Source organism: Pseudoalteromonas sp. S2755 (assembly GCF_005886535.1).
Classification (GTDB): domain Bacteria; phylum Pseudomonadota; class Gammaproteobacteria; order Enterobacterales; family Alteromonadaceae; genus Pseudoalteromonas.
Genome location: NZ_PNDS01000086.1, coordinates 1 through 46253 on the forward strand (window position 1 = coordinate 1; position 46253 = coordinate 46253).

General features: G+C 42.4%; 38 protein-coding genes. 12 read left to right on the top strand and 26 right to left on the bottom strand.

Translation table 11 applies throughout. The annotated features are described in order from the left end of the window. Positions 1-618: DUF642 domain-containing protein (locus CWC03_RS14950; protein ID WP_138582567.1), on the bottom strand; the 618-nt coding region annotated here is incomplete at its 3' end. A 667-nt stretch (positions 619-1285) separates the two neighbouring features. Then, complete coding sequence (locus tag CWC03_RS14955; RefSeq protein ID WP_138582568.1) at positions 1286-2173, bottom strand: LysR family transcriptional regulator; 888 nt, start codon at positions 2171-2173, stop codon at positions 1286-1288. A 755-nt stretch (positions 2174-2928) separates the two neighbouring features. Between CWC03_RS14955 and CWC03_RS14960 the strand changes: the two genes are divergently transcribed. After that, positions 2929-4152 (top strand): alpha-xenorhabdolysin family binary toxin subunit A, encoded by a 1224-nt coding sequence (locus tag CWC03_RS14960; protein ID WP_138582569.1) that lies wholly within the window; start codon positions 2929-2931, stop codon positions 4150-4152. A gap of 89 nt (positions 4153-4241) precedes the next feature. Beyond that, on the top strand, positions 4242-6590 hold the full coding sequence (locus tag CWC03_RS14965) for a hypothetical protein (protein WP_138582570.1): 2349 nt from the start codon (positions 4242-4244) through the stop codon (positions 6588-6590). A gap of 390 nt (positions 6591-6980) precedes the next feature. Here the strand turns inward: CWC03_RS14965 and CWC03_RS14970 are convergent, their stop codons facing one another. Further along, complete coding sequence (locus CWC03_RS14970; protein WP_138582571.1) at positions 6981-8165, bottom strand: MFS transporter; 1185 nt, start codon at positions 8163-8165, stop codon at positions 6981-6983. 114 nt (positions 8166-8279) lie between these two features. Here CWC03_RS14970 and CWC03_RS14975 point away from each other — a divergent pair, with 114 nt between their 5' ends. The 4 genes from CWC03_RS14975 (at position 8280) to CWC03_RS14990 (ending at position 13523) form a co-directional block, all read left to right on the top strand. Then, entirely contained in the window at positions 8280-9167 is an 888-nt protein-coding gene (locus tag CWC03_RS14975) for a LysR substrate-binding domain-containing protein (protein ID WP_130127416.1), read from the top strand. A 100-nt stretch (positions 9168-9267) separates the two neighbouring features. After that, on the top strand, positions 9268-10389 hold the full coding sequence (locus tag CWC03_RS14980; RefSeq protein WP_138582572.1) for an alkene reductase: 1122 nt from the start codon (positions 9268-9270) through the stop codon (positions 10387-10389). A gap of 289 nt (positions 10390-10678) precedes the next feature. Then, complete coding sequence (locus CWC03_RS14985) at positions 10679-12481, top strand: alpha/beta hydrolase family protein (RefSeq protein ID WP_249314049.1); 1803 nt, start codon at positions 10679-10681, stop codon at positions 12479-12481. Between the two features lie 97 nt (positions 12482-12578). After that, positions 12579-13523 (top strand): hypothetical protein, encoded by a 945-nt coding sequence (locus CWC03_RS14990; RefSeq protein WP_138582574.1) that lies wholly within the window; start codon positions 12579-12581, stop codon positions 13521-13523. A 61-nt stretch (positions 13524-13584) separates the two neighbouring features. Here the strand turns inward: CWC03_RS14990 and CWC03_RS14995 are convergent, their stop codons facing one another. Then, complete coding sequence (locus CWC03_RS14995; RefSeq protein ID WP_138582575.1) at positions 13585-15291, bottom strand: alkaline phosphatase D family protein; 1707 nt, start codon at positions 15289-15291, stop codon at positions 13585-13587. Positions 15292-15397: 106 nt separating this feature from the next. After that, positions 15398-16321 (bottom strand): GGDEF domain-containing protein, encoded by a 924-nt coding sequence (locus CWC03_RS15000; RefSeq protein WP_138582576.1) that lies wholly within the window; start codon positions 16319-16321, stop codon positions 15398-15400. Between the two features lie 201 nt (positions 16322-16522). On the opposite strand from CWC03_RS15000, the gene CWC03_RS15005 reads away from it, so the two are divergent. From CWC03_RS15005 to CWC03_RS15015, 3 genes are all read left to right on the top strand, one after another. Beyond that, entirely contained in the window at positions 16523-17698 is a 1176-nt protein-coding gene (locus tag CWC03_RS15005) for an efflux RND transporter periplasmic adaptor subunit (RefSeq protein ID WP_138582577.1), read from the top strand. A 2-nt stretch (positions 17699-17700) separates the two neighbouring features. Beyond that, a complete protein-coding gene (locus tag CWC03_RS15010) occupies positions 17701-20883 on the top strand; it encodes an efflux RND transporter permease subunit (protein WP_138582578.1) in 3183 nt (1060 codons plus the stop codon). A 137-nt stretch (positions 20884-21020) separates the two neighbouring features. Then, positions 21021-21389 carry an MliC family protein gene (locus CWC03_RS15015; RefSeq protein WP_138582579.1) on the top strand — a complete coding sequence of 123 codons (369 nt, stop codon included), beginning with the start codon at positions 21021-21023 and terminating at the stop codon, positions 21387-21389. Positions 21390-21443: 54 nt separating this feature from the next. Here the strand turns inward: CWC03_RS15015 and CWC03_RS15020 are convergent, their stop codons facing one another. The 18 genes from CWC03_RS15020 to CWC03_RS15105 all read right to left on the bottom strand — a co-directional run bounded on the left by CWC03_RS15020 (position 21444) and on the right by CWC03_RS15105 (position 36306). Beyond that, on the bottom strand, positions 21444-21872 hold the full coding sequence (locus CWC03_RS15020; protein ID WP_138582580.1) for a hypothetical protein: 429 nt from the start codon (positions 21870-21872) through the stop codon (positions 21444-21446). A gap of 101 nt (positions 21873-21973) precedes the next feature. After that, entirely contained in the window at positions 21974-22885 is a 912-nt protein-coding gene (gene secF / locus CWC03_RS15025; protein ID WP_138582581.1) for a protein translocase subunit SecF, read from the bottom strand. Between the two features lies 1 nt (position 22886). Next, positions 22887-24719, bottom strand: a complete 1833-nt coding sequence (gene secD, locus CWC03_RS15030) for a protein translocase subunit SecD (protein WP_138582582.1) — start codon at positions 24717-24719, stop codon at positions 22887-22889. Between the two features lie 118 nt (positions 24720-24837). Then, positions 24838-25314, bottom strand: coding sequence for a hypothetical protein (locus CWC03_RS15035; protein ID WP_138582583.1), 477 nt, complete (start codon positions 25312-25314; stop codon positions 24838-24840). 144 nt (positions 25315-25458) lie between these two features. Next, positions 25459-25734, bottom strand: a complete 276-nt coding sequence (locus tag CWC03_RS15040; RefSeq protein ID WP_010377204.1) for an HU family DNA-binding protein — start codon at positions 25732-25734, stop codon at positions 25459-25461. A 154-nt stretch (positions 25735-25888) separates the two neighbouring features. Beyond that, a complete protein-coding gene (locus tag CWC03_RS15045; RefSeq protein ID WP_138582584.1) occupies positions 25889-26413 on the bottom strand; it encodes a DUF2878 family protein in 525 nt (174 codons plus the stop codon). Beyond that, entirely contained in the window at positions 26385-27647 is a 1263-nt protein-coding gene (locus CWC03_RS15050) for an SAM-dependent methyltransferase (RefSeq protein WP_138582585.1), read from the bottom strand. The genes CWC03_RS15045 and CWC03_RS15050 overlap by 29 nt, the downstream gene beginning before the upstream one ends. Position 27648: 1 nt before the next feature. Next, positions 27649-28380 carry a DUF1365 domain-containing protein gene (locus tag CWC03_RS15055; protein ID WP_138582586.1) on the bottom strand — a complete coding sequence of 244 codons (732 nt, stop codon included), beginning with the start codon at positions 28378-28380 and terminating at the stop codon, positions 27649-27651. After that, entirely contained in the window at positions 28377-29630 is a 1254-nt protein-coding gene (locus CWC03_RS15060; RefSeq protein WP_138582587.1) for an NAD(P)/FAD-dependent oxidoreductase, read from the bottom strand. Before CWC03_RS15060 ends, CWC03_RS15055 begins: the two co-directional genes overlap by 4 nt. After that, positions 29623-30339, bottom strand: coding sequence for an SDR family NAD(P)-dependent oxidoreductase (locus CWC03_RS15065; protein WP_138582588.1), 717 nt, complete (start codon positions 30337-30339; stop codon positions 29623-29625). The genes CWC03_RS15060 and CWC03_RS15065 overlap by 8 nt, the downstream gene beginning before the upstream one ends. Then, positions 30336-30761, bottom strand: a complete 426-nt coding sequence (locus CWC03_RS15070; protein WP_138582589.1) for a nuclear transport factor 2 family protein — start codon at positions 30759-30761, stop codon at positions 30336-30338. Before CWC03_RS15070 ends, CWC03_RS15065 begins: the two co-directional genes overlap by 4 nt. Positions 30762-30767: 6 nt before the next feature. Next, positions 30768-32147 (bottom strand): deoxyribodipyrimidine photo-lyase, encoded by a 1380-nt coding sequence (phrB, locus tag CWC03_RS15075; RefSeq protein WP_138582590.1) that lies wholly within the window; start codon positions 32145-32147, stop codon positions 30768-30770. Between the two features lie 2 nt (positions 32148-32149). Next, positions 32150-33109 carry a YbgA family protein gene (locus CWC03_RS15080; protein ID WP_138582591.1) on the bottom strand — a complete coding sequence of 320 codons (960 nt, stop codon included), beginning with the start codon at positions 33107-33109 and terminating at the stop codon, positions 32150-32152. Positions 33110-33124: 15 nt separating this feature from the next. After that, positions 33125-33775, bottom strand: coding sequence for a ChrR family anti-sigma-E factor (locus CWC03_RS15085; protein WP_138582592.1), 651 nt, complete (start codon positions 33773-33775; stop codon positions 33125-33127). Then, entirely contained in the window at positions 33772-34392 is a 621-nt protein-coding gene (locus tag CWC03_RS15090) for a sigma-70 family RNA polymerase sigma factor (RefSeq protein ID WP_138582593.1), read from the bottom strand. The genes CWC03_RS15085 and CWC03_RS15090 overlap by 4 nt, the downstream gene beginning before the upstream one ends. Before the next feature lie 60 nt (positions 34393-34452). Next, positions 34453-35025, bottom strand: coding sequence for an LON peptidase substrate-binding domain-containing protein (locus tag CWC03_RS15095; protein ID WP_138582594.1), 573 nt, complete (start codon positions 35023-35025; stop codon positions 34453-34455). Positions 35026-35105: 80 nt separating this feature from the next. Continuing rightward, positions 35106-35426 carry an MGMT family protein gene (locus CWC03_RS15100; RefSeq protein WP_138582595.1) on the bottom strand — a complete coding sequence of 107 codons (321 nt, stop codon included), beginning with the start codon at positions 35424-35426 and terminating at the stop codon, positions 35106-35108. Next, the gene (locus CWC03_RS15105) at positions 35392-36306 is read right to left on the bottom strand and encodes a LysR family transcriptional regulator (protein WP_138582596.1); all 915 of its coding nucleotides are present in this window, start codon (positions 36304-36306) and stop codon (positions 35392-35394) included. The genes CWC03_RS15100 and CWC03_RS15105 overlap by 35 nt, the downstream gene beginning before the upstream one ends. Positions 36307-36406: 100 nt before the next feature. Between CWC03_RS15105 and CWC03_RS15110 the strand changes: the two genes are divergently transcribed. Together CWC03_RS15110 and CWC03_RS15115 are read left to right on the top strand one after the other, a co-directional pair. Next, on the top strand, positions 36407-37486 hold the full coding sequence (locus CWC03_RS15110; RefSeq protein ID WP_138582597.1) for an efflux RND transporter periplasmic adaptor subunit: 1080 nt from the start codon (positions 36407-36409) through the stop codon (positions 37484-37486). A 1-nt stretch (position 37487) separates the two neighbouring features. After that, positions 37488-40553 (top strand): efflux RND transporter permease subunit, encoded by a 3066-nt coding sequence (locus tag CWC03_RS15115; RefSeq protein ID WP_138582598.1) that lies wholly within the window; start codon positions 37488-37490, stop codon positions 40551-40553. A gap of 82 nt (positions 40554-40635) precedes the next feature. Here CWC03_RS15115 and rnd read toward each other — a convergent pair whose 3' ends face one another. The 3 genes from rnd to CWC03_RS15130 form a co-directional block, all read right to left on the bottom strand. After that, positions 40636-41766: a ribonuclease D gene (gene rnd, locus CWC03_RS15120; protein WP_138582599.1), complete on the bottom strand. Its 1131-nt coding sequence runs from the start codon at positions 41764-41766 to the stop codon at positions 40636-40638. A 77-nt stretch (positions 41767-41843) separates the two neighbouring features. Then, positions 41844-43496 (bottom strand): long-chain-fatty-acid--CoA ligase FadD, encoded by a 1653-nt coding sequence (fadD, locus tag CWC03_RS15125; protein ID WP_138582600.1) that lies wholly within the window; start codon positions 43494-43496, stop codon positions 41844-41846. A 192-nt stretch (positions 43497-43688) separates the two neighbouring features. Beyond that, complete coding sequence (locus CWC03_RS15130; RefSeq protein WP_138582601.1) at positions 43689-44561, bottom strand: alpha/beta fold hydrolase; 873 nt, start codon at positions 44559-44561, stop codon at positions 43689-43691. 181 nt (positions 44562-44742) lie between these two features. On the opposite strand from CWC03_RS15130, the gene CWC03_RS15135 reads away from it, so the two are divergent. Then, positions 44743-46035 (top strand): alkaline phosphatase, encoded by a 1293-nt coding sequence (locus CWC03_RS15135; RefSeq protein WP_138582602.1) that lies wholly within the window; start codon positions 44743-44745, stop codon positions 46033-46035. Positions 46036-46253: the final 218 nt, after the last annotated feature.

Below are 46253 nucleotides of genomic sequence, written 5' to 3' on the forward strand. Positions count from 1 at the left end.
GAACTTATAAACATAGCTATTGTTGTCTTCACCAAAGTTATTGATGCCATACACACCAACTTTACAGGTTACTGGCGGCTCTGGAGGTGTAACTTCCTCCTCTTCAGTTACGACGACGTTGTCTAACAACGCGCCCAGAGAGTCAGAAGTCCCTAACCCCTGAAAACGTAATTGTGTCGAACTATCAGTCGCTTCAACCGTATACTCGTACTTTGTCCAGCCTCGGGTCGTTGCATTCATCGTTACTAGTGTATTATCGCCAAACCATGCACGTGCGCGATTAGTTGAATTATTATTTCTAACTCGAGGTGAGTAATAAAAACTTACTTTATACTTTTTACCAGCCGTCGTTGGGATATTCTGGTAGACTGTATAATTTGCAGTCGAGTCAAGCTCTAGGTATTGATTGCCATCTTGAGGTACGATAATACCAAGGCTCTGCTTTTGAATTTCGAATTTGGCACCTTCTCTGCTCCAACCTTGGAGATTGTCAAATAACGCCCAATCACCAGAAATATTGCCTGATGTTTCAAATGAGCCGTTAACGACTAGATTGTCGGCAGCAGTTGCTGTGCCAACAACTGACATTAACGCTAAGGTTGCAAAGTTAAATTTCATAGCCACTCCAATAAGATAGAGTTAATGTAAATTTTTTGTTTACAGTAACACTGCTTGATATACTACCATTGTCGTATTTTTTAAGTTAACGGTCAATGAATAACCGAAAAACCAGATTTTATGATGTTTTACGTCTCTAAATAGTCCGTTTATTTGGTACTTTAGTATTGATTTTGGAGTGTTGGGTAGGTGTTGAAACCTATACGTAATTCTGTTTTATGTATCACAAAGTCACTCAGGCTAATGGTTAACGGTACAGCTATGAGTATTTGCTCGGTTGCAGTAATGAAAATTTAATGCAGGAGTTATCCTCGGAAGGCGTCTGGCCAAGAGACATCGTATTATAAAGCAATTCCGTTCCTTTTGCCCCATTTCATAGGGGAGTTTGGTCAGTGTTGAATGTTGAATGTTGAAAGGCCCTTTTCCAAAGTTTTAGCTGTACTCTTCTGTATCTGCGGAAATGACCATAGTATTGTGATCCGTGATCTTCTCCTCGTAGGGCAATACGCGTTCAATGTAATTAGCATGGAATTAGGCAACGTCTGCTACAGCAATAAAAATCGGAGTCATAACTTAGCAAAGTCTAAACATACTTATTTACGCTTGTTCATAAAGGGGATCATTTTTAGTTTTGCTTACAACCGCGATGGTTATGTTCGCTTGAGCACTAGTGCATCGCAGCATTTTTTAGTACAAATTGATGAGCATCCATATAGCTTTTAATAGCACTTTGCGCAATTCTTATCGTCGCGGGCACATCTGTACTACCCTTATGAATGCAAAATACTTCCACTTTTTCAAGCTCGAATTCGGGATCTACTCGTTCCAGATTATGATTATTGAATGCGATGATCTCTGGTATTAACCCAATACCCAAACCGCTTTCAATAAGGCCTATTGTATCGCTAACTGAGTTGGTTTTGTGATGTGCTTTGAATGAAAGCGGTTTAACGATATTTTGTGTTGTATGTATAAATTCATAATTTATGACTTTGCCTTCCCAAGAGTTTGCTATGTAAGGTGCGGTTATAGCGTTAAATTCACTGCCCTTTGCTTTATACAGCACATCTCTAAATGAACCAATATATTGTTGTGATTGCTCTACATCTGTACTTTTCCCCACTCTAACAGCAAGATCTATCCCCCGTTCTACTAGATTGAGAGGGCGATCTTCATTAATTAAATTTAGGCGGATTTTAGGATGTGCTTTAATCAACTTACATAGTGCAGGCGCAACGATGGTTTGCATCAAAGCATAAGACGTTGTCACCGTTAACTGGCCTGCGAGTACTGATTGCTTAGCTCTTACTTTTTCCCAAGCCAACTCGGATAAATGGCTGATCTCAAGGCAGTACACATAGAAGTCTTTACCGACGTTGGTCAATGATTGGCTTCTTGTATTTCTGTATAATAGAGGTGTTCCTATCTCTTCTTCTAATTTTTTGAGGTGTTGGCTGATCACTGATTTAGACAAAGATAATTTCTCCGCAGCTTTGGTCAATGACCCTGACTCTACCACCCCTTTAAATATCATCATTCTTCTTAGTTTGTTCATTTTGACTTCTCTTTTCGTGTCACTTTGTATAAAGACCGCAGCACTCAAATAAAATTACATTAATATTACATAAATTAAACATGTTTTTTTAATAGTTATAAATGAAACAAGCTATTTGGTCTATACCAAATTTATCGTCACTTCCCCAACCTAGCTAAAGGTAGTGATTGTTAATTTGCTTGATGGTTTTAGGTTTAGCCTTGCTTGATATTCTAGTCATTTCTGCAACTCAAGGTGACCATGTTGACGGGCAGTTACTTTGATTGTTGTCTTATAAATCAAAAATGTCGCAACAGATTGAATTTAATTTCCAACAAAGAACATACATCTCATATACAGCAGGAGAAACATTGAGTTCGATTTTATGAAACAGTTTAATTGAGGTTGAATTTTGAGCTGAAATGACTGTGAAAATAAACTATTTACTATCCATCTGTAACAAAAATCTCTACATCTATAGCTATGGATGGCCATGTTACAACTCATTTTTGTTAACTTTTGTTTACTTAAAAATCTATTTTGTAGATTGTATATTTTGTGGCTTGGTGTTATTGAATATGCAACTAAATCCCTAAATTTGTTAGAAAGTGTAGAAGTTCTTTCATTCTCATTGTCCCTATATCAATAATATTAAAAGTACATTTGGTTAACAATTTAACTACATGCACTTTTACCTTCAGTTGCACCTTTAAAGGCCAGAAGAGGTCTAGTGCGACTTAACAGTTAGAACACCGATTGATTAAGGAATATGAAAGATGAAATCAATTAAATTAAAGAAAAGCGCAATTGCTATCGTAACGTCACTCCAATTATTTGGACTTAGTCAGCTCGCAACTGCGAATACCGACGTCCCAGAAATCTCACCAATTATGTACGATACACTTCAAGGCGATATTGAAGGTGCACCTTTGTTTGTAGATGTTGGCTCAGATGATTTTCTATTAACACAGGAGCAATGGCACACAATTCAAGTGTTCGCTCAAGCAGCTGTTGGGTTACCAAACAACGAGTCTGCATTTAGAAGCTCAACGCGCTACCCAGACAATACACCTTTGAATAACCACTACAAAGCGTTAATGGAAACGTTTGGAGAAATCAACGCATCTGGTCAAAACTGGAACCATAATATCTACCCTAGCGTTATTGATTTAGCGACAAAACTTGCTAACTACTCAGACACTCATGCTCTATTAATTAACCCGTTTATCAGCCAATTAACCGACTTACATAACGCTTCACTTTCGGGTGATATGCAAGCTGCTGAGCAGAGTCGTCAAGCCGCAATTTCATTTCTCAATACTTTTATGAGTTTTATTGATTCAAACCTGAATAAAACAGAAGAAGTTGTGAACGAACTTATTAGTTTTCAGGGGGGATTGACTACGCATACAGGGGAATTGGAAACGCTTGAGAGTACATTTGCTGATATCTTGAATAAAGATCAGCCTGCGAATATTCGTGAAAAAATTAGTACCTTGCAAAGTCGCCTAAACAGTCTTAACAACGAAAAAGATACTAAGTTAAAGATAGTTGCAGGCCTCTCTGCTGGAGGACCTTTAGTATTGTTAATCGGCGGTTCTGTGCTTGGCAGCCAAGTCGAAGAGCTCAAAGATGAAATAGATAAGGTTCAAGCACAAATTGATAGCTCAAACAAAGATCTAGCACATTCAGTGAGCCTGGCCGCATCTTACGAGATTGCTAAAGGTCAAGTAGATGGCATGAATGATAAGATCCTCAAAGCAATCGATAATGTGCGCTTAGTGCAAGTGCATTGGCAGTCTCTACTAGGAGATATGCGGTCACTTAAAGAAGTCTTAGAGCAACTAGACAGTGAAAATGCACTTCGAAATGCTAATGTTGTGGTAGCTGGTATTGTTTCTTCTCCTCTTGCTAGCAGCGCAACAAACTCGTGGAAAGACATTTCAGACAAAGCCAGAGCATTTTTGCAAAACGCTTATCTACCTATCTCTGAGCAGTAATCAAGTACAACATGCATTCCTTCCTTATTTCTATAAGGAATATATCACAGTACCTGAGCTAAATATGCTCAGGTACATAAGGAGTTACTATGAAACCAACTTTACTCAGCCTATTGATTGGCTGCGCTTTTTCGAGCCAAGCTGCGACTTGGAACGAGCTATATAATCTTGAGCTAAGTCAAAACCTACCGAGCGTTACGACTTCAAATCAACAACAGATAGACACACAAAATTATTTGGTCTCGGCCTTACATGTCAATTTGAATGACGTGCTTACCAGTGCAAGAGATCATAATACTATCGTCATTGCTGCTGACACTGTAGAAATTGACCGAAACATGATTTTCGATGCGCCAAACAAACGAATTTTTATCGTCGCACGTAAAATAACTGGTAATGGTACGGTGAGTATCAATTTAGACACCCAAAATGCTCAAGCATCAACATTGGTATTTATGGCTGATAAAGTTGAGGCTAATATTAATATCATCACAGCTCATTCGCCAAGCGATGGTGAAATTGAACGCTTTAGTATTGCTCCAGACTCGTTTGGTACGCTATATCAGGTAATACAAGGCAATAAGTTCGCAACGCCTATTTCGCCAGCGTTAACTTCACTTATCTCTGTGCACAAAGAGTACTTTTTAGATGCATTTGAAAAGTCGTTCGATATGGCGGCGGCCATTTATGATCAAAACCCAGCGTTGAGCATTGAGATGTTGAGCTGGCCTGAGTCTATACTAAATGCAGCTCATGATGTTAGAGAGTCATCAGTTCAAGCTAAGAACTTTTACTTGCAGCTTGCTAACTTTAAGCAGTTTTTGTCGTACGCAACACTTAACAAAAACTATGTTCCTAGCTTGTCCCGCGACTTTTATGAGCTAACCATCAAAGCATACATTGATGCGATGGAAGCATATCAGGATAGCTATAGTAATTTTCAGCAACAAGGCCGAAGTTTAGAAAACAAGCGCCAAGATCTCACTTTAATGCAGGATAACCTGTTCGATGTTGCATCTGCTGAGCAACGAATTATCTCTCGCTCAGTAGAGCAACTGACGAGCTTGGTAAAGACACTTGATGAACAAAAAGCATCATTCAGCGGACAAGAAAATAACGTCTTCTATTCAGGGGTTGAGTTTCAACAAGGAATTTTAGACTACAAACTAGATAAAATTACAGAAATCGGACTTAAAGTACTTGAAACCGTGATTAGTGCAGGCACTGCATTTGCCGGAGCTGCTGGGGGAGACACCAGTGGCCTGAAAGACTTAGTAGCGAGCTTGCCCGCCACAATCCAAGAGATCAATGAGTTAAAAACCAAAATTGATGATATAGCATCATTAATGGATAAAGTACAAAAGGTTAGCGGCCAGTTAAACGTGTTATCGCAAAAAACCGCTGATCCGTTTTCTAGCAGTGAGCTTGCACAAGAGTTCAATCGCCTTAACTCACTCATTCCAACCAAAGAAGAGGCAAATCGAATTTGGGACGAATTTTTAATAACCGCTAAGGCGCAAATGAAAAAGGCCATAGATGAAGACATTGATGGTGCAAGCGACTACCTTGTTGCTATCGAAAAGTTAATTAATCATGGTAAGGCAATTGTGGCTGTGGAAATTGATATTGCCCAGGAGCAGTCTAGACAGATAGATTTGCGGATCACCGCTGATGCAAAACTCAAGCAGATCAACCGTATAGATGCATTTTTACAAAACAATCAAAACAGTCTAGATGAAATTCAGGAAATGGAGGAACAGCTATTCCGGACTCTGAATAATCTAAAACGTCCGATATTTGTTGCATTAACAAACTATCAGGCGGCATTTAGCTACTGGTCACTTGATGACACCATAGTGACACCAAGCCTTAATCAAAGTTATCAAGAATATCGCCGCGACTTAGCCTTGCTACGTGAGCAAGAGACCGCGTCACTATTACGTTTTAACCCTCGACCTCAAGATTTTATGCTTACCATAGGTGAGTTAGATGCGCCGCAACAATTGCAGGATTTTGCGCAGGATGGTGAGATGAGTTTCACGCTCTCGTTGGAAGATATTGATTTTTCCCAGTTTGATCGAGTTAGATTAGACGAGGTCAATGTTGTACTAGAAGGTTCGGGATTGAATGAGAACCAGCGCTACGATATTGAGGTAAGGTCAAGTGGTTCATATCAAGATAGGTTTAAAGGGCAACTCTATCAATTTAGTGCAGAGTCGTTATACCGATTGGTAAGTTACGAGCTGTTAGATAGCGAAACGACGCAGATAGATCCAATCACCAGCGGTGCAATTGCAAACGATTATGCGATTAATTACTTTAAACCAACTCCGTTTACCACTTGGTCAATTAAGCTGAAAAATCCACAGCTTTATGACTTAAGTAAAGTGACGAATATCAAAGTGTCGTTTAAAGGAAATGCGATCCCCAAACAATAGTGCAGCGCTTGTACTTTAAAGCCAAGTAGGAGCCACTTCACGTGGCGATTTTTTAACAAAAGCTCGCAGGATTAACCTGCTCCTACTTTGGTGGAGTTCAAATATTTGCTAAACCAGCTCGCCTTTTTGTAGGAGCCACTTCACGTGGCGATTTTTAAACAAAAGCTCGCAGGATTAACCTGCTCCTACTCTGGTGAGGCTTGAATATTTGCTAAATAAGATTGCCTTTCGTAGGAGCCACTTCAGGTGGCGATCTTTAACAAAAGCTCGCAGGATTAACCTGCTCCTATTTTAGTGTGGCTTGAATATTTGCTAAACCAGATTGCTTTTTTCGTAGGAGCCACTTCACGTGGCGATCTTTTAGCAAAATTCCTCCGGATGAGCCGTCACCTACTCTACAACTTGAGCCTTCAATAAAGATCTGTTATCTAGATAGCCACTAAAACGGGTTGCTAATAAGGCTGCAGCGCTGATAAGCGCCCCTACCCAAGCAGTGTCCTGCAGCGACATATTTTCAACAATTTGGCCACCTAACACAGAGCCGAGCGTAATTCCAACGTTGAAGGCAGCGATATTCAACCCTGATGCGACATCCACCGCATTTGGACTAAACCTTTCGGCTAGCTGTACAACATAGACCTGAAGACCCGGTACATTTCCAAAAGCAAATGCTCCCCACATTAATACCGTGATCACCACGCCTATTTTCGACTGCATGGTAAATGTCAACACAGCCAAAATGAGCGAGAGTAACGCGAAGATGATGGTCAAAGCGCTTATCGGCCCTTTTTTATCGGCTAACTTTCCGCCATAGATATTGCCGATAGCAACAGATACACCATAAACCAGCATAATAATACTGACTGTCGCGGCGTTAAAACCAGCTTCCTGTTGTAAAATTGGCGCAAGATAAGTGAATGCCGTAAAGGTCCCACCGTAGCCAAGTATGGTCATAAGATAGACGAGCAGTAATCTAGGTTGTAATAAAACCCTTGCCTGCTCAGATAGACTGGCAGATGCGCTTTGCTTTAGGTTCTTTGGAATTAATAATGCACTTCCCAAGAGAGCGATAACACCTAAAGCAGAAACTACTAGAAAGGTGGCTCGCCAACCAAACTGTTGGCCAATCCAAGCACCCAAGGGGACACCCGTTACGAGCGCCACGGTCAGGCCCGTGAACATAATGGCGATGGCACTTGCCTCTTTGTCTTTTGAGACCAAGCTAGTTGCAATCGTAGAGCCAATCGAGAAGAACACACCATGAGCGAGCCCTGTCATGATCCTCGCTAAAATGAGGCTTTCATAACTTGGCGCTTGCCACGCAAGCAGATTGCCAAAAACAAAGAGTGCCATCAAACTAAGTAATACAGATTTCCTATTCCATCGCCCTGTCAGTGCGGTTAAAACGGGCGCACCAACAGCAACGCCAATGGCATATAAACTCACCAGTAAACCTGCACTTGGCAGCGAAACGGATAAATCGGAAGCGATGGTAGGTACTAAACCAACAATGACAAATTCGGTGGTACCAATGGCAAAAGCGCTTAATGTCAGCGCCAGTAATGCAAGCGGCATAAATAACCTTTTTAACGTGATAAGCAATAAGTTGGTGTAGTGTGAAAGCTTTTTTATTTGCAAAAAATAGCAAAAATGACAAAATACTTTTGTAGAAAATGAAAAGGAACACACGTGGCCGTTAGCTCAAAAACCGAAGATCTAGAAGCTTTTATCTGTGTTGTCGATACTGGGAGTTTTTCCGCTGCAGCAAATCTGATGGACGAACAAGTTGCAAAGGTTTCAAGAGCAGTAACTCGACTGGAAAAGTCCCTGTGTGTAACCCTATTCAATCGAACGACTCGACGGATAGAGTTAACCGAAGAAGGCGAGCTATTTTTACGCTATGCGCGGCAGGCACTCAATACCATTGAGCAAGGTGAAGAGGCGTTAAAGCTGTTACGATTTTCGCCAGCTGGTAAATTAAGAGTGGATGCTGCAAGTCCTTTCGTTTTTCACCAGCTTGCGCCTATATTAAAAGGTTTTAATGAGGCCTTTCCCGATATTACTTTGGAAATAACGAGTCATGACAGTATCATCGATTTGCTAGAGCATAAAACCGATATCGCAATACGAATTGGTGACTTGGCTGATTCTAACCTTCATGCTCGTTTGTTAGGTCGCAGTAAACTTCATCTTGTAGCAAGCCCTGATTACTTAAATAAATTTGCAGGTCATGAACCACGGATTGATCTTCCATATCATAACTTGATAGGTTTTACCGATGCCCCACACCTCAACGTCTGGCCTTTACAAAGTCCGCAACAGCTCAAGTTTTCCATTAGCGCATCTAGTGGTGAGACCGTGAGGCAATTGTGTATTGCAGGCCATGGCATTGCACTGTTATCTAACTTTATGGTGAGGCAAGATATAAAAGCCGGAAGACTTGTTGAAGTTTTTACCGAGCAAATTATTTCGCCAAATCGCAGAGAAGCGGTACAAGCCGTGTATTATCAAAATAGTGGTGTATCTTCTCGGATTTCGGCATTTTTAGACTACATTGCGCCTAGGCTCACGCTATAGTTTTTTCATTTTTAACAAATATATTTTGTATTTATTGCGGTTAATGAAAATATTTTAAATCGTTAAACTTCTCATAGTGAAAAAACGTTGAGGAGGCCAAATGGCTGATTTATTTGAGTCAATTAATTTAGCAGGTAAAACACTGAGCAATCGCATAGTGATGCCGCCAATGACCCGCTCACGGGCAAGTCAACCTGGGGATACCCCTAACAATTTGATGGCAACCTATTACGCACAGCGTGCGACGGCTGGTTTAATTATTAGTGAAGGGACACAAATATCGCAACTCGGTAAGGGGTATGCTTGGACACCGGGGATCTATTCAGACGCCCAAATTGCTGGCTGGAAACAAGTAACAAAACGAGTGCATGGTGCAGGCGGTGTTATGTTTGCGCAGCTTTGGCATGTTGGGCGAGTATCGCACCAAAGTAATACCGGTGGGCTTCAGCCGATTTCAGCTTCAGCAGTCCAAGCTCAAGATGTGAAAGTTTTCATCGATGAAAATGATTCACCTAATTTTATTCAAGCACAAACACCAAGAGCAATGACCCAAGCAGACATCAATAATGTAATTAACGAATATCGACATGCAGCACGCAACGCGATGCAGGCAGGGTTCGACGGAATTGAACTACATGCAGCGAACGGTTATTTGATCAACCAATTTTTAGATTCTTGCTCAAATCAAAGAACAGATGGCTATGGTGGCTCTATTGATAACCGCATTCGCTTTTTGCGTGAGGTCGTAACGGCTGTGAGTGACGAGGTAGGCAGTGACAAAGTGGGTGTTAGACTTGCGCCGCTTACTACCTTAAATGGTACAGTTGATGAAAACCCTGAGCAGACATACCTCGGAGCAATTAAACAGCTAAATGCGCTCAACGTGTGCTATGTACACATCGCGGAAGCGGATTGGGAAGATGCGCCAGATATGCCTCTGAATTTTAAGCATGAAATTAGAGAGGCATTTGATGGCGTGTTAATCTATGCTGGAAAATATACGAAAGCGCGGGCCCAACAAGCTCTTGATGAAGGTTGGGCTGATATGATTGGGTTTGGCCGTCCATTTATCTCAAACCCTGATTTACCTTACAGAATAGCAAATGACTTGGACTTAAATGAACATCAGCCTGAAACGTTATTTGGTGGTAGTGAACAAGGTTATATTGATTATCAAACCCACGCCTCTAACCCAATAAACGCAAGATGGACTAAAAGTTAGCTTCCAACCTGCGTACGCAGCTCTAGTTTTAATGGTTTTAAGGTGAGAGCAATGTTGCTAATTTTTGCTCTCACTTTTTTGAAATTATTGCTAATGGTAGTGCATGCCAAAGCAGATAGATTGGAGTTTAGCCTCAAAATAGGGAATAATGTCGCCAAATTAAAGACACATAAAACACTCTACTTCTTATCTAAAAATGAAAAATATAATTCTATTTGCTATTGCATTTTTATGCACTAGCTCTGCTAACGCTCAGTTACCTATTGAAAGTTACGCGCAACTCCCTAATATGAGTAAAGTTTCACTCTCACCCAGTGGTAAGGCAGTTGCGTATTTACAAAATTATGAAGGAAATCTCGTTCTTACTGTTCATGACCTAAAAACGCATAAAAAAAACTATATATTGCAAACAGATAATAAAACGATAGCACTTGGTTGGTACGATTGGGCCAGCGATGACATGCTCTTATTTGGTGCTAATTACACCAAAGTGCAGCGAGGCGTAAAGTACACAACATCTCGTTTATTTAAATTTGATTTAAAAAACCCTACGGATGAATTGGTTCAAATCAACCGTGCTTATCGCAATGAAATTCCTGCCCAATTTCAAGACGATGTCATTAGCATACTGCCAGAACAACCAAACAAGATATTGGTACAAACTGACTTCGATATGGCAAATAAGCCAAGCGTTTATATCTTAGACATAGCTAAAGATAGACGCGAGAAAGTTGTTCGAGCAAGAAGAAAAATATCTAGCTGGATAGCCGATCAACAAGGCAATGTAAGAATGGGTTATGGTTTTGAAGGGATCACTGCCTACTATATGCTCTATGATAATGAGACGAAGGATTTAACCGATTTCTATACCTTTCAGGCTCGTGGTCCGGAAGCTATCCGTATTCTTGGATTTGATAAAGACCCAAATATCATTTACCTCACCGCACTTCATAATGGTAAAAATGCGCTGTTTAAAGCAGACATTACTAAGCGACCGCTTTTACCTCAGCTTATTTTCTCCGATCCAGCCTATGATTTTGATGGCAGTATCATTTATTCACACGACGGTAGAGCCATAGGCTTCAGCCATTCCAACCTTGATAACTCGAGAGTCTATTGGGACGAAGACCGCAAACTCCTACAACGCTCACTCAAGGCGGCATTGCCAAGCTACGACACCGTTGTAATAAGTATGAGCGCGGATAATAAAAAATACATTGCGTACGGCGATTCTGACCAAGACTCTGGTACATACTTGATTGGTGACAGAGAAACCAGCTCTTTAGCGGGGTTAGGACGTTTATATCCTGATATTACTGGTGACAATTATCTGGGCAAACAAAGGGTATCGTTTAAAGCGCGTGACGGCCTTGAAATTGAGGGTTACTTAACCCTACCTAAAGCATTCGATGCGGCTGCACCGACAATCATCTTTCCACACGGTGGACCATACTCTCGCGACTACGCTGGCTTTGATTACTGGTCTGAACTATTGGCAAGCCGAGGCTTTGTGGTTTTCCAACCTAACTTTAGAGGCTCTTTTGGTTATGGCTTTGACTTCTTTAATGAAGCAAATCAAGGTTGGGGAGGAAAGATGCAAGATGACTTACAAGATGCGGCAAACTGGTTGATTGCAGAGAAGTATGCACTCAAAAATAAAATTTGTATAGGTGGTGCAAGTTACGGCGGCTATGCGGCACTAATGGCTGTGGTAAAACATCCTGAGACGTTTCAATGTGCAGCAAGTTTTGCCGGTGTTACAGACTTAGAATCGATAGTCAGTCGTGCGCGCTTTTTCACAAACAAAGCGCTTGTTCGTGATCAATTTGGACAAGATGCTGATAAACTTGAGGCACAATCTCCTGTTAACTACGCTAAGCAGATTAACCGCCCCGTGTTACTTATTCATGGTGATGACGATAAAGTCGTGCCTGTGAATCATAGTCGTGACATGGCAGATGAACTTGAAGATCATGACAAGAAGTTCAAATATATAGAGCTCGAGGATGGGAATCATCATCTGAGTTATCAAGCACACAGAATGAAGACGCTCACTGAGTTTTTAGCTTTTTTCGAAAAACATCTTAAGTAGCAAAGCGCCGCAATTAGCGGCGTTTTTTTATTGAGAGCGCGACTTCTTCTGTCACAGAGTTGATGTATGATAGGGGCTAACATAAAGGAGAATTATTGTGCAGCTCGTTAAATTATTCGCCATGGCGTTGATGCCTATGCTCAGTGTATATCAGGCCTCGGCGACGTCCTTTTTAGTCTTTGGTGATATGCCTTATACGGAGATAGACAGAAGCATGCTGATGCCAAATGGTGCACTGCGTGAAAAGGTAAACGATACACAGCATGATTTTATGGTGCACGTAGGTGATATGAAATCCGGTGCTGAGCCCTGTACAGACCAGCTGCTTAAAGATAATTATGCCCTGATCTCAAGTGTGAGTAGCCAACCTTTTGTATTCACGCCTGGAGATAATGATTGGACTGACTGTGACCGCGAAACTCTGAACCCTAGGTTTGATGAGTTAGAAAGATTGGATTTCATCCGTAAACACTTTGCGGTGCAAATACCTGACCTTCCAAAGTTTAAACGCCAGCAAACAGTACCTGAAAATCAATCTTGGATAGTGGATGATGTGCAGTTTTTAACTTTGCATGTACCTGGCACCAACAATGGTCGCAGACAAATCTTATTATCTGACAAAAAAGCAGTGCATGAAGAGTCTCATCGTCGTGATGTAGAGAATATGAAGTGGTTGGATAGCTTGCTAACACCAAGCCATAAAGCCGCGGTGATATTTCTACAAGCTGACCTGTATCAAAAAGAGAAGCACTCAGGACGTTGTGATAAAAACTCAAAAGCTAAATGCGATGGTTATCAGTTATATCGAGAGACACTTGCAGAATATGCGGCTCAACTCAGTTATCCGTTGCTGTTGATACATGGAGACACGGGAGAGTTTTGCTTTTCTGAACAGTCAAAGAATTTATGGCGTCTTAATGCCCCTGGAGACTTTCAATATTTAGATATTGCAAAGGTTAAAGTTAAAGGGGATAAAAAGAAGCCGTTCAAGGTTACAGCACTTCTTTCGCAAGATAAAATAGCTAAATGCAAGGGGCTGTAAAGCCCCTTTACGCGCCTTTTACTCAGCAGTAAATAAGAGTCTCGCGAATTGCTTGTAGTATCTAAAGTAAAAGCTCGCGCTGTTTATTGTGGCTTTCAAACTGCTCTTGCTTGACTGTATTGACAAAATGCCACTCACTTTCCACCTTCTCTTGTGTGAAATTAAGCGTTAAATAACCACGCTGATGAATATTGGCATACTCAAGGTCATCGACTAGTAATTGCAACACCTCAGCAAATTGTAGCGCCTGCTCATCGCCCAATTGCAAGTAATGCTCAAGCCCTGGAGAGCTGACAGAAGCCGTCGCGTATTCTTGACCACAAACGGCTCCGCTTGCATCGCAGAGCTTACCAGACCACGCGTTGTGCGTATCTCCAGCAACGACTACTAAGTTTTTGTTGGTCGCTTTTGCTGTTTGTAAAATCACTTCACGTTCAACCGGATAGCCGTCCCATGCATCCAAATTATATGGTGCGGTAAACGTGACTCGCGCCTTTTCTTGTTCTGACAACGTTGAATCACCAGCAAGCAGTCTGCTCTTAATTTGAGTAAGCTCTGTTAATTGCGTCGACATTTGTGCAGAAGGGTTGGCAAGAGACATGAGCAGCTCGGCTGGGATCATCATTTTGGTCATCAATACTTGTTGCCCTAAGACTTGCCATTTCGCTGTTGAAGTTTTCAAATTATCGGTGAGCCAAGTCAATTGGTTTACGCCCAATAGTTGTTGCGAAGACGCGGTGAGATCCGCCTGAAATTCGGCAAAATCCACTTGTTCTGTTGTAGGGTCAATATAATCTTGATAGTCGAGTGCTTTAGCGCGGCTCTCGTGCCGAGTATCTAGCATATAAAGTGACAACAAGTCGCCAAATTCAAATTTACGATAGAGGCTCTCGAGTTGATCCTTAACCATTGGACGCACTGGCATCCATTCATAGTAGGCTTGCAGTGCGGCAAGCTTTCGGGCAGCGTACTCCCCTTCTCCTTCGTTATGGTTTTCAGCGCCATCTATGTATGAGTCATTGCATACTTCATGATCGTCCCATACCGCAATAAATGGCGTACTGGCGTGGAGTGCTTGCAGCCCAAGATCGGTACGATATTTTGCATAGCGACGACGATAATCATTCAATGAGATAATCTCGTTCGTATTATCTGCATCCAGCGCTCGTCCCATAGCGTCGGCATTTTCAGTGGCATACCCACCCATACCATATTCGTATATGTAATCACCTAAATGCAATACCGCGTCTAAATCGCTTCGTTTTGCAGCCTCTGCGTAAACATGAAAGTAACCTGCAGGATAATTTGCACAAGACATGACGGCAAGTTTTACCTGAGTTACATCGTTAACGGGTAAGGTTTTGTATTTACCTATGGGGGAATGCGTTTCCTTAGTGACGAAGCGATAAAAGTAGCGGCTATTTGCAGTCAGGCCGTTAAGATCTACTTTAACGGTGTAATCGTTTTTTGCTAATGCGGCGAGCTGGTGGCTTTGTAGTAAGACACCAAAATCTTCAGATTCTGATACTTGTAGAGTGACATCCACACTATTGGGTGTACCTTCAGGAGTGACTCGCGTCCACAATATAACGCTATCAGCTAAAGGGTCGCCACTTGCGACACCATGGTTAAATGCAACAGCAAAATCGTTGCTTGCAACCGCTTTGCTATTACTACTGCCGCAACCTACTAACGAGACGCTAATTGTTGCTACGCTAACGCCCATTAATGCACTTTTAATAAAATCTCGACGGGTAAAACTTGCCATTATTATTGTTCCTTAACTGCAAAATGCGCCATATTGGGCGCACTTATCTACTACTTGAAGGAACTAGCTTAGTTAAGCATTATTACATTTTAACGATTGGTTCTAATTAGTGCGGATTCGGAACAACTCGATTTCTACCACTGCTTTTGGCTTCTAGTAACATCGTGTCTGCACGACGAATAATGCTCTCAACGCCTGTCTCGCCTGCGCCAAACTCAGCGACTCCAAAAGAACTGGTGATATCGACCTCTCCTCCTACAGCAATCTGAAATGACGTCTGCTCAATTAGGTTACGAGCTCGCTCGGCAACAAGAGTAGCGCCCTCTAGCCCTGTATTGGGCAGTACCAGCGCGAATTCCTCTCCACCTAATCGGGCTATTAAATCCGTGTCTCTTAACATTTCAGAGAGTAATGAGCTCACGTGAACTAATACCATATCTCCCGCTTCATGACCGAATCGCTCGTTAATTGCACGGAAGTTATCAAGATCTGTGAGTATTACGCTAAATGGTGTTCTGTAACGCTCGTATAATTTAATTTGACTATCAATTTTATCGCTTAGCTGCCTACGACTGGCGACGCCGGTTAATGGATCAGTTTTGGTAATAAAATCAAGTTCTTTACGTAAATGTTCGAGTTCGCTATACATCGCTTTTGTTGTGGTGATATTGTCTCCGTAGATAACAAAGGCATCATCTTGCAATGAAAAACATCGTAATTTAAAAAACTCACCGTTTAAGGTATCAATTTCAATTTTTGGATAGTCTAATTCATAGCCGTTGCTTAAGCCTAAAAACCACTCCGTGAGTTCATCCCCATCGAGCCTGTCATCAAACGTATCGTCTGTTTGTGGGTCAAAGATATTACTCAGTGTGCGTCCAGTTAAGTGAGATGAGGGTTGTCCGATTAGCTTTGCCATTGCTTTATTACAAAACTCAAGTACCGATTTGTTGCTGACAATAGCAACTGCATCATCACTTTTATTCAGCAACACACTCAAAAGGGATTGTAAATGGTTGACGTTAGACATAATTCAATTCCATTAGACTTTTTATTATTTTAAATCAATCGAGAGGATTTATCTTAGATCTCATGCAAATCACATAAAAAAATTATTTGATTTTTTATTCAAGCTTATTGGTTCCGATTTTGCACCAATTATATTCCACTTTACTTATTTTTAATGCAACAAATGAAACGTATAGTTACCTCCATACACAAAGGAGGAACTATGTTAAAACCAACACAACTCGCAACGATTATTTCTGCTTTGCTACTGCTAAGTGCATGTGGCGAAGCTGAGCAGGCAAGCAGTCAGAATCCGCCTATTCAACCAATTGATGTAGCTGCAACACCACAAATTAGTATTGCTGATTGGCATACCTATACAACACGCCTTTCTTCTCCAAACGAAGTCGCACTTCGCGCTCGGGTTACGGGAGTGATCAGCTCGGTAAACTTCAAAGAAGGAGATACGGTGCACCAAGGCGATGTTCTATTTGAGCTGGACGACAGAACTTTCCTAGCTGAGGTTGCCAGCCTTGCCGCACAAGTGAAACGTGCCGAAGCCGCGCTTTCGCAAGCAAAAAGTGAGTCTGCGCGTGCGCTTCGATTAAGCAAGCAAAAAGCGATTTCAACCGAAGAGGTCGATGCCCGTGTTTCGCTTACCGCACAGCGTGAAGCCGAACTAGATGCGCTTCGCGCTTCATTTAAAGCAGCTCAGTTAAACTTAGAGTTTAGCAAGATCACAGCACCAATCAGCGGCAAAATTTCTTTTGCTGAGGTCACTCAAGGTAACACTATTAGAGCAAACGACACTTTGCTTACTACGATAGTCGCAACCGATAAGATGTATGCGTATTTTGATATCGACGAGCGCACTTGGAATAGTCAGTTCGCATCAGTGACTGAAGGTGAGTCGCTTCCTGTAAAATTACAGCTACTGGGCCGTGAGTCACAGCCAGTCATGGGTGAGCTAGATTTTATCGACAATGCTATTGATGCTCACTCCGGAACCCTAAAAGTACGCGCTTCTTTTGATAATCACGGTGGACAGCTACGACCAGGCTCGTTTGCACGAGTGAGTCTTTCATCCGGCGAGCAAAACGATCGAGTATTAATTCCAGACCGCGCAGTGGGTACAGATCTTAAAAATCGTTTTGTTCTTGTCGTCAACGACGCGAATACACTTGAATATCGTCTAATCACTCTCGGTAATCGCTATGGCGAATTTCGTGCTGTTGAGTCAGGTTTAGCCGCAGGAGAGCGTATCGCTGTGAATGGTCCAGCGCGTGTAGGCCCTGGGATGCCGATAAGCCCAAATTCCGTGACACTTACTTTGCCAGATAACATTGCCACAGAAGTGGTTGCGATGACGCCAAGCGATTCTTCACAAGGATTAAACTAATAATGAAATTTTCCCATTTTTTCATTAAGCGCCCTATTTTTGCGGCGATGATGTCACTCGTGATATTAATTGCAGGGGCCATATCACTTTTCCAGCTTCCCGTGAGTGAGTATCCAGAGGTGGTACCGCCGACCGTTGTGGTATCTGCAACCTACCACGGCGCCAATCCAAAAGTCATTGCTGAAACCGTTGCAACGCCGCTTGAACAAGAGATCAATGGTGTTGAAAACATGCTGTATATGTTTTCTCAGGCAACCAGTGATGGCCGTTTAACGCTTACCGTGACTTTTGCACTTGGTACTGACTTGGACCGTGCCCAAGTTCAAGTACAAAACCGTGTAAATAGCGCTATTCCAAGATTACCGCAAGAAGTACAACGCTTAGGGGTTGTGGCTGAGAAGGCGTCACCAGATCTCACTATGGTGGTGCACTTGGTATCGCCACGTGGCTCGCATGATACAAGCTACCTCTCAAACTATGCTGATATTTATGTCAAAGATCAGATAGCACGCTTGCCAGGCGTTGGTGATGTAAAGCTATTCGGCGGCGGTAAGTACGCGTTGCGGATATGGCTAAACCCCGAGCAATTGGCTGAAAGAAGCTTAACCGCAAGCGATGTGGTTCGTGCAATCCAACAACAAAACCGCCAAGTAGCAGCTGGCTCTTTGGGTGCTCAACCCACAACGAATGAAAATCAATTCCAAATTCTGTTAAACGTTAAAGGTCGTTTGGCAGATACCAGTGAATTTGACAATATTATTGTTAGCGTATCGAGCGATGGCGCGATCACTAGACTCAAAGATATTGGTCGAGTTGAACTTGGACAAGATAACTACGCGTTAAGAGCTTTGCTAGATGGAAACGAAGCGGTGGCAATGCCGATTTTCCAGCGTCCTGGTTCTAATGCGATAGAGCTGTCGGATCAGGTGCGTGAAACCATGAAAGAGTTATCGACTCGTTTTCCTGAAGGGGTTGAATACGATATTGTTTACGATCCGACAATTTTTGTTCGCGGCTCAATCGATGCGGTAATTTCGACATTATTAGAAGCCATTGTCCTTGTGGTATTAGTCGTTATCTTATTCTTGCAAACATGGCGCGCTTCTATTATTCCGCTGGTGGCAGTGCCTGTATCGTTGGTTGGTACCTTTGCTGCAATGCAGTGGCTCGGTGTCTCTATCAATACTTTGTCGTTGTTTGGTTTGGTTCTAGCAATCGGTATCGTGGTCGATGACGCCATCGTCGTGGTTGAAAACGTTGAGCGTAATATTGAAAACGGTCTTGCGCCCTTCGAGGCCACTAAACAAGCGATGTCAGAGGTGACAGGCCCTATTATAGCGATTGCGTTGGTGCTTTGTGCGGTGTTTATTCCAACTGCATTTATTACCGGATTGTCAGGCCAGTTTTACAAACAGTTTGCCCTTACGATCACGATTTCGACGCTGATCTCGGCATTTAACTCATTAACATTATCACCAGCGCTAGCTGCACTACTGTTAAAGCCGCACGGTGCTAAACCAGACAAACTCACAATGGTATTAGATAAATTGTTTGGTCAGTGGCTATTCAAACCGTTTAATCGCTTTTTTGATAAGGCAGCTCACGGCTATGTCGGACTGGTAAAGAAGCTTATTAGACTGAGCACCATTGTGTTGGTGGTCTATTTAGGGTTAATTTTTGCTACCACTAAGTTGTTTAGCACAATTCCTGGTGGCTTTATTCCACAGCAGGACAAACAGTATCTTGTTGCGATTGCGCAACTGCCAGACGCTGCGAGTTTGGATAGAACAGAAGCCGTAGTACGTGAGATGGAACAAATTGCACTACAGACATCAGGTGTTTTACATTCCGTGTCTTTCCCTGGGCTTTCAGTAAATGGCTTCACCAACAGTCCAAATAGCGGGATTGTATTTGTTGCCCTAGACAAATTTGAAAATCGCACATCGCCTGAGTTGTATGCGTCCTCAATCGCTGCGCAGCTTAATCAAAAGTTTGCCATCATAGATGAAGCGTTTGTCGCGGTGTTCCCACCGCCACCAATTCAAGGCTTAGGCACGACTGGTGGTTTTAAACTGCAAATTGAAGATAGAGCAAACCTTGGCTTTGAGAAACTATTCTCGGATTTACAAGCAGTGATAGCAAAAGCGCAGCAACAACCGGAGCTAATGGGACTGTACTCAAGCTTTAGGATCCAAGTACCACAAATGGACATTGATATCGACCGTGAGCAAGCAATGGTACAAGGTGTATCGCTCGAGGAGGTGTTTAATGCATTACAGATCTATTTAGGTTCAATGTACGTCAATGACTTTAACTTATTTGGCCGCACTTATCAGGTCACCGCTCAGGCTGACGCTAACTTTCGCTCAGATCCTGCACAAATTTTGTCGTATAAAGTAAGAAACAACTATGGTCAAATGGTGCCACTTGGCGCGGTACTTAAAGTCACGCCGACAACGGGACCTGACCGTGTGATGCATTATAACGGGTATCCTACTGCCGAGCTAAATGGCAGCCCTGCGCCCGGCTACTCTTCGGATCAAGCGCAAATGGCAATTGAAGCGGTGCTAAATGAAACGCTTAGCGAAGGCATGGCATTTGAGTGGACTGAAGTCACCTATCAGCAGATCCTCGCGGGTAACGTGATGGTGTATATCTTCCCACTGGTTGTACTCTTGGTGTTTATGGTTTTGGCATCGCAATACGAAAGCCTAAAGCTACCCTTTGCAATCATCCTCATTGTACCAATGACCATACTGTCAGCGTTAGTTGGGGTGTGGCTAACAGGGGGTGACAATAATATTTTTACCCAGATTGCACTTATCGTTTTGGTTGCTTTGGCGTGTAAAAATGCAATCCTAATGGTGGAATTTGCTAAAGAAGAATACGAGCAAGGCAAGACTAATTTGGAGTCAATTATCGAGGCATGTAAACTACGGTTACGCCCTATTTTGATGACGTCGATTGCCTTCACCGCAGGGGTTGTACCTCTGGTACTTGCAACTGGTGCGGGTGCTGAAATGCGCGAAACCATGGGCATTGCAGTATTTTCAGGGATGATTGGGGTTACCTTATTTGGTCTATTGTTTACGCCTATTTTCTTTATGGCGATGACTAAGCGATTATACACACCAAAAATACGCAAAGCACAGAGTCCCCCTAATACTATTCCTGTAAAGGAATAATTATGTAATCATGTTTTAAGGCCCATTGGGCCTTTTTTATGCTGCTTTTTATTGCCTTGTAACCGCACTATTCACCTTAACTTCATCCGTTTACGATAGATTATCAGATACCGTCTTTTTCTCGCCGGAGTCTGTTTATGAAATCTCAAATTGCCTTTGCTGTTTTAATTGCTGCTGTTCTTAGTGCGTGTGGCGAGGACATATCAAATCGTAAAGTTGAGCTTAGTGAAACACTTAGTCGCTATCAATGCGATAATAATTCGGTGATAAAGGTTGACTACAACGACAGTGATAAGGCAACTATCCATTTTAACGAACAGGTGGTTAAGATGAAAATTGCTCGTTCAGCCAGCGGCGCAAAATATCAGGGTGATGGGTTTGTGTGGTGGACAAAAAATGACGAAGGTATGTTGCTTAGACAGGAAGAAGATAAAAACAACCGCATCATCGCGCGTTGCGAGATGCGGCCCAATGAAGCCTTAACAGTGAAGGCACAATCAAACTGATTATAAATGCTCGTCTCAGTAGGCAACGTCACTTATATATAGAATTAGGATGTCTTATATCGACAACTTTTCAGGTGTAGCTAAAGTACTTTTTACAAACTCAATGGCAGCGCTTACATCAGCAAATAAAACTTGATCTAATGGCTCAGGCATACCAATTTCTTTGCGCATTTTTTCAGTCTGACTTTTCGCAATTGCCGACTTCAATACATATGCAGCACTAACACAGCCTAACTGCAAACAGCGTTTTGCTGTCTTTACCAGTAACTTGTAAGCTTCTGGTGTCGCAGCTATGGCCTTTTCCGAATAACTTACGTAACCCCATGTCGAAGAATGAATCTCAGCTCGACACTGTTCTAATGCCCTAGAAAAATAATGGATCATAGATTCATTGATATTTCCTTCGAAACAGGCAAAGAGGATATTTTGCTCGGTCCAGAGGGTTACTTTCCCGCACCGAGTTTGATAACTATATTTTGACATTAATCCTTATCCAGCTCCTTTCGAAGAGTGAATTATACATCAGCACGACAAGGTTAAAAAAGAGCAAGTGCTACTTTTTTAACCTAAATTGTATCTAAAACTTATGGTTCAGCAAGTTGCTGTTTCGCTGCCTCAGACTCTTCTTTTAAGTAGTTATTAAATGACAAGCCTAAAAACTGCGGTAAAGTTGCGCTAATTGCCAATGAAGACAAAGTACCGATGAGAATGCCACAACACAACGCCATGGCAAAACTATTAAGTCCTGCGCCGCCTAACCACCATATCGCTAACACTGTTGTGAGCGTCGTTAATGAGGTGATAAGCGTGCGGCTCATTGAATCCTTTATCGCTTGGTCTATGATATTGCCCACGGGACTGGTTTTCCACTGCTCTTCGAACAAAAGCTCCCTAACTCTGTCACCGATGACAATCGAATCGTTGAGTGAGTAACCGATAATCGCCAGCAGCGCTGCAAGCACAGTTAAGTCAAACTCTACTTGCGTTATTGCAAACAAGCCAAGCGTCACAATCACATCGTGAAAAAGCGCGATACTTGCGGAGACAGCCAAGCGCCACTCAAATCTAAACGCCAAGTAAATCAATATACTAATTAATGCGAATATGCCTGCAAGGCCACCTTGCTCAATTAACTCATTACCCACCTGCGCACCAAGATAACTGGCGTCTAACACACTTGCTTGCCATTGTGTTTCAAGTCCTTCGATCCACTGTTTAACGTGTGTTTCATCGGTGGACTGAGGAGTTTGGAAAACTCGCCAGCTACCATCGTTTTGTAGAGAGATTCGCGCGTTTTGAACACCAAGCTCAGCTAGCTTTTTTTGCATTTCTACATGGCTTTTTTGCTTGGGTAAGTCGATAACCGTAACGTAACCGCCGGTAAAGTCTTGACCTAATACAATGCCTTGTTGGGTGATGGCTATGAGACTTGCAAGGACAAGTAACAATCCAGAAATTAGCCCGACGAATCTTGCTTTTTGCGTTTTACTTGTCATTTTACTTTACGCCTTTACGTGATTTTGAATAAAGAGATTCTGATAACATGCCGGAGACAACCACACCGGCGAAAATACTGGTTACTATGCCCAGCGCCAAAGTGATCGCAAACCCTTTTACTGGTCCATAACCGATACCAAGTAGGATAAGCGCAGTTATCATCGTGGTTAAGTTAGCATCGATAATACTCGACATGGCTTGTTGATAACCTTGCTTTAATGCAGTAGCCATCCCAATGCCTTTACGCCTTAATTCGCGAACTCGCTCAAAAATAATAACATTGGTGTCGACCGCCATACCGATAGTTAAAACTAGGCCCGCAATGCCGGGTAAGGTAAGCACAACACCAGGAAGCAGCGACATTAATCCTATCAGGCAGACTAAGTTCACCAGTAATGAGGTAATGGCCACTGCGCCTAGTTTGCGATACCACACTGCCATAAACAGTAAAGTTAGGCTCAACCCTAATGCCAATGCTTTAAAGCCACTTTCAATATTCTTTTCACCCAATGAAGGACCAATGGTTTGCTCTTTGACGATAGTGATTGGTGCATCAAGAGAACCTGCCCGCAGTAATAGCGCTAATTCCTGCGCGTGTTCCATTGACTGCATATTGGTAATACTAAATTGAGTATTTAATACTTGTTGAATAGTGGCGACTGAAATCACTTCGGTGTTGCGCTTAATCTCTCCTTTTGTATCTGCGTAATATTCGCTGAATACGGTGGCCATTGGTTTTCCAACATTGTTTCTAGAAAATCGGTTTATCTTTTCACCACCTTGAGAAGATAAAAATAGTTGCACTAAAGGTTTTCCGTATTCGTCTCGTCCTCCGGTTGCAGACTCAATTTCATCCCCGCCAAAAATAGCAACTGGGTCGATAGAAACCAAAGCGCCAGATTTATCCTTTAATTTTTGACCTCCCACTTCCTGTAATGCATGAAAAGAAAGCTTTGCTGTTGCACCGATAATACGTTTGGCTTGTTCTGGGTCTTGCACGCCAGGTAATTCAATTCGTATATAATTAGTGCCTTGACGTTGCGTAACCGCTTCTGTGATCCCGAGTTCTTCAATACGCGAACGTAAAGTTGACAGTGCTTGGGTCATTAACTGCTTATCGAACTCTGCTTTTTTCTCTTCGGCAAAACGGAAGTTCACTTTCGTTAAACTACCTTGCTTATGAGTTGTACTGGCAAATTGTGGATAAAGGTCGCGCAGTGTCGCCGTGATCGCAACGAGTTCATTTTGCCCTTGCGCTTTTGCGATGATCTCAACCTGCTCCCCATTGATAACTTGAGGAATAGATAGGTTACGATAACGATTTTTGATCCGTAAGCTATTGGCTTCGTCTGCGAGTGACTGCAGTTTATTTTGTTCCGCTTGTTCTGTGTCAACCCTGAGTACGAACAACACGCCGCCGTCCAAGTCGAGTCCAAGCTTAATCGGTTTGAGTCCAGTGGCTTCTAACCACTGCGGCATCGTTGAAGCACTAACTACCTTAACATTTAGCTTGGAGTAAGAATCTGCCATATACGCACGTGCCTCGGCGGTTAGCGTGCGGTTTTTAAGTTCAACCAAATAGCCCTCTTGATGAGACTCTATTTGCTTGATTTTGAATCCTTCTCCTTCTAACTGAGATTTAAGCTCAGGCAGCGACAGAGACAGAACCTCGTTACTACTTGCTTGAATTTGAATCAAATTCTTATTGGGATACACGTTTGGTAGTGCACAAAGGATCAACAAGAACACAATAAGCGCAGTAAAAAAGCGCTTTGCACGCGCGTTGGTACCACGAGGGGTTGATGGCCTCGTTGACGAATTTATATCTTTCATATTTTTCTCATTATCTATCTGAGCGATACCGATTTACTAACGAATACTGGTCATACAGACGTTAGGGTGCTGGTATCAAAAACTACTATTTAGGTGGTCTATTGGTAGTAGATAATGATTAAGAGGCGAAGTTGAGGCTGCCTTTGAAGGTTAAGTTTGCCGGCTTACAGTTGTCGATAAAGCCATTATTTGGCCGAGTATCACACATATACCAAGGTACAGGTTTAGGTCTATTGATGTCATAGACTGAGGCCGGTACATATTTTTCTGCTGCAAGCTCAAATACAAGCGCATATTCGGCTTGTTGTTTAGGATGCAGAAAATAACTAGGGTGACTAGTACGCTCACGTTCCGGCAATAAGCCCTTTTCGTGATGCGTGGTTTCACCACTGAGCTTTATTGGACTCGCAGGACTTGGCTTACTGGGTAACTGATTGGAGTCAGCGGGGCCCTTTTGGGTGATGTTTTCGAAGCTTGTGCTATTCGTATCGGAAGTATGGGATAAGTGAGTATCAGGCGTTCCTGTCGCGCACGCAGCAGCCACCCATAACAACATGAGTAATGACATAACGGCGAAAAAGTGAAAACGCTTCATGAAAACTGATTAAACAACTTATTAGATAAAAATACGAGATTGGGGTGATAGTAGCAAATTCAAGATAGCGCTATCAATTATAATGAATATGAGAGGCATAAAAAAACCTCCGACTTGGGAGGTTTTTCTCGTCCAGCGAGTGGATTAAGGATTTACTTGGTCTTTTAGGCCTTTACCTGCTTTGAACGAAGGAATGTTCGCAGCTGGGATTTGGATTTCAGCGCCAGTTTGTGGGTTACGACCAGTACGCGCAGCGCGTTCTTTTACTGAGAATGTGCCAAAACCAACTAAAGCAACAGAACCGCCATCTTTTAGTGTGTTAGTTACTGCGCCAGTAAACGCTTCTAAAGCACGAGTTGCCGCTGCTTTTGAAATCTCTGCGTCTGCCGCCATCTTTTCAACTAGTTGAGCTTTATTCATTATTAGATTCCTATAACTTTATAATTTGCCTAAGCAAAACCTATGTTTATGCATTTTGCGTTTATGTGCAACCCCAAAATTGCGAAATTCGACGAAATATTTATTATTTTATTGTGTTTCGCCCCGGATCCTGTGGGTTTGTAATCAAACGCTATCAATTTGCTGGCGACTGCGCAAGCTTTGTACCCCATAAAATGCGATTAAAACTCACTATCAGGTAGAACCCCACACTCCACAGTGCGCCAAATGCTGGCCAAAAAATGTACCAAGGCATTGAGATAGAAACTACATCAAAATTAGCAGCACCAAGATAGCTAGGTGGCGCGCAGACCAAAAATACCACTAATAATATCGGCGCTTTGAGGGTTAACAGTTTGGAAAGTGCATTATTTACTGTCAGCACCAATGCTATCCACAAAACCCAGAGCCAAAGCGGAAGTAATTCACTACCTTGGTAACTAATAAGCTGGGTTTTGACCGCAATTAATTCAATGCCCATTCCTATGGTGGAGCCCACGAGCGCGAGCACCAAATTGAGGCGCTTATTTTGGTGACCCGCGAGCATAACCAGACAGCCAACTAACATAAACCAAAGCGCGTCTGCTTGAAAAAACAATGCTGCAAACCAAATACTTTGGAAAAGTAGCGCGTTAGTAATCCAATGTTTGAGTACAGACATTTGACTGGTATCTTGGTTTTCTTGCGACTAAATGTACGGCACTGGTTGCTCTTTGTTTGAACGCCCCTTCGCAGTAGCATAAATAAAACTGCCAAAGGCGATAAAAGCGCTCATCGAAACGTTTACCATCAAGGGAAGGCCATGCTTTTTCAAACCGAACACGCCAATCGTATAGCGTTCTGGCATAGTGCAGACCGATATCATGGAGTTCATGGATAACCATATCAGTGGAATTTACGATTTGCTTGCTCATTTCACTCACCGAAGGAAGACAACCGCCGGGAAAAATGTACTGCTGAATGAAATCCGATTGCTTAAGGTAATGTTGATAACGCTGGCAGGCGATGGTAATGGCCTGAATAAGCATTGCGCCTGTCGGCTTTAGCAAGTCGTTGCATTTGGCAAAAAAGCCTGATAAATAAGCGTGTCCAACCGCTTCAATCATTTCAATGGACACCAGTTTGTCATATTGGCCGTCCAATTCACGATAATCTTGTTTTAGTAATGTGATGTGGTGCTGCAACCCTTCTTTTTCAATCAGTGCTTTCACGTAAGCGTGCTGCTCTTCTGAAATAGTTGTCGTGGTTATATGGCAGCCGTAATTTTTTGCAGCATAAATCGCAAATGCGCCCCATCCTGTGCCAATTTCAACAACTTTGTCAGTTTGCTGAAGATCCAAGCGCTCACAGATTGCGGCTAACTTATGTTGCTGCGCTTCTTCAAGCGATGCTTCCTTTGACGGATACACTGCACTAGAGTACAGCATTTCTTCACTTAAAAATGATTCATAAAGATCATTACCAAGGTCGTAGTGGGCGACAATGTTGCGCTTTGAGCCTTGTTTTGAGTTTTTGTTTTTAAGGTGCTTTATCTTATTCGCAATGCCGGAGAAAAATGCAAACTTATTTTCAAAGGCATCCAGCTGAGCTTGGTTTAGGACGAAGATCTCAATCAGTTTGGTTAAATCCGAACAACTCCAGTGACCAAGAATGTATGACTCACCAGCTCCGACGCTGCCGCCAAGTGCAAACTGCTTATACATTTGCGCTGAATGAACATGAATATCAACACTTAAACTTGTTTCTGACTCACCAAAACAGTATTTTTGGTCGCCTTCGACAAGTACCACTTTTCCGATTTCTAAGGTATTCAACGCGCCAAAGACGAGCTTTTTGTACAATCTATCGAATGTAGAAAGCGAAATTGATGAGGATATTGTCGTGGTATTTTCCATCTTATACTCTTCCGGGATGCCCAACAAAAGGCACTTTTTTTAAAAATAACTTCAACGCTTGCCAGTAGATACCTTTAGCTATGCTCCATGTCATTACAGGAAACCGCCTGAGCAACTGATTTATATTTGCTTCATTGAGTTCCTGCTTTTTGAGCGTCATCGTGGCATCAAATAGCAATTCGTCACCTTTTCTATTTTCAATATGGATTAGCGTATTATCACCGGGTGGCCTCACTTTCCAATGGTAGTGCATATCCAAATTCATAAAAGGTGATACGTGAAATTGCTTTTTAAAGTTCACTTCTTTATTTAATTCAACTAAATAAAAATAACGCTCATTCCAAGGCGTGTTACTGACTTCTGCGAGCATATGGCTAAAACCAGCCTCCTTCTCGTCTTCAAAAAAATAGAAATTAACCGGGCTGAAGTAAAAGCCTAAACAGCGTATTTGCGCCATTAAATATACTTTTGTTTGTGAAGAAACCGGTTTGCCAAGCGCATTTGACTTAGCACGTGCGCGCTCAACTAAGCTTTCGCCTTCTGTGAGGATATAGTCAGCTTGATTGAATTTAAGCAGTTTTAAGCCGGATGTACCAAACTTTGACGAAATACTATTGAGTGCATCGAGCTCACTTAAATCTAGCCACATCATATACATGGGGTAAGAAAAAGCATGCCTGGCATGGGCGAATCGCCGATGCCGAACTCTGCCAACCAGTATTGCACTGTTCAAAATGAGATACCCAATTGCTCGGCCACATCTACCGCACTTTTTACCCCATCTTCATGAAAACCGTTGAACCAGTACGCACCACAAAAATAACTATGGTGTTTGCCATCAATATCGGCTTTACGTTTTTGGGCCGCAATGCTGGTGGTATTGAAAACCGGATGGTGATAGACAAAGCGGCGGATCACTTTGTCTTCAGCTATCCCTTCATCATGATTTAACGTGACACAGTATTGATGTTTGGCATCAAGCCCCTGCAGTATGTTCATTTGGTAGGTGACAACAGCGGCTTTGTCCGTCGCTTCGTTTAATAAATAGTTCCAACTGGCCCACGCCAGAGGACGCTTTGGCAATAAACGGGTGTCTGTGTGTAGCACCACAGAGTTTGCAGTATAAGGGATAGCACCAAGTATCGCTTGTTCATCACTCGATGGGGTATTTAGTAATGCTAAAGCCTGATCACTATGACATGCAAAGACGACTTTATCGAAGTACTCATTACTACCATCTTTGAAGACGATGGTTACACCTGACTCATCACGAACCACGGTCTTAATGTCAGCATTAAGCACAATACTGTCTTTAAATTTTGCCACTAGTGGTTGAATGTATTCTCTTGAACCACCTGGGATAACATACCATTGAGGGCGATTTGCGATGTCCAAGAGCCCATGGTTGAAGAAAAACTGGACAAAGAATTTAGCTTCAAAATCGAGCATTTCTTTAATACTCGTTGACCAGATAGCTGCGCCCATCGGCAAGATGTAGTGCAGCTTAAAAAACTCATTAAATTGGTGTTGCTGTAACAACTTGCCAAGCGTTTCAACACCTAGATAGTCGTCTTTTTCATACAATGACTTACAAAGACCGTTAAAGCGCACAATATCCTTTAGCAATCGCCAAAAGGTTGGTCTCAATAAGTTACGCTTTTGTGCAAATAACGTGCGGAGTGAATGGCCATTGTACTCAAACTTAGATTGACTGTTGTGAACACTAAAGCTCATTTCGGTTTCTTGGCGATTAACACCAATTTCAGCCAGTAGTTTTTCAAAGTTTGGATAGGTTCTGTCGTTAAATACGATAAAGCCGGTATCAACTGAGCGCTTTTCACCTTGGTATTCAACATCAATAGTTGCCGTATGTCCGCCAATATAATCATTTTTTTCAAAGACTTTTACGTCATGTTGACGACTTAACAGGTATGCTGCGGTCATACCTGAAATACCGCTTCCAATTATTGCAATCTTAGCCACGGGCTATCCTTTTTGCGAGAGGTAACCACAACGAAAATGGCAGTAACCTGAGAAGTTTTAAAAATAGGGTAAATCTCTTTGGGAAATGTATTTCCTTGCTACGTTTTTCTATTCCTTTGCTAATGTAACCAACGGCCTCATCGACACTGACAATAAATGGCATCGGAAAGTCGTTTTTATCTGTCAACGGCGTTTCTACAAATCCTGGGTGAACTAAGGTCACATCAATGTTTTTTAATGTCGCGGTCAGGGTGCGCGCTAAATAGCTGACAGCCGCTTTCGAAGCACCATACGCTTCGGCACGAGGTAAAGGTAAAAAAGCACTGCTGGAACTTATGATACAAAGGTGACCGCCAGTTTTCATTTTTGGCAGCAATACGTCTAGGCAGTGTCCAATTGAGATGACGTTGATATTCATTACTCGTTCGAATAAATGGCCGTCGAATTGATTAGGGTTATCAATATACTCACAACCACCTGCGTTGAGGATCACAAGATCTAAGCTATCAATATCTTTGAGATTATCTTCTATCTCATCGCGATTCGTTAAATCAAATGCTTTGCTCCTAGCACCTACGCTGTTTTCTAATTCGCCTAACACTTCTTGGTTGCGACCACAAGCAGTTACGTGGTGTGACTGTTTTGCATAAAATTCAGCAAGGCCTTTACCTATTCCTGATGTTGCGCCAGTAATTAAAATGTTACTCATGCCGAGATCCTTTTATCTAATAGCCGAATAATACCACCAAGTAGTGGGACTTGGCGGTACAGCATTTGCGCACTGTCAAAGTAATCCCGATGTTGCGCTACTTTTTCGCCAATAAAACTCAAACGACTATGACCCTCAACTTCTATGAGTTTACCCCCGTTTAGCTTGGGGTGTTGATAGGACATAGTCCAGTAGATAAAGCTGATGTCATCAACCTGATAGGCGTTCGTAACGAGAAATTCGATTTCAGAGATATTTTCATATAACCCCTGAAAATAACTAGTTAGCGAATCAAGCCCTTGAATTTTATGAAAAGGGTCTACGAAACTGATGTCCTCAGTGTAGATTGAAGCCAATTTACCGAGGCAGTATTTGTCTATTTCGTTATAAATTGCCACGAATCGCTGCGTTCTGTGATCCATACCTATTTAAACCTTAAATGCGTCAAGTGCTCTTGCCCTTGCCTCTTTGTGATCAACCAGCGGCTCTACATAGACGTCCTTTCCACCAAATGCCGCTAAATAGTCATGGGGAAAATGAATATGTTTTGCTGGAACATTTTTTAATTCAGGCACATATGTACGAATAAAGGAACCATCGGGATCAAACTTTTCGCTCTGTTTGATGGGATTGAAAATACGAAAATAAGGCTGCGCGTCACATCCCGTACTTGCAGCCCACTGCCAGCCACCATTGTTACTGGCAAGGTCTCCATCAATTAATTTAGACATAAAATAGGCTTCGCCTTTACGCCAATCGATGAGCAAGTGTTTGGTTAAAAAGCTGGCAACAATCATGCGTAGTCGATTGTGCATCCAGCCGGTTTTGTTGAGCTGACGCATTGCCGCATCGACAATCGGGTAGCCAGTTTGACCATTACACCACCGTTCAAATGCTTGGCTGTCGTTACGCCACCTAACTGCGTTATATTTATCATTGAAATTAAAGCCCTTGCATAAACGGGGGAAAGCGACGATAAGATGGCGATAAAACTCACGCCAAATGAGCTCGTTCACCCAACAAAACTCTGGCTTACTTGGGTTTTCAAGCACTTCAGGGTAATGAAGTTGGATCTGTGCGATGAGCTGCTTGGGCGACACAATGCCTAATGCCAAGTATGGACTGAGCCCCGAAGTTCCTTTGATTGCAGGGAAATCACGGTCATCTTGGTAGTCTGCTAGTTTGTCCTTAATAAAACGATTTACAATCGTGACAATGGCATTATCATCCACTGGCCACTTTTCAGATCCATTGGTCATCTCGAAAAAAGTTGGCTTTTTGAAGTTTGCTTCATGTTGTTTGTCCAATGGCCAGCTAGAGAAGTGAAATTGCTGCCCCACAAAACGCTTTAACCATGCTTTTTTAAAGGGGGTAAACACCTTGAACATCTCACCGGAGCCCGTAAGCACAGAGCCCGGTTTGGCAACGAGATCGCCATCCAATAATTTTAACGAGATCACAGTTTCACACGCTTCATCGCGGGCCACTTCATTTACTTCGTACTCTTTATTTGCATATAAGCAATCAATGCCTTTATCGTCACAAACAACTTGAAGCTGCGCTGGCAGCTCAGCGAATGTGCTCGCTTCAATAATATGTAGCGTAATGCCAAATTCACTAAGCTGGCTGCCAAGCTCAAGTAATCTGCGCTCAAGTAGGTCGAGTTGAATACTGGCTACGTTGTGTGACTGCCACTGTGACTTGCAATAAAAAAAGAGCGCATCGCGTGCGCCCTCATTTACGGCTTCAATCAAAGCCTCGTTGCCGTAAACCCTGAGATCACGGCGAAACCAAAAAGCTGTTTTCATAATTAAATTCCGAATCTTAAACGCAGTTCGTTGGGGTACGGATCAAAGTACACTTGGCTTTGCAAATATTCTTTAGGATGTACGGTAAGGTGATGCTTGAGCAAGGTCAATGGTACATATAAAGGTACAATACCTTTGCGATACTGATCTATTGCGTTGCACATCTCTTGCTTCTCGATGCTCGAAAGCTCGTTCTTAAAATATCCCTGTAGATGCGTTAACGTGTTTGCTTGGTTTTTGCGATTGGCAGGCTTGCTCAGTGCTGACATCAAACCACTGATGTATTTTTGTTTCAGCATCTCTCTGTCAAACTGCTTGCCATCACCAAGTAGACGCCCTAAATCTTTATAGGCTTGGTAATTATGGCTCATCAACAGATATTTGTGCTTGGCATGAAAATTCGTCAGCTCGTGTAGACCGATGTTCTCGGATTGAGTCAGTTCTTGCCAACTTTTATAGACAAATACCCGCATTACGAAGTTTTCTCTTAGGTGCATGTCGTTCAACCTACCATTTTCCTCGCAAGGTAAAAGCGGATTGTGCTTTATAATTTGCTCAGCAAAAATACCAATACCTTCTGATGTATTACCAGTTCCTGCTTCGTTATAAACTTTAACACGCTCCATTCCGCAGCTTGGACTTTTGGCGCAAAATACGAACCCGGAGAGGCTTTGTGTCTGAGAAGTCGCAACCTTTTCGCCAAACTCCTTAAGCTTTGGTGCGACATCTTCTTTACCGTCGGGACGACTAACTTTGATAATGTCGCCTACACGGATCTGCCTGATGGTTGGTCTTGGAATTGGCAAGCCTATCGCAACTTCCGGACAAAAGCGCACATACTCAACATGTTCAGAGAATTCATCCATACAAAAGTTTGAACGCTTGTGGCCTGAGTCAAACCGCACTTTATCTCCAGCCAAACACGCGCTAATGCCAATTTTTATTGGTGATGAAAATTTCATTTCGCAACTATTCCTTTAATAAATCAACTTACCAATTGGGTTTAACAGCTTACTTAACCCTTTATTAAAGTGTAGTGCACTGCTCACAACGGTAAAGCACAGGCAGCCTTCTTTTGTGCGCGGAGAATGATTATGTTTGACGTCTTGCCAGATAAAGTCGCCTGGTACGTATTCCCCAGCTTCGTCTGCAAAATCGCCGTCAAGTAACAAGGTGATTTCAAAGCCTGTGTGAGTGTGCTCTGGAATTTCCCCTTCCGCTCCGATTTGTAGAAGACTTGATCGTAAGTCGCCGTCTTCTAATAATAATCGAGAGCGGGCGATTTTGCCTACACCTGAAAATTTGGTGCGATCGATATTCGCAATAGCCCTAGGTAATTGAACATCCCTACCCTGATAGTTAAATGTGGGTTGAATATATTCTTTAACTTCGTCAATTTCATCATCCTGCGTTATCGCTTGCATCATTGCCTCAAAATCACAGCTTAGTGAAGAGTCGCTGCCTCCTCCAAGCTGAACATTCGCCTCTTGCGCTTCGAGCTGTTGAGTCTTTTTCTGGCAACAAGGACACATTTCGACATGTGCTGCAATTGCGACACTGATACTTGCAGGCAAATTACCTTCAACAAATTGGCTTAATAATGAATCATTAGGGTGATGCTTAATCATGCCTGATCTCCCATTTCTGCGCGAAGTTTTTGTAAAGCAAGTCGTAAACGTGACTTAACTGTCCCGACAGGTATATTTAAGTGCTCTGCCAATTGTTCTTGCGACATTTCTTGAAAGTATACGCCTTTTACTATGTCTCGTTGTGCTGGCGGCAACTTATTGATGTACTTTTGAATTTGCGCCGTTTGCAAGTGATCTTGAAAACCATCGTCGTCAGCCTGAGAGTCTTGAATTATCGGCCAGATGTCCTCACTGATATGTTCTTCTTTATTACTCTTCATTTTACGCAGTGCATCGAACGACGCATTACGCATTACGGTATAGATCCACGTTGTGGCTGCGCCTTTATCATGATGATAAAGGTGGGCTTTACGCCACACTGACGTCATCGTGTCTTGCACCAGCTCCATCGCTTGGGCATCGTTTCCAAATTGTTTCACACCAAAGCGCCTGATTTTTGGCGCAAAGTACTCAAACAAGAAAGCAAAAGATTTGCGATCTCGTTTTTCTGCAACCTTAACTAAAGCGTCTGATAACGCTTGAGAGGGAGTTTCTTGCACTGCTTTGCGAGTTCCTGACTGAACGTTGCAATCGGTAGATTGCTGTTGGCCTAACATAGCTCACCTTCCAATTTATAATTATAAGCTTTAGTACGCTCGAAAACTTGGCATGGATCACTATTTTTCATCTAATACAGTATGTAAGAACTCTGCCACCTGTTCAAATGTTTGTGCTTGTTTTATTTTTAGTTTTTGGGTCATCGAGATGGGTAAGATTTCTAGCCAACGATAAGCAACCCAAAGAGGCTGAGTAAAATGCTTGTCACGGTACAAATCATCTAGGATTGGGTTGGCGATAAAAACGCTCTGAAGTTTGTGAGTAAGGGTTTCGTCAACAAGGCTAAATGCTTCTTCACTACATTGCCAAGGCGGCCCATCTATAATGTCACAATCGCCGTAGCGTAACGATTGCGAGTCTACTTCCACATTACTGATCGCAATGCGTGATAGTGCCTCAACATCAATCAGCAGCTGACCATCATCATCTTGTGAAAAGTCGACGATTTTAACGTGGACGCCTTCTTTTGACACATTGTTCGGTGAATCAGCTAAAGATGGGCATAACGCAAAACCTTGCTCTGTTTTAGCAGCCTCTTTTACCATATATAAATAGCGCTGCTCAAAGATCCGCAAGCGGGTGAACCCACCTGGAAGCAAGAATATTGGCAATGGAAATAAAGCGAGTTTCATAATTCCCGTTCAAATATACAAAAACTAACGATAATTACGACTGCTCTATTTATCTGGATCAGTTAACGCTAAATTTATGATTATTCCCAAACACAGTGTTTAGCTATCACGTTGCTATGTGAGAATGTGACGCCCTCAGCTTGCAAGCGTGACTTTTGCTCTTGAAATTTACTACTACCTGAAGGAAATGAAATACGTCGTTGGCTATTGACTACTCTGTACCAAGGTAACGTTGAACCTTGTGGTAGGTTCTTTAGTAATTGACCCACCTTTCTCGCATGTTTTGGGGAGCCTGCTAACCTCGCTATTTGCCCATATGACGCAACTTTTCCAAATGGGATACCGCCAATTACGGTGAAGACTTTTTCAGCGAGTTCTTGTTGAGGATTGCTGCTTTTCATATTGAATATTTAACTCTTTTAATTTATCCCAAAAATATCTTGCTACTGGTCCATGGTGGGAAATATGTAAACGATACGCGTGGATCTCAGCTTCAAACTCATCCTTTCTATCAAACACCCTCACTTGCTGCAAAACACCAGACTCTAATTCTTCTCTACAAAGGTCAAGGCCGATTAGGGCATAGCCCATACCTTGCAATAAGTATCTTTTTATTGCCAGTGCGTCATCGAGTTTCATGACATTGTTACTGTTTCTGTATGCCAAGCGCTCACTGTCAAACTTGAATTTACTTTCTTTCATTGCAAGAGATGGGTATTTCGCAAGCTCCGAAAAGCTAAGTTCTGGCGGCATATAGCCTGTTAATGAGACTAAACCTAATTTTACATGTCCAATCGGCATTGACTCTAGATCGCCAGTTGAATGAAAAAGATCAAACCAAGGGCCAATGCCAAGATTCGCAATTCCCTGTGTGACTTGCTCAAGTGCAAAAAAACGTTTACCACTCGAGATATTCATTTCAGTTGCGGGAAACTTAATGAAGGCATTGCCCAATACTTGATCAATCTGGTTTTGATATACGATCGGTTCGTAACAGATGTTAAAGCTTGGCTCATTACCTGCCGCGAATTCAGTCGCGAGTAATGACAAGTCTCTATGATGATTAAGCAATTTTTCGGCTTCAAAATAAAATCGACGACCTTGCTCTGTTAACACGTTGCGATATTTCTCACGCTCAAAAAGGGCAAATCCCAAAGATTGTTCTAATCTTTTAATTGATTGAGAGACCGCAGGCTGTGTCTTATGAAGCTTATTTGCCGCATCGGTGAGGCTAGGCGCTTCAACAACAGTGCAAAACGCTGCTAAGTCCGAAATCTTCATAAATAAATCTTATGCAGTATAGAATGTTTTATAATTTTTATTTTATATGTAATTCCATTATTCTGCACGCATTAAAATTGACGTTGTCATGGAGAACAATATGTTAAGAGTGTTTTCTGGAATTGTGCTGGCTACCCTATTAGTGGGTTGCCAAGAACAAGCAGAACAAGCCCCAACAGAAGCCCCTAACCGGCCGGTTAAAATTCACACGGTTTCGGATCCTAATAGCAGCACGCTTCGCAGTTTCCCTGCTGAAGTGGTGGCAAACCAAGGCTCCTATCTTGCCTTTCGTGTAAATGGTGAACTTATCGAGTTTCCAGTTCTTGCAGGCCAAGACGTGCAAAAAGGGCAATTGCTAGCAAAGCTTGATCCTGAAGATTTCAACCTACAATATGAACAACGTAAAGCCCAATTTGAACTCGCCAAATCTCAGTTATCGAGAATTAAACCGTTATTTGAAAAAGGCATAGCGACTAAAGCTGAGTTTGATAAAGCAAATGCAGATAAGCAAGTTGCGGAGTCTGCATTTAAAATTGCTAAAACGAACCTCGAATATAGTGAGCTGAGAGCGCCGTTTAGTGGTACGGTTGCCAAGGTGTTTGTCAAAAACTACGAAAACGTGGTGGCTAAGCAGAATATCCTTCGCCTTGAAACACGCGATATGATGGATGTGGTTATTCAAGTTCCTGAGCGCATCGTTGCACGTGTTGATAAAGATTCGGATTACAAACCGACCGTTGTTTTTGATGGTTACCCTAGTAAGTCTTACCCGCTTACGATTAAGGAATGGGATACGCAGGCTGACCCTGCAACCTTAACCTACAAAGTCGTATTTAGTCTTCCAATCCCTGAGGATTTTAATTTGTTCGCAGGTATGACTGGCCATGTTTATGTCGACCCAAGCAAAATTACTAACCGTGAAAATACGGCAATTATAGTACCTAACCAGGCAGTATTCTCCGATAAAAAGCAAGGTACAGAGGGAAATAGTTACGTTTGGGTATATCAAAGCGATAATCAGACCGTCACAAAACGCGAAGTCACCGTCGGTCAACTTAATCATACCGGTATTGAGGTACTTTCGGGTCTTGAACCTGGTGAAAAAATTGTTGCTGCGGGCGTGCATTACTTGCAAGAAGGCGCAAAAGTGAGACCTTGGACTAAAGAAAGAGGTCTGTAACATGAGCTTAGCCAAATGGTCAATTGAGAATAAGGTCATCAGTTGGATGTTTGCACTACTCCTGCTTATTGCCGGGGTGGTATCCTATTTGGGCTTAGGCCAACTAGAAGATCCTGAATTCACACTAAAAAAAGCCATGGTCGTGACCATGTACCCTGGCGCATCGCCACAACAAGTGGAAGAGGAAGTTACCTTCCCAATTGAAAATGCAATACAGTCTCTGCCCTATGTTGATTATGTTACTTCAATTTCTTCCCCCGGTAAGTCGCAGATCACCGTTGAGATGAAGAGTAAGTACCGTAAGAAAGACTTACAGCAGATCTGGGATGAGCTGCGCCGTAAAGTAAATGATCTCTCGCCGAAGCTACCGCCAGGTGTAATGGCACCAAGCGTTATCGACGATTTTGCGGACGTTTACGGTGAACTCTACGCGATCACCGGTGAAGGCTACTCGTATGATGAGCTAAAAGACTACGTTGACTTTTTGAAGCGTGAATTAGTGCTAGTAGAAGGTGTGAGTAAAGTCACGGTCGCAGGTGAACAGCAAGCACAAGTGATCGTCGAAATATCAACACAAAAACTGTCACAACTTGGCATTGCGCCTAGTTACATTTTCTCGTTGTTACAAGCTCAAAATACGGTTTCTAATGCGGGTAAAATACGAGTTGGAGATGAGTCTATTCGCCTGCACCCTACTGGTGAGTTTACAGACGTTTCTGAGCTAGAGGGTTTACTTATCTCAAAGCCAGGTGCCAAGGAACTCATTTATTTGGGGGACGTGGCAAAAGTGACACGTGAATATGCGGAGGTGCCGAATCATATTACACGTTTTGATCAAAAGCGTGCACTGCTGGTTGGGGTTTCTTTTACCTCTGGTGTAAATGTTGTTGAGGTGGGTAAAGAGATCGAACATCACTTACAGCAATTAGAATATCAGCGTCCGTACGGTATTACGATCAACACGGTTTACAATCAACCAACGGAAGTAGAAACCTCGGTTGACGGCTTCATCGTGAGCCTTATAGAGGCCATTGCCATCGTAATTATCGTTCTGCTTATCTTTATGGGTGTAAAGAGTGGTATTTTAATCGGCGGTATTTTGCTTATTACCGTGCTTGGTACTTTTATCTTTATGAAGATATTCGCCATTGATTTACAACGTATTTCATTGGGTGCTTTGATCATCGCATTGGGGATGCTAGTCGATAATGCCATAGTCGTGACTGAAGGCATTTTGATTAATATTAAACGGGGTCAATCTAAAATAAAAGCCGCTGTGAACATTGTTGAACAGACAAAATGGCCACTTCTTGGCGCAACCGTTATTGGGATCACTGCTTTCGCGCCAATTGGTTTAAGCTCAGATGCCAGTGGTGAATTTGCCGGTTCTTTATTTTGGGTGTTGTTAATTTCATTACTACTAAGCTGGGTAACGGCAATTACACTGACGCCATTTTTTGCCAATATGATGTTTAAAGGACCGAAGGAAAAGTCATCAGATACAAGCGATGAAGACGACCCTTATAAAGGCGTGATCTTCACCGTGTATAAATCGATGCTGACTTTCTGCCTTAAAAATCGCGCTATTACCATTATTTCTATGGCACTGCTATTAGTCGCTGCAGTTGTTGGCTTTAAATCGGTTAAGCAGTCTTTCTTCCCAGCTTCAAATACACCAATGTTCTATGTGGATTACTGGCATTACCAAGGAGCTGATATACGTAGCACGGCGCAGAATATTGAGAAAATTGAATCCTTTTTACTGGCTGATCCTATGGTTAACGAAGTAACGTCAACGATTGGGCAAGGTGCGCCTCGTTTTATGTTGACCTATTCGCCCGAAAAACAATACGACGCTTATGGCCAGTTAATTGTACGTGTAAAAGACCGAGAAGCAGTAGTGGCTATGATTGCCAAGCTTCGCGATTATGAGCTTGAAAATGAGCTAGACGGACGTCTCAAAATAAAACGTATGGAAATTGGTCCCTCAACCGATGCAAAAATCGAGGCTCGGTTTTCGGGGCCAGACCCTGTTGTGTTGCGCCAATTAGCTGAAGAAGCCAAGGATATTATCAGCCAAGACGAAAAAGCGTTTAATATTCGTGACAACTGGCGACAAAGAACCAAACTGATCCGTCCACAGTTTAATGAATTGAAGGCGCGTCGTTTGGGGATCAGTAAATCAGACTTAGATCAGTTGCTACTGACTTCGGTGTCAGGTAACAAAGTCGGGTTATATCGAGACGGTACGCAACTGTTGCCTATCATCGCACGCTCTCCCGAGGAAGAGAGACTCAATGTTGAGAACCTTGGTGACTTACAGATATTCAGTCCTGTTCTTAGCGTCTACGTACCAGTTTCACAAATCGTGGATGATTTTAGTGTCACTTGGGAAGATAGCCTGATCATGCGCCGCGACCGTAAACGTACCATCACGGTAATGGCTGATCACGACGTGATAGGTGATGAAACTCCAGCTAAGTTGTTTGCAAGAGTGAAGGCGGATATCGAAGCCATTGAACTACCCCAAGGATACGAGATGCAATGGGGCGGCGAGTATGAGTCGTCAAGCAAAGCGAAGAAAGCCATTTTTGGTTCTTTACCAATTGGTTATTTAGCGATGTTTATGATCACCGTATTGCTCTTTAACTCAGTGAAAAAGCCATTAGTGATCTGGTCTACCGTGCCACTTGCCATTATTGGGGTAACGGCAGGACTTGTATTACTACAAGCACCGTTTAGCTTTATGGCGCTGTTAGGCTTGCTTAGTTTATCCGGCATGTTGATTAAAAATGGTATTGTACTGATGGACCAAATCAATATCGAAATTGACTCCGGTAAGTCCCCTTACCAAGCGGTATTTGATTCTGGTGTGAGTCGTGTAAGGCCTGTATCTATGGCTGCTATCACAACCATACTGGGTATGATCCCACTATTATTTGACGTGTTCTTCCAATCAATGGCGGTCACCATTATGTTTGGTCTTGGTTTTGCGACCATACTGACGTTGATTGTATTACCGGTGTTACATTGCGTGTACTTTGGTATCGAACAACCAAAAGACTAGTTGAGTAACATCCACCTTCTTCGGAAGGTGGATGTTACTATCGCTTTCGTTGTTTATCTTTCACGTTTAATTGATAGGAGCGCTACTGCCACCAACTGTCTAGCTTATCTGCAACAAGCTCAGCCCTCCACCCTAACGCAAGATCGGGTTTCATCAGCAATAGCTTTTCTTCCGGTGATTTTTTCCACGACCAGCTGATCACCTGATTGATTTGTTTCTTCGAGGCAAACACGTCAACTGGAATATCGTTAGTTTTGGCGACGTCGGCGATAACCTGCTTGATATCCTTGCATGCTGCTTTGTAACCTTTAAAGTCGATAAGTCTTCTAACACGTTGTGGACAATTTTGTTCACTTACTTCTTTTGCTTTTTCTATACAGGCGAGAATTTCTTTACCAGAGCGATTGACTTCCATTGATTCAACACCTGGAACATTGCGTAAACTGCCCAGTGAGCTTGGACGACGTTTAGCAATCTCGACCATGTTATGTTCTTTAAGCACGAAATTTAGCGCTAAGTTTTTTTTCTCTGCTTTGGCTCTGCGCCACGCTGCAAGTTCTTTCAGGGTGGCAAGATCTCTAGGCTTGAGCTGCCATACGTTTTTGACATCAAGGTAAAGAACTTCATCTGGCTGGCGGAAACTTCGCTTTTGAGCGAGCAACTCACTTTCTTGAAGCACTATGTTAAATAGCTGCTTTTCATTTACTCGCGCCTGAATAGTCTCAAAACATGGTAGCAAATGATATACATCGGAGGCGGCGTAATCTAATTGGCTCTGAGTTAGAGGGCGGCGTAACCAATCTGTTCTGGATTCACTTTTGTCAATGTCTACGCCTCTAAGTTGCTTCACCATATTAGCAAAACCAATACAACTACCCTCACCTAACAACTGTAAAGCAAACTGGGTATCGAATATTGGTGATGGGATAAAACCTGCAAACTTTAGAAATACTTCGATATCTTCCGAAGGAGAATGGAGTACTTTTAAAACACTAGTATCGGAAAATAATGTCCAAAGCCTACTAAAATCTATATCGGCTAATGGATCGATAAGAGCAAGGTGGTTACCATCAAAGATCTGTAACAGAGCAATTTCTGGGTATAGGGTGCGGCGACGCATGAATTCGGTGTCGACGGCGAGCACTTTGGCTTTCGAAATAGACAAGACAAATTCATCTAGTGCTGTTTGGCTTTCAATAACTTGATACTGCACTGTTACTCCCATGCAATTTACATAACTAGCCATATCACGCTAGCTATAAAAAAGCCGGCTAGTGCCGGCTCTATTTGTTATTCTTTTAACGCTCTACGCAGTATTTTACCAACATTAGTCTTTGGCAGTTCATCTCTAAACTCAACTAGCTTTGGTACTTTATAGTTCGTTAGATTATCTCGGCAATGTGCAATTATATCTTTTTCTGTTAAAGATGGGTCTTTTTTAACAATAAAAACTTTAACTTGCTCACCACTAACTTCATGGGGCACGCCAACCGCTGCAACTTCTAATACGCCTTCGTGCATAGCAACGACTTCTTCGATTTCATTAGGGAAAACGTTAAAGCCGGACACTAAGATCATGTCTTTTTTACGATCAACGATGTAGAAGAAACCATCATCATCATAAGTGGCGATATCACCCGTTGCAAACCAGCCATCTTTTAAACATTCGGCGGTTGCGTCAGGACGGTTGTAGTAACCAGCCATCACCTGCGGGCCCTTCACACATAGCTCACCGGGCTCACCTTTAGGGGTTTCATTGCCATTGTCATCAACAATCTTAATGTCAGTGCTTGGTGCAGGTAAACCAATAGAACCGTTGTAGGCTTCAAGATCATGTGGGCAGATAGTAACCAGTGGCGCACACTCTGTAAGGCCATAACCTTCCATCAACTTTGATTTTGTAACCTTTTGCCAGCGCTCAGCGACAGGACGCTGTACAGCCATACCACCACCTAGAGACATTTTCAGGGTTGAAAAGTCGAGGTCGGCAAACCCAGGCGTGTTTAACAGGCCATTAAATAGCGTGTTTACACCGGTGATAGCGGTAAATGGCACTTTTGCCAACTCTTTTACAAAGGCGGGCATATCTCGTGGGTTAGTGATCAAGATATTGTGACCACCATACTTCATAAAGGTCAAACAGTTCGCTGTTAATGCGAAGATATGGTACAGCGGTAGCGCCGTGATAACGACTTCTTTTCCTTTAACTAATACTGTATCTAAACAGCCAGAAACTTGCTCTAGGTTTGCTACCATGTTGCCATGAGTAAGCATTGCGCCTTTAGATACGCCAGTTGTACCACCTGTGTATTGCAAGAATGCAAGGTCACTTAGCGCCACATCAGGCTTTTGATATTTTGTAGGAGCTGCTGCAATCACCTCTTTGAAAGGGATGGTACTTGGCAGGTTAAAGTCAGGCACCATTTTTTTAAAGTGCTTAACAACAAAATTCACCAAATGCTTTTTAAAGCCACCTAACATGTCACCAATTTCTGTCAGCACTACGTGTTTCACACTTGTTTTTGGTAAGGCCTGCTCCAGTGTGTGGGCAAAGTTAGCAAGAATAAAGATAGCTTTTGACTCGGAGTCATTTAGCTGATGCTCTAATTCGCGCACAGTGTATAGCGGATTGACGTTTACAACCGTACAACCAGCACGAAGTACACCTAAAATAGTGACTGGGGTTTGTAACAAGTTTGGCATCATGACCGCAACTTTATCGCCGCGGCCAAGCTTCAGTTCATTTTGTATATAACTAGCAACTGCTTTGGATTTTTCATCAACTTGCTGATAAGTCAGTGTCTTACCCATATTGGTGTAGGCAGGATACTGAGCATAATCTGCAAAACTTTTTTCAAATAATTCAAGCAATGAGTTGTAATGCTCTGGGTCGATAGTTTCAGGCATACCCTCTGGGTAGCGCTTAAGCCAGATTTTTTCCACTCTTAGCTCCTGTGTTCTCGTTATTTTTATATTCACCCTAAACCATAAACGATGTAAGGCACTTTAACAATTGAGCAAATACTCTAAAAACGCCATATTCCCACAATATCTTAGGATTTACAATCCAGATGCTGTTGAAACGTGGGCTTTAGCGCTCTTTGTGAACTTTTCTTTCCATGATTAGTTTATTCTTTACGCTCCTTTAGTTGTAAACGCTATTTTGTCGCGGTTTTGGTGTGTCTCAATTAGCTTATAGCAAATTTCTGGGTTTTCCATATGGCAATGGTGGCCGCCAGGTATTTTCTCAAGTTTAAGTGAATCGAAACATCCCTTAAATTGACTATATTGACTTACAATCATTTCATAGCCTTGTTCCGCCAATACCAACAAAGTTGGAATAGATATTCCATTAAGCGCTGATTTTGCCTGAGAGGCGGAATACCTAAATCCAGAGTGATGCTTTAGCCGTGGGTCCAATCTAAGCTGCACGCCATCAGTATGCAATTGGGTATTTCTCTTCATGATCAGCTCTGCTATTTCTATAGAAACATCACTAATTTTACTGCGCAGTTGCGCAAGTGTATTTATATCAGGATAAACCCTTGGTTCAGATTGTTTTAATTTATCCCGGGAATTAAATGCATTAATGAGCTGAATTTTTGTATCACTCTCTGAGGTACTCACAATCCCTATTCCCTCGATTAATACCAAAGATAAACAACGTGTTGGATAGCAGCTTGCAAACAAGTTAGCTATCATCGCCCCCATAGAATGACCAACAATATGGCACGTTTTGATCTGTGCTAAATCTAAAAAGCACTTTAAGTCATAGATATAGTCGATAAAGTAATAATAGGCATCGGCACTTTTCCAATCTGAGTGTCCATGACCTGGTAAGTCAAGTGCGATAGGCGTGTATTGTGTATCGCAAAATGGCGCAAACGGTACAAAGCTATTGCTGTTGTCTTGCCAGCCATGGAGGTAGATAACGGTTTGCTCTCCTTCTCCCCATCGTTGATAGGAGAATGGCCCGATTTTTTGTTCTTTTATCGCATATAGAGACATCGACGAATTCTTTTAGTGTTCATTGTACCATCATTGATTTATCATCTTACCGTGACATATTTGAACTTACTACTTTGATTTGTTGAAAATATTTTTAATTTGAACACAGCTACCTTTCGGGTATGCAAGTAGCGAGGTTCGAACAAAAAGCTTCTATTTAGGAAAGTACACGGGAATAACAATGAATTTCAAAACTAGCCTTTTGGCCTCATTTGTTGGATTAGTATTTGCGGCTCCGACACTGGCTGCTCCAAAAAACATTATTTACATGATTGGCGACGGTATGGGGCCGGCTTACACAACGGGTTACCGTTATTTTAAAGATGACTCTTCTACGAAAGTGGTTGACCCAACGATTTTTGACTCTATTTTGGTCGGTATGGCGCATACCTACCCAGACGACGACACAGTTGTAACAGATAGTGCAGCTGGCGCAACCGCCTTAAGTACAGGAACTAAAAGCTATAATGGCGCAATTGCGGTAGATACCCATAAAGAACATCTGGAAACAATGCTTGAAGTAGCGAAAAGAAAAGGTAAAACAACCGCACTTGTGGCAACATCGCAAATCAATCACGCAACACCTGCAAGTTTCGCGTCTCATAATGAATCGCGTCGTAACTATGACGATATTGCTAATGATTACATAGACAATAAAATCGCAGGAAAACTACCAGTAGATCTTATGCTTGGTGGTGGCACTAAATACTTCATTCGTGAAGATAGAAATCTAGTTAATGAATTTAAAGACGCAGGTTATCAGTACGTTGATGCTTTATCTAAGCTTGAAACGCTAAATAAAATTCCTGCGATTGGTCTGTTCGCGGAAGTAGGCCTGCCATTCGCAATTGATGAAGAGCCTCTGCGCCTAACTAAAATGACTAAAACGGCGCTATCATTATTGGAAAATCAAAATGATAAAGGCTTCTTCTTAATGATTGAAGGTAGTCAGATTGACTGGTGTGGACATGCTAATGATATCGCTTGTGCTATGTATGAAATGGACGACTTTGCAGAGTCAATTAAGCTGGCAAAGGACTTTGTTGATAACAATCCAGACACTATCTTGGTGATCACAGCAGATCACTCTACCGGTGGATTAACGCTTGGTGCGAATGGTCAGTATCGCTGGGAACGTGATGTGGTCGCTAATGTGAAAGGTTCAGCGGGCGAGATTGCGAAAGCACTTGCAAAGGCAAAAGACGTTAAAGCAACGTGGCAAGAGCTCACTGGACTTGAGTATGACAGTGCGACTGAACTAAAAGTAAAAGAAGCACTTTCACAGGGTTCGAAGGCGCTTAGTGTTGTCGTAAAAGAGGCTATTAGTGATGCATCTTTCACTGGTTGGACAACGGGTGGTCACACCGCTATCGATGTACAAGTGTTCGCCCATGGTAAAGGTAAAGAAGCCTTCATTGGCTCGCAAAATAATACTGCAATTGCGGATAAACTGATTGGATTTATTAAAAAGTAGAAATCTTTATCTATTATTCCACATAAAGAAGGTCAGCATTTGCTGACCTTCTTTATTTTACAGTGTTTGAAGAGATAATATACCAATTAGCCTTAATACTTGCTCAATCTGAAGGAGCAAATCTGACGCTAACGGCGTTAAAAATTTCTCATTTAGAACAACTAAATAGCAAAATTTTTGCCTAGTTATCTACAAGATTTTCTCGCCTCAAAATAGAT

Coding starts and splice junctions, on each gene's coding strand:
- CWC03_RS14955 (WP_138582568.1), bottom strand. CDS start 2,173: ATGAACAAACTAAGAAGAATGATGATATTTAAAGGGGTGGTAGAGTCA.
- CWC03_RS14960 (WP_138582569.1), top strand. CDS start 2,929: ATGAAATCAATTAAATTAAAGAAAAGCGCAATTGCTATCGTAACGTCA.
- CWC03_RS14965 (WP_138582570.1), top strand. CDS start 4,242: ATGAAACCAACTTTACTCAGCCTATTGATTGGCTGCGCTTTTTCGAGC.
- CWC03_RS14970 (WP_138582571.1), bottom strand. CDS start 8,165: ATGCCGCTTGCATTACTGGCGCTGACATTAAGCGCTTTTGCCATTGGT.
- CWC03_RS14980 (WP_138582572.1), top strand. CDS start 9,268: ATGGCTGATTTATTTGAGTCAATTAATTTAGCAGGTAAAACACTGAGC.
- CWC03_RS14985 (WP_249314049.1), top strand. CDS start 10,679: ATGAGTAAAGTTTCACTCTCACCCAGTGGTAAGGCAGTTGCGTATTTA.
- CWC03_RS14995 (WP_138582575.1), bottom strand. CDS start 15,291: ATGGCAAGTTTTACCCGTCGAGATTTTATTAAAAGTGCATTAATGGGC.
- CWC03_RS15000 (WP_138582576.1), bottom strand. CDS start 16,321: ATGTCTAACGTCAACCATTTACAATCCCTTTTGAGTGTGTTGCTGAAT.
- CWC03_RS15005 (WP_138582577.1), top strand. CDS start 16,523: ATGTTAAAACCAACACAACTCGCAACGATTATTTCTGCTTTGCTACTG.
- CWC03_RS15010 (WP_138582578.1), top strand. CDS start 17,701: ATGAAATTTTCCCATTTTTTCATTAAGCGCCCTATTTTTGCGGCGATG.
- CWC03_RS15015 (WP_138582579.1), top strand. CDS start 21,021: ATGAAATCTCAAATTGCCTTTGCTGTTTTAATTGCTGCTGTTCTTAGT.
- CWC03_RS15020 (WP_138582580.1), bottom strand. CDS start 21,872: ATGTCAAAATATAGTTATCAAACTCGGTGCGGGAAAGTAACCCTCTGG.
- secF (WP_138582581.1), bottom strand. CDS start 22,885: ATGACAAGTAAAACGCAAAAAGCAAGATTCGTCGGGCTAATTTCTGGA.
- secD (WP_138582582.1), bottom strand. CDS start 24,719: ATGAAAGATATAAATTCGTCAACGAGGCCATCAACCCCTCGTGGTACC.
- CWC03_RS15035 (WP_138582583.1), bottom strand. CDS start 25,314: ATGAAGCGTTTTCACTTTTTCGCCGTTATGTCATTACTCATGTTGTTA.
- CWC03_RS15040 (WP_010377204.1), bottom strand. CDS start 25,734: ATGAATAAAGCTCAACTAGTTGAAAAGATGGCGGCAGACGCAGAGATT.
- CWC03_RS15045 (WP_138582584.1), bottom strand. CDS start 26,413: ATGTCTGTACTCAAACATTGGATTACTAACGCGCTACTTTTCCAAAGT.
- CWC03_RS15050 (WP_138582585.1), bottom strand. CDS start 27,647: ATGGAAAATACCACGACAATATCCTCATCAATTTCGCTTTCTACATTC.
- CWC03_RS15065 (WP_138582588.1), bottom strand. CDS start 30,339: ATGAGTAACATTTTAATTACTGGCGCAACATCAGGAATAGGTAAAGGC.
- CWC03_RS15070 (WP_138582589.1), bottom strand. CDS start 30,761: ATGGATCACAGAACGCAGCGATTCGTGGCAATTTATAACGAAATAGAC.
- phrB (WP_138582590.1), bottom strand. CDS start 32,147: ATGAAAACAGCTTTTTGGTTTCGCCGTGATCTCAGGGTTTACGGCAAC.
- CWC03_RS15080 (WP_138582591.1), bottom strand. CDS start 33,109: ATGAAATTTTCATCACCAATAAAAATTGGCATTAGCGCGTGTTTGGCT.
- CWC03_RS15085 (WP_138582592.1), bottom strand. CDS start 33,775: ATGATTAAGCATCACCCTAATGATTCATTATTAAGCCAATTTGTTGAA.
- CWC03_RS15090 (WP_138582593.1), bottom strand. CDS start 34,392: ATGTTAGGCCAACAGCAATCTACCGATTGCAACGTTCAGTCAGGAACT.
- CWC03_RS15095 (WP_138582594.1), bottom strand. CDS start 35,025: ATGAAACTCGCTTTATTTCCATTGCCAATATTCTTGCTTCCAGGTGGG.
- CWC03_RS15100 (WP_138582595.1), bottom strand. CDS start 35,426: ATGAAAAGCAGCAATCCTCAACAAGAACTCGCTGAAAAAGTCTTCACC.
- CWC03_RS15105 (WP_138582596.1), bottom strand. CDS start 36,306: ATGAAGATTTCGGACTTAGCAGCGTTTTGCACTGTTGTTGAAGCGCCT.
- CWC03_RS15110 (WP_138582597.1), top strand. CDS start 36,407: ATGTTAAGAGTGTTTTCTGGAATTGTGCTGGCTACCCTATTAGTGGGT.
- CWC03_RS15115 (WP_138582598.1), top strand. CDS start 37,488: ATGAGCTTAGCCAAATGGTCAATTGAGAATAAGGTCATCAGTTGGATG.
- CWC03_RS15130 (WP_138582601.1), bottom strand. CDS start 44,561: ATGTCTCTATATGCGATAAAAGAACAAAAAATCGGGCCATTCTCCTAT.
- CWC03_RS15135 (WP_138582602.1), top strand. CDS start 44,743: ATGAATTTCAAAACTAGCCTTTTGGCCTCATTTGTTGGATTAGTATTT.